59 protein-coding genes, 1 tRNA gene and 1 other RNA gene (1 of these 61 only partly in view) are annotated in these 54,735 nt (G+C 73.1%); 39 read left to right on the plus strand and 22 right to left on the minus strand.

Annotated elements, in window-relative coordinates; genetic code table 11:
• Window positions 1-2,794, minus strand: a 2,794-nt coding sequence (locus ACSMHG_RS12710; protein WP_435745540.1) for a fibronectin type III domain-containing protein, incomplete at its 3' end; no start/stop codon positions are given.
• Window positions 2,795-2,956: 162 nt separating this feature from the next.
• A complete protein-coding gene (locus ACSMHG_RS12715) occupies window positions 2,957-3,622 on the minus strand; it encodes a hypothetical protein (protein WP_435745542.1) in 666 nt (221 codons plus the stop codon).
• A 71-nt stretch (window positions 3,623-3,693) separates the two neighbouring features.
• Here ACSMHG_RS12715 and ftsE point away from each other — a divergent pair, with 71 nt between their 5' ends.
• From ftsE to ssrA, 7 genes are all read left to right on the plus strand, one after another.
• The gene (ftsE, locus tag ACSMHG_RS12720) at window positions 3,694-4,383 is read left to right on the plus strand and encodes a cell division ATP-binding protein FtsE (RefSeq protein WP_435745544.1); all 690 of its coding nucleotides are present in this window, start codon (window positions 3,694-3,696) and stop codon (window positions 4,381-4,383) included.
• An 86-nt stretch (window positions 4,384-4,469) separates the two neighbouring features.
• Window positions 4,470-5,381 (plus strand): permease-like cell division protein FtsX, encoded by a 912-nt coding sequence (ftsX, locus tag ACSMHG_RS12725; protein WP_435745546.1) that lies wholly within the window; start codon window positions 4,470-4,472, stop codon window positions 5,379-5,381.
• Between the two features lie 77 nt (window positions 5,382-5,458).
• Entirely contained in the window at window positions 5,459-6,721 is a 1,263-nt protein-coding gene (locus ACSMHG_RS12730; RefSeq protein ID WP_435745548.1) for a peptidoglycan DD-metalloendopeptidase family protein, read from the plus strand.
• A 90-nt stretch (window positions 6,722-6,811) separates the two neighbouring features.
• A complete protein-coding gene (gene smpB, locus ACSMHG_RS12735; protein ID WP_435745550.1) occupies window positions 6,812-7,291 on the plus strand; it encodes an SsrA-binding protein SmpB in 480 nt (159 codons plus the stop codon).
• Window positions 7,284-8,279 (plus strand): amidohydrolase family protein, encoded by a 996-nt coding sequence (locus tag ACSMHG_RS12740; RefSeq protein ID WP_435745552.1) that lies wholly within the window; start codon window positions 7,284-7,286, stop codon window positions 8,277-8,279. The genes smpB and ACSMHG_RS12740 overlap by 8 nt, the downstream gene beginning before the upstream one ends.
• Before the next feature lie 26 nt (window positions 8,280-8,305).
• Complete coding sequence (locus ACSMHG_RS12745; protein ID WP_435745554.1) at window positions 8,306-8,941, plus strand: maleylpyruvate isomerase family mycothiol-dependent enzyme; 636 nt, start codon at window positions 8,306-8,308, stop codon at window positions 8,939-8,941.
• Between the two features lie 55 nt (window positions 8,942-8,996).
• Window positions 8,997-9,366: a transfer-messenger RNA gene (gene ssrA / locus ACSMHG_RS12750) on the plus strand.
• A gap of 437 nt (window positions 9,367-9,803) precedes the next feature.
• On the opposite strand, the gene ACSMHG_RS12755 is transcribed toward ssrA, so the two are convergent.
• Complete coding sequence (locus ACSMHG_RS12755) at window positions 9,804-10,715, minus strand: alpha/beta fold hydrolase (RefSeq protein ID WP_435745556.1); 912 nt, start codon at window positions 10,713-10,715, stop codon at window positions 9,804-9,806.
• A 590-nt stretch (window positions 10,716-11,305) separates the two neighbouring features.
• Between ACSMHG_RS12755 and ACSMHG_RS12760 the strand changes: the two genes are divergently transcribed.
• Window positions 11,306-11,545, plus strand: a complete 240-nt coding sequence (locus tag ACSMHG_RS12760) for a hypothetical protein (protein WP_435745557.1) — start codon at window positions 11,306-11,308, stop codon at window positions 11,543-11,545.
• A gap of 198 nt (window positions 11,546-11,743) precedes the next feature.
• Here ACSMHG_RS12760 and ACSMHG_RS12765 read toward each other — a convergent pair whose 3' ends face one another.
• The 3 genes from ACSMHG_RS12765 to ACSMHG_RS12775 are packed head-to-tail and all read right to left on the minus strand — an operon-like array spanning window position 11,744 to window position 14,467.
• The gene (locus tag ACSMHG_RS12765; protein WP_435745559.1) at window positions 11,744-12,403 is read right to left on the minus strand and encodes a methionine ABC transporter permease; all 660 of its coding nucleotides are present in this window, start codon (window positions 12,401-12,403) and stop codon (window positions 11,744-11,746) included.
• A gap of 1 nt (window position 12,404) precedes the next feature.
• Entirely contained in the window at window positions 12,405-13,511 is a 1,107-nt protein-coding gene (locus ACSMHG_RS12770; RefSeq protein WP_435745562.1) for a methionine ABC transporter ATP-binding protein, read from the minus strand.
• Window positions 13,512-13,522: 11 nt separating this feature from the next.
• Window positions 13,523-14,467: a MetQ/NlpA family ABC transporter substrate-binding protein gene (locus ACSMHG_RS12775; RefSeq protein ID WP_435745564.1), complete on the minus strand. Its 945-nt coding sequence runs from the start codon at window positions 14,465-14,467 to the stop codon at window positions 13,523-13,525.
• A gap of 862 nt (window positions 14,468-15,329) precedes the next feature.
• Between ACSMHG_RS12775 and ACSMHG_RS12780 the strand changes: the two genes are divergently transcribed.
• The 7 genes from ACSMHG_RS12780 (at window position 15,330) to ACSMHG_RS12810 (ending at window position 21,916) form a co-directional block, all read left to right on the plus strand.
• Complete coding sequence (locus ACSMHG_RS12780) at window positions 15,330-16,232, plus strand: resuscitation-promoting factor (protein WP_435745566.1); 903 nt, start codon at window positions 15,330-15,332, stop codon at window positions 16,230-16,232.
• Between the two features lie 93 nt (window positions 16,233-16,325).
• Complete coding sequence (locus tag ACSMHG_RS12785; protein ID WP_435745568.1) at window positions 16,326-17,498, plus strand: glycerophosphodiester phosphodiesterase; 1,173 nt, start codon at window positions 16,326-16,328, stop codon at window positions 17,496-17,498.
• Between the two features lie 26 nt (window positions 17,499-17,524).
• Window positions 17,525-17,911 (plus strand): hypothetical protein, encoded by a 387-nt coding sequence (locus tag ACSMHG_RS12790; protein ID WP_435745570.1) that lies wholly within the window; start codon window positions 17,525-17,527, stop codon window positions 17,909-17,911.
• Between the two features lie 23 nt (window positions 17,912-17,934).
• Complete coding sequence (locus tag ACSMHG_RS12795) at window positions 17,935-19,365, plus strand: M15 family metallopeptidase (RefSeq protein ID WP_435745572.1); 1,431 nt, start codon at window positions 17,935-17,937, stop codon at window positions 19,363-19,365.
• Window positions 19,365-19,802, plus strand: coding sequence for an HIT family protein (locus ACSMHG_RS12800; protein WP_435745574.1), 438 nt, complete (start codon window positions 19,365-19,367; stop codon window positions 19,800-19,802). The genes ACSMHG_RS12795 and ACSMHG_RS12800 overlap by 1 nt, the downstream gene beginning before the upstream one ends.
• Window positions 19,803-19,897: 95 nt before the next feature.
• Window positions 19,898-20,665, plus strand: a complete 768-nt coding sequence (locus tag ACSMHG_RS12805; protein ID WP_435745576.1) for an SDR family NAD(P)-dependent oxidoreductase — start codon at window positions 19,898-19,900, stop codon at window positions 20,663-20,665.
• Window positions 20,666-20,902: 237 nt separating this feature from the next.
• Window positions 20,903-21,916 carry a DUF3048 domain-containing protein gene (locus tag ACSMHG_RS12810; RefSeq protein WP_435745579.1) on the plus strand — a complete coding sequence of 338 codons (1,014 nt, stop codon included), beginning with the start codon at window positions 20,903-20,905 and terminating at the stop codon, window positions 21,914-21,916.
• Window positions 21,917-21,941: 25 nt separating this feature from the next.
• Here the strand turns inward: ACSMHG_RS12810 and ACSMHG_RS12815 are convergent, their stop codons facing one another.
• The gene (locus ACSMHG_RS12815) at window positions 21,942-22,682 is read right to left on the minus strand and encodes a TetR/AcrR family transcriptional regulator (RefSeq protein WP_435745581.1); all 741 of its coding nucleotides are present in this window, start codon (window positions 22,680-22,682) and stop codon (window positions 21,942-21,944) included.
• A gap of 143 nt (window positions 22,683-22,825) precedes the next feature.
• Here ACSMHG_RS12815 and ACSMHG_RS12820 point away from each other — a divergent pair, with 143 nt between their 5' ends.
• The 5 genes from ACSMHG_RS12820 (at window position 22,826) to ACSMHG_RS12840 (ending at window position 26,840) form a co-directional block, all read left to right on the plus strand.
• Window positions 22,826-23,383 carry a hypothetical protein gene (locus tag ACSMHG_RS12820; protein WP_435745584.1) on the plus strand — a complete coding sequence of 186 codons (558 nt, stop codon included), beginning with the start codon at window positions 22,826-22,828 and terminating at the stop codon, window positions 23,381-23,383.
• A 70-nt stretch (window positions 23,384-23,453) separates the two neighbouring features.
• Window positions 23,454-24,026: a YqgE/AlgH family protein gene (locus ACSMHG_RS12825; RefSeq protein ID WP_435745587.1), complete on the plus strand. Its 573-nt coding sequence runs from the start codon at window positions 23,454-23,456 to the stop codon at window positions 24,024-24,026.
• 25 nt (window positions 24,027-24,051) lie between these two features.
• On the plus strand, window positions 24,052-24,321 hold the full coding sequence (locus ACSMHG_RS12830) for a DUF3039 domain-containing protein (RefSeq protein WP_435745590.1): 270 nt from the start codon (window positions 24,052-24,054) through the stop codon (window positions 24,319-24,321).
• A 131-nt stretch (window positions 24,322-24,452) separates the two neighbouring features.
• Window positions 24,453-26,141: a DEAD/DEAH box helicase gene (locus ACSMHG_RS12835; RefSeq protein WP_435745719.1), complete on the plus strand. Its 1,689-nt coding sequence runs from the start codon at window positions 24,453-24,455 to the stop codon at window positions 26,139-26,141.
• Window positions 26,142-26,171: 30 nt separating this feature from the next.
• Window positions 26,172-26,840 carry an IclR family transcriptional regulator gene (locus ACSMHG_RS12840; protein WP_435745592.1) on the plus strand — a complete coding sequence of 223 codons (669 nt, stop codon included), beginning with the start codon at window positions 26,172-26,174 and terminating at the stop codon, window positions 26,838-26,840.
• A 62-nt stretch (window positions 26,841-26,902) separates the two neighbouring features.
• On the opposite strand, the gene ACSMHG_RS12845 is transcribed toward ACSMHG_RS12840, so the two are convergent.
• Window positions 26,903-27,898 (minus strand): helix-turn-helix transcriptional regulator, encoded by a 996-nt coding sequence (locus ACSMHG_RS12845; protein ID WP_435745594.1) that lies wholly within the window; start codon window positions 27,896-27,898, stop codon window positions 26,903-26,905.
• Window positions 27,899-27,988: 90 nt separating this feature from the next.
• On the opposite strand from ACSMHG_RS12845, the gene ACSMHG_RS12850 reads away from it, so the two are divergent.
• Entirely contained in the window at window positions 27,989-28,738 is a 750-nt protein-coding gene (locus tag ACSMHG_RS12850) for an alpha/beta fold hydrolase (protein ID WP_435745596.1), read from the plus strand.
• A gap of 68 nt (window positions 28,739-28,806) precedes the next feature.
• Here ACSMHG_RS12850 and ACSMHG_RS12855 read toward each other — a convergent pair whose 3' ends face one another.
• Complete coding sequence (locus ACSMHG_RS12855; protein ID WP_435745598.1) at window positions 28,807-29,283, minus strand: Lrp/AsnC family transcriptional regulator; 477 nt, start codon at window positions 29,281-29,283, stop codon at window positions 28,807-28,809.
• Window positions 29,284-29,366: 83 nt separating this feature from the next.
• On the opposite strand from ACSMHG_RS12855, the gene hppD reads away from it, so the two are divergent.
• On the plus strand, window positions 29,367-30,560 hold the full coding sequence (hppD, locus tag ACSMHG_RS12860) for a 4-hydroxyphenylpyruvate dioxygenase (RefSeq protein WP_435745600.1): 1,194 nt from the start codon (window positions 29,367-29,369) through the stop codon (window positions 30,558-30,560).
• 49 nt (window positions 30,561-30,609) lie between these two features.
• On the plus strand, window positions 30,610-31,140 hold the full coding sequence (locus ACSMHG_RS12865) for a DUF1697 domain-containing protein (protein WP_435745602.1): 531 nt from the start codon (window positions 30,610-30,612) through the stop codon (window positions 31,138-31,140).
• Window positions 31,141-31,256: 116 nt separating this feature from the next.
• Here the strand turns inward: ACSMHG_RS12865 and ACSMHG_RS12870 are convergent, their stop codons facing one another.
• Genes ACSMHG_RS12870 through ACSMHG_RS12880 form a run of 3 tightly spaced genes read right to left on the minus strand, consistent with a single transcriptional unit; the run spans window position 31,257 to window position 33,963 of the window.
• Window positions 31,257-32,033, minus strand: coding sequence for an enoyl-CoA hydratase-related protein (locus ACSMHG_RS12870; RefSeq protein ID WP_435745605.1), 777 nt, complete (start codon window positions 32,031-32,033; stop codon window positions 31,257-31,259).
• Window positions 32,026-32,601 (minus strand): nicotinamidase, encoded by a 576-nt coding sequence (locus tag ACSMHG_RS12875; protein WP_435745608.1) that lies wholly within the window; start codon window positions 32,599-32,601, stop codon window positions 32,026-32,028. Before ACSMHG_RS12875 ends, ACSMHG_RS12870 begins: the two co-directional genes overlap by 8 nt.
• A gap of 33 nt (window positions 32,602-32,634) precedes the next feature.
• Window positions 32,635-33,963, minus strand: a complete 1,329-nt coding sequence (locus ACSMHG_RS12880; RefSeq protein WP_435745610.1) for a nicotinate phosphoribosyltransferase — start codon at window positions 33,961-33,963, stop codon at window positions 32,635-32,637.
• 41 nt (window positions 33,964-34,004) lie between these two features.
• Between ACSMHG_RS12880 and clpS the strand changes: the two genes are divergently transcribed.
• Complete coding sequence (gene clpS / locus ACSMHG_RS12885; RefSeq protein WP_435745612.1) at window positions 34,005-34,301, plus strand: ATP-dependent Clp protease adapter ClpS; 297 nt, start codon at window positions 34,005-34,007, stop codon at window positions 34,299-34,301.
• Between the two features lie 7 nt (window positions 34,302-34,308).
• Window positions 34,309-34,896: a DUF2017 domain-containing protein gene (locus tag ACSMHG_RS12890; RefSeq protein WP_435745614.1), complete on the plus strand. Its 588-nt coding sequence runs from the start codon at window positions 34,309-34,311 to the stop codon at window positions 34,894-34,896.
• Between the two features lie 16 nt (window positions 34,897-34,912).
• Here ACSMHG_RS12890 and gdhA read toward each other — a convergent pair whose 3' ends face one another.
• Window positions 34,913-36,259, minus strand: a complete 1,347-nt coding sequence (gdhA, locus tag ACSMHG_RS12895; RefSeq protein WP_435745616.1) for an NADP-specific glutamate dehydrogenase — start codon at window positions 36,257-36,259, stop codon at window positions 34,913-34,915.
• A gap of 82 nt (window positions 36,260-36,341) precedes the next feature.
• Here gdhA and ACSMHG_RS12900 point away from each other — a divergent pair, with 82 nt between their 5' ends.
• Genes ACSMHG_RS12900 through ACSMHG_RS12920 form a run of 5 tightly spaced genes read left to right on the plus strand, consistent with a single transcriptional unit; the run spans window position 36,342 to window position 39,884 of the window.
• Window positions 36,342-36,791 (plus strand): M67 family metallopeptidase, encoded by a 450-nt coding sequence (locus ACSMHG_RS12900; RefSeq protein ID WP_435745618.1) that lies wholly within the window; start codon window positions 36,342-36,344, stop codon window positions 36,789-36,791.
• Window positions 36,792-36,845: 54 nt separating this feature from the next.
• Entirely contained in the window at window positions 36,846-37,121 is a 276-nt protein-coding gene (locus tag ACSMHG_RS12905; RefSeq protein WP_435745620.1) for a MoaD family protein, read from the plus strand.
• Between the two features lie 49 nt (window positions 37,122-37,170).
• Complete coding sequence (locus ACSMHG_RS12910; protein ID WP_435745622.1) at window positions 37,171-37,734, plus strand: NYN domain-containing protein; 564 nt, start codon at window positions 37,171-37,173, stop codon at window positions 37,732-37,734.
• A gap of 48 nt (window positions 37,735-37,782) precedes the next feature.
• On the plus strand, window positions 37,783-38,745 hold the full coding sequence (locus ACSMHG_RS12915; protein ID WP_435745624.1) for a PLP-dependent cysteine synthase family protein: 963 nt from the start codon (window positions 37,783-37,785) through the stop codon (window positions 38,743-38,745).
• Window positions 38,736-39,884 carry a DUF3152 domain-containing protein gene (locus tag ACSMHG_RS12920; protein WP_435745627.1) on the plus strand — a complete coding sequence of 383 codons (1,149 nt, stop codon included), beginning with the start codon at window positions 38,736-38,738 and terminating at the stop codon, window positions 39,882-39,884. Before ACSMHG_RS12915 ends, ACSMHG_RS12920 begins: the two co-directional genes overlap by 10 nt.
• Before the next feature lie 30 nt (window positions 39,885-39,914).
• Here the strand turns inward: ACSMHG_RS12920 and ACSMHG_RS12925 are convergent, their stop codons facing one another.
• Window positions 39,915-40,934 (minus strand): alkaline phosphatase family protein, encoded by a 1,020-nt coding sequence (locus tag ACSMHG_RS12925; protein ID WP_435745630.1) that lies wholly within the window; start codon window positions 40,932-40,934, stop codon window positions 39,915-39,917.
• 97 nt (window positions 40,935-41,031) lie between these two features.
• On the opposite strand from ACSMHG_RS12925, the gene murI reads away from it, so the two are divergent.
• Together murI and ACSMHG_RS12935 are read left to right on the plus strand one after the other, a co-directional pair.
• Window positions 41,032-41,865: a glutamate racemase gene (gene murI / locus ACSMHG_RS12930; RefSeq protein WP_435745633.1), complete on the plus strand. Its 834-nt coding sequence runs from the start codon at window positions 41,032-41,034 to the stop codon at window positions 41,863-41,865.
• Window positions 41,862-42,635 (plus strand): MBL fold metallo-hydrolase, encoded by a 774-nt coding sequence (locus ACSMHG_RS12935; protein WP_435745635.1) that lies wholly within the window; start codon window positions 41,862-41,864, stop codon window positions 42,633-42,635. The genes murI and ACSMHG_RS12935 overlap by 4 nt, the downstream gene beginning before the upstream one ends.
• 10 nt (window positions 42,636-42,645) lie before the next feature.
• Here ACSMHG_RS12935 and ACSMHG_RS12940 read toward each other — a convergent pair whose 3' ends face one another.
• Together ACSMHG_RS12940 and ACSMHG_RS12945 are read right to left on the minus strand one after the other, a co-directional pair.
• On the minus strand, window positions 42,646-43,248 hold the full coding sequence (locus tag ACSMHG_RS12940; protein ID WP_435745721.1) for a response regulator: 603 nt from the start codon (window positions 43,246-43,248) through the stop codon (window positions 42,646-42,648).
• Between the two features lie 74 nt (window positions 43,249-43,322).
• Window positions 43,323-44,489 (minus strand): sensor histidine kinase, encoded by a 1,167-nt coding sequence (locus tag ACSMHG_RS12945; RefSeq protein WP_435745638.1) that lies wholly within the window; start codon window positions 44,487-44,489, stop codon window positions 43,323-43,325.
• Between the two features lie 130 nt (window positions 44,490-44,619).
• On the opposite strand from ACSMHG_RS12945, the gene ACSMHG_RS12950 reads away from it, so the two are divergent.
• From ACSMHG_RS12950 to rdgB, 4 genes are read left to right on the plus strand one after another with little or no spacing between them, the layout of a single operon-like run.
• The gene (locus tag ACSMHG_RS12950) at window positions 44,620-45,549 is read left to right on the plus strand and encodes an ABC transporter ATP-binding protein (RefSeq protein WP_435745641.1); all 930 of its coding nucleotides are present in this window, start codon (window positions 44,620-44,622) and stop codon (window positions 45,547-45,549) included.
• Window positions 45,546-46,346 carry an ABC transporter permease gene (locus ACSMHG_RS12955; protein WP_435745644.1) on the plus strand — a complete coding sequence of 267 codons (801 nt, stop codon included), beginning with the start codon at window positions 45,546-45,548 and terminating at the stop codon, window positions 46,344-46,346. Before ACSMHG_RS12950 ends, ACSMHG_RS12955 begins: the two co-directional genes overlap by 4 nt.
• A gap of 51 nt (window positions 46,347-46,397) precedes the next feature.
• On the plus strand, window positions 46,398-47,123 hold the full coding sequence (gene rph, locus ACSMHG_RS12960; RefSeq protein ID WP_435745647.1) for a ribonuclease PH: 726 nt from the start codon (window positions 46,398-46,400) through the stop codon (window positions 47,121-47,123).
• 50 nt (window positions 47,124-47,173) lie between these two features.
• Complete coding sequence (gene rdgB / locus ACSMHG_RS12965) at window positions 47,174-47,746, plus strand: RdgB/HAM1 family non-canonical purine NTP pyrophosphatase (RefSeq protein ID WP_435745723.1); 573 nt, start codon at window positions 47,174-47,176, stop codon at window positions 47,744-47,746.
• On the opposite strand, the gene ACSMHG_RS12970 is transcribed toward rdgB, so the two are convergent.
• The 4 genes from ACSMHG_RS12970 to bcp all read right to left on the minus strand — a co-directional run bounded on the left by ACSMHG_RS12970 (window position 47,688) and on the right by bcp (window position 50,055).
• Complete coding sequence (locus tag ACSMHG_RS12970; RefSeq protein ID WP_435745650.1) at window positions 47,688-48,590, minus strand: bile acid:sodium symporter family protein; 903 nt, start codon at window positions 48,588-48,590, stop codon at window positions 47,688-47,690. The genes rdgB and ACSMHG_RS12970 overlap by 59 nt on opposite strands.
• 48 nt (window positions 48,591-48,638) lie before the next feature.
• Window positions 48,639-49,442: an SDR family NAD(P)-dependent oxidoreductase gene (locus ACSMHG_RS12975; protein ID WP_435745653.1), complete on the minus strand. Its 804-nt coding sequence runs from the start codon at window positions 49,440-49,442 to the stop codon at window positions 48,639-48,641.
• Window positions 49,443-49,461: 19 nt separating this feature from the next.
• Window positions 49,462-49,535: transfer RNA gene (locus tag ACSMHG_RS12980), tRNA-Leu, on the minus strand.
• Window positions 49,536-49,560: 25 nt separating this feature from the next.
• Window positions 49,561-50,055: a thioredoxin-dependent thiol peroxidase gene (gene bcp, locus ACSMHG_RS12985; RefSeq protein WP_435745656.1), complete on the minus strand. Its 495-nt coding sequence runs from the start codon at window positions 50,053-50,055 to the stop codon at window positions 49,561-49,563.
• 117 nt (window positions 50,056-50,172) lie between these two features.
• On the opposite strand from bcp, the gene ACSMHG_RS12990 reads away from it, so the two are divergent.
• The 3 genes from ACSMHG_RS12990 to ACSMHG_RS13000 are packed head-to-tail and all read left to right on the plus strand — an operon-like array spanning window position 50,173 to window position 53,295.
• Window positions 50,173-50,424: a DUF3618 domain-containing protein gene (locus ACSMHG_RS12990; RefSeq protein ID WP_435745658.1), complete on the plus strand. Its 252-nt coding sequence runs from the start codon at window positions 50,173-50,175 to the stop codon at window positions 50,422-50,424.
• A 38-nt stretch (window positions 50,425-50,462) separates the two neighbouring features.
• Window positions 50,463-50,786 (plus strand): GroES family chaperonin, encoded by a 324-nt coding sequence (locus ACSMHG_RS12995; RefSeq protein WP_435745661.1) that lies wholly within the window; start codon window positions 50,463-50,465, stop codon window positions 50,784-50,786.
• Window positions 50,787-50,832: 46 nt separating this feature from the next.
• Window positions 50,833-53,295 carry a penicillin acylase family protein gene (locus ACSMHG_RS13000; RefSeq protein ID WP_435745663.1) on the plus strand — a complete coding sequence of 821 codons (2,463 nt, stop codon included), beginning with the start codon at window positions 50,833-50,835 and terminating at the stop codon, window positions 53,293-53,295.
• Between the two features lie 31 nt (window positions 53,296-53,326).
• Here the strand turns inward: ACSMHG_RS13000 and ACSMHG_RS13005 are convergent, their stop codons facing one another.
• Both ACSMHG_RS13005 and ACSMHG_RS13010 read right to left on the minus strand, forming a co-directional pair.
• Complete coding sequence (locus ACSMHG_RS13005) at window positions 53,327-53,941, minus strand: class F sortase (protein WP_435745664.1); 615 nt, start codon at window positions 53,939-53,941, stop codon at window positions 53,327-53,329.
• 7 nt (window positions 53,942-53,948) lie between these two features.
• On the minus strand, window positions 53,949-54,735 hold the 3' portion of the coding sequence (locus ACSMHG_RS13010; protein WP_435745666.1) for a hypothetical protein. 458 nt of this gene lie beyond the right edge of the window; the window shows 787 of its 1,245 coding nt (coding positions 459-1,245); its start codon lies beyond the right edge, outside the window; it ends in the stop codon at window positions 53,949-53,951.

Raw genomic sequence — 54,735 nt, forward strand, 5'->3', positions numbered from 1 at the left:
GCCCGTCCGCGCGCCCGTCGCCCCGGGCGCGGCCGATGCGCGGCGCCGAGGGGCGCCGGACCGGCGTCAGCGGTGCGGTCGTGGCCGCCGGGCCGGAGAGGTCGGCGGAGATCGCGGTCACCTGGAGCACGGTCCGGGTGCGTCCCCGCAGCCGGTGCGACCACGCCCGCGCGGAGGCGGGCAGCGTCGCCGCGGCGACCTGGACCCCCCCGCGCACCGCCCGGACCCGCCAGCCGGTGACCAGCGCCTGGTCGTACGACGCGGGGGCCTGCCAGCGGACGGTCGCGAGACGCTTGCCGACGCGGGTGACCAGCTTCGCCGGTGCCGGCGGCGCGCCGGGCAGGGTGACCTGCGTCCAGGCGAGCGGGCCGAGGCCCAGCAGGTCGAGGGCGCGCACGCCGAACCGGTGGGTGACGCCCCGCTCGAGGCCGGTGAGGGTGACGGCGCGGGTGCCCGGCTGCGTGCGGCTCACCGTCTCGCCGTCGTGCACGACGTCGTAGCCCAGGAGCGAGCCGACGCTCCCGAGGAGCGGCGTCTGCCAGCTGAGCCGCACGGTGCCGGTGAGGGCGTCCGTGGCCGTCGCGAGGCCGGTGGGCGCCCCGACGCCGGTGGGCTCCTCGGGGTCGTCGCTCGGCGGAGGCGGCTGCGTGCTCGTCGGGGGCTCGGACGTCGTCGTGGGCGGCTGCGTCGTGGTCGTCACCACCGCGGCGAGGTCGGCCACGGCGGCGGTGCCCGTGCCGGCGGCGTTGACGGCGCGGACCGAGAGCTGGTGCGCCGAGGCGTCGACGCCGGTGAACGTGTGCCGGCTGGCAGTCGCCGGGAGGCTGACCCACCCGCCGGCGTCCAGGCGCGCCTGGTAGCCGGTCAGCGGGCTCCCGCCATCCGAGGCCGGGCGCTGCCAGCTGAGGGTGGCGCTGCCTGCGGAGGCGTCGCGGGTGGCCGTGACGCTCGTGGGCTGGCCGGGCGCGGTCGGGGTGGTGACGGTGGCCGTGGTGACCGGGCCGGTGCCCACGGCGTTGACGGCCGCCACGCCGAGCGAGTACGTCGCGCCGGGCGCCAGGCCCGTGAACGTGTGCGACCGGGCCGTGGCGCCGAGCGTCGTGACGGCGGCACCGTCGCGGGTGAGCGCGTAGCCGGTGACGGGGCTCCCGCCGTCGCTGGCCGGTGCCTGCCAGGTCAGCGTGGCGGTGCGGCCGTCGGCGCCGGGGGAGGCGTGGACGCTCCCGGCCGCGTCGGGCGCGACGGCGGTCTCGACGAGCCCGCAGCCGGTGACCGACAGCGTGTAGGCGCCGAGGCTGCCGTACCCCTCGTAGGTGGAGCCCTCGCCGGTGCCGTCGACGCGCAGGTAGTAGGTGCCGGCGTCGACGGTGGTGCGCGCCGTGGCGGCGAGCCCCGTCATCCGGTCCCGCGTGGACGCGGCCGACGTCGGGTTGGCATGGGTCTTGCTGACGCCCGCGGCGTCGAGCAGGTCGATCGCGATGTCGAGGTTGGGGCTGGTGGCCGCCGGGTTCGCCGCGAGCGAGACCTCGCCGCTGCACCGGCCGAGCGCGTAGACGTCACGGTCGGCGTCGGAGGTGATGTACGCCGGTCCGGTCGGCAGCTGCGCAGCCGCGGTGCCGACCGTCGCGCCGGCCTCGTCGGCCCGCACCGGCGCCCCCGAGTCGGCGATGATCGCGAGGTCGTCCTCGGTGTTGTTGGCGCTGGAGTACGCGCCGCGGCTCCACTGCACCAGGGGCCGGGAGTAGCCGACGCCCATGATCGGGGCCCAGCCGGCATGGCCGCTGTAGTAGCTGCTGGTGGTGGTGGCGTCGTGCTTGAGTGCCAGGTTGTGGCCGGCCTCGTGCGTGGCCGCCTCGGCGACCGACTTGGTATCGTTGCCGAGCTCGCTCGGGAAGACCCACGCCGGCTGCAGGTCGGCGTGGTAGGTCGGCTCGTCGAAGACGTTGAGGAACGCCACGCCGCCGCACTGGCTGTTGCACAGGTCGGAGGCCGCCTGGTTGCTGCCGGTGACGAGGACGCGGGTGCCGTACACCTGGTCGGACCAGCCGTTGCGCGTGATCGCGGCCGCGCCCGGGTCCTCCGTGGTCACGTCGACGTCGAAGGGTGCGAAGTCCTCCGCAACGCGGGCCCAGACCGACTGGACCTCGGCGCGCTCGGCGCTGCTGAACGTGGCTCCGTCGCCGGCGGGGTCCCAGCCGGCGTGCCAGCCGGCCGTGAGCGGGTAGTCCGGGTCGCGGTTCCACTCGGTGTCGGACACGTCGGCGCCGTCGAAGTCGAGGTAGATCGTGCGCTGCGACCCGGGCTTGCTGTGCAGGGCGAAGGTCTCGGCCAGCGGGGCCTGCGCCGTGGTCGCCGCCGCGCTGCCGGTCTCGGTGTGGCCGGCCTCGGTGTGGTCGGCCTCGGTGTGCACGGGATCGATGAAGGCGATCCGTCCGTCCCGGTGGACCCGGGCGGTGCGGTCGGTGCGGAGCAGCTGGCGCAGCTCCGTCGCCGACATCTCGTGGGCCCGGGCGGCCGCCGGCAGCTGGTCGCCCAGCAGCTCGATCGCCTGGCGGCCGGTCGCCGCACGGGGGATGCGGACGCGCTCCTCGGCCGCGGGGCGGGCCGTGCCGGTCGACGAGCCGGCGGGCGTCTCGTGGGGCACGGGAGCGGCGGCGGCCGGCCGGGTGGGCCGGTGGTCGCCGACGTACGACGGTGCGTGGGCACTGCTGGGGGTCAGGGGGAGGGCAAGGGCAAGGGCCACCACGGTGGTGGCGATCTGTCGCAGCGGACGCGGCGCGAGCGGGGGGGTCATGGCGCGGTCTCCTCGGTGTCGCCACCCACCGTAGGAACGGACTAGACCGGGCGGAGGCCGTCCGGCCGGAGTCTGTCCTGACGGCGCGGAGAACCATCCCGACGGGCCATGCCGCGCGCCCCTGGGTGCTACCGGCAGGGACTAGGACGGCCCGCCGGAGGGTCAGCCGGGTGGGGCCGCCCCGGTCGCGGCGGTCACCACGGCGCCGCACCACTGGTCGGCCCGGGCGAGGAGCGCGTCGGCGTCTCCCGCGGCGCGCCCGCCGAGCGAGCAGACCAGCCAGGCGTCGCCGAGGAGACCGCGGAAGGACACCTCGGCGCGGCGACCGCTCCGGCACAGCAGGGCGGTGCTGGGCTCGCCGAACGCCGGAGCGTCCGCCACCGGCTCGCAGCCGCCCCTGCGCATGGCGGCGCGGCCTAGGGCCTCCGCGCGGGCGGCCGTCACGGGTGGCGCGAAGACCCAGGCCGCCGCGGTCATGGGCCCCGACGACCAGCGGCAGCCGTGCTCGTGGGCGACGTCGGTCGTGGTGGGCGTGAGCGGCGCCGTCTCGCCGTTCTCCCAGGTGTCGGTGGTGCGGGGCGGGCGACCGAGCGCGGCCAGGACCGCCTCGGCCGGCACGCCGTCGCAGAAGGGCGCGCGGAGGACGGCGAGGCCCCGGGTCTCGACCTCGCTCAGCCTCGGCACGGACACGCTCCCGGCGCCGTCGGGCTCCGCGGCGGGCGGCGGCTCGGCGGGCGGCGGCGCGGGCTCGACGGCGGCCACGCCGACCGCGACCGCTCCGCCGGTCAGCGCAGCGCTCGCGAGCAGCGTCCGGACCGCGAATGGCATGGGCCACAGGGTAGGGAGGGCCGCGTCGCGCGTCCGCACCGTGGTGGGACCGCTCGCGTACCGTTCCCCGGGTGATTCGCTTCGAGAAGGTCACCAAGGCCTACCCCGGCCCGGGCGGGCCGGCGCTGGACCAGGTGTCGGTCGACGTGGAGAAGGGCGAGTTCGTCTTCCTCGTCGGGACCTCCGGATCGGGCAAGTCCACCGCGTTGCGCCTGGTGCTCCGCGAGACCCGGCCGACCTCCGGTCGCGTCTACGTCGCCGGCAAGGAGATCAACCGCCTGGCCGGCTGGAAGGTCCCGCGCCTGCGCCGGCAGATCGGCACCGTCTTCCAGGACTTCCGCCTGCTGCCCAACAAGACCGTCGCCGAGAACGTCGCCTTCGCGCTGCAGGTCACCGGCGGCTCCCGCAAGGAGATCCGCCGCGTGGTCCCGGAGACCCTCGAGCTGGTCGGGCTCGAGGGCAAGGCCGACCGCCTGCCCGAGGAGCTCTCGGGTGGCGAGCAGCAGCGGGTGGCGGTCGCGCGGGCGTTCGTCAACCGGCCGATGATCCTCATCGCCGACGAGCCCACGGGCAACCTCGACCCGACGACCTCCGTCGGCATCATGAAGCTGCTGGACCGGATCAACCGGACCGGCACGACGGTCGTCATGGCCACCCACGACCACGGCATCGTCGACCAGATGCGCAAGCGGGTCATCGAGCTCGAGGACGGCCGCGTCGTCCGCGACCAGGCGCGCGGCGCCTACGGCTTCGAGCACTGACCCGCACCCACCGCACCCGCCGCACACCCGGAACCCGAGCCGCCGTACCCGAGCCGTCCCCGAGCTGAACGAGAGCCGATCCACCCATGCAGCTTCGCCACGTCTTCACCGAGCTCGGCCAGGGCCTGCGCCGCAACGTCTCCATGCACATCGCGGTGGTCCTGACCCTCTTCGTGTCCCTCACCCTGGTCGGCCTCGGCCTGCTGCTCAACCAGCAGGCGCAGAAGGCCGCCGAGCAGTGGGGCTCGCAGCTGCAGATCACCGTGTGGCTGTGCAAGGACCAGGACGACAACCCGCGCTGCAGCACCGAGGTCACCGACGCCCAGAAGGCCGCGCTGGCCGACGTGGTGGAGGAGAACCCCGAGGCCGAGAGCTTCTACTTCGAGTCGCAGGAGGAGGCCTTCGAGAAGATCAAGGAGCTCCTCGGGCCGGAGAAGTTCGAGGGGCCCAACCCGGCAGCGACGGTCGAGGACATGCCGCAGTCGATGTGGATCACCCTCGAGGACCCCAACGAGTTCGAGGGCATCACCAGTGCGGTCGAGGGGCTCGACGGCGTCTCCTCGATCCGGGACGCCCGGGAGGTCCTGCAGCCCATCTACGGCTCGATCACCGCGCTGAAGTACGGCGCCTGGGGCACCGCGGCGTTCCTCGTCCTGGCGGCGCTCATGCTGGTGGCCAACACCATCCGGCTGACCGCCTTCGCCCGGCGCAAGGAGATCGGCATCATGCGGCTGGTCGGCGCGTCCACGCTCTACATCGCGCTGCCCTTCCTCCTGGAGGCGATCGTCACCGCGGTCATCGGCGTGGGCCTCGCCGCGGGGGCGCTCGGCGCCTTCATGTACTTCGGCATCCACGAGCGTGCGGCCACCGGGCTGACGTTCATGCCGTGGATCGGCATGCCGGAGTACCTCTCCACCCTCGCGGCGATCGCGGTCCTCGGACCGCTGCTGACGCTGCTGCCGACACTCCTGCTGACCCGCAAATACCTCAAAGTCTGAGCCGCGGCCCGTACGGTCGGTCCGTTCCGCACTTCCCGATCAACTTCCCCTGACCGACGAAGACGAAGGCAGACCCGGTGCGCCCCTTCCCCCGTGCCGCTCGCCGACGCCTGGCAGCAGCGACCGTCGTCTGCTCCGTGGCTGTCGGTGGGCTCTCCGTGCCTCTGGCCGGTGCCGAGGACGACCTCCGGGACCGGCAGAAGCAGGTCCAGAAGGACATCGACCACGCCCACGACGAGCTCGAGCACTCCAGCGACCGACTCCGCAAGGCGACCCGGCGGCTCGAGACCGCGGTGGCCCGGCTCGACGCCGCGGAGGCCGAGCTCGCCGACGCGCGGACCCGGCTCGGCGCCGCCCGGGCGCTGGACCGGCGGATGGCCGCCCGGCTCGAGGCGGCCGTCGCCCGGCTGGCGTCGGCACGCGAGGCCCTGGCGCAGGGCCAGGAGGCGCTCGAGGCCCAGCGCGAGCGGGTCACCGACACGATCACGTCGATCTACGAGCAGGGCGATCCCGAGCTGCTGGCCTTCGCCGCGATCCTCGACGCACAGACGCCGGAGGACCTCACCCGTCAGATGGGCGCCCAGGACATCATGGTGGGGCGGGAGACGCGTGCCTACGACGACCTGCACGCCGCCGAGGTGCTGCTCGAGGTGCGCGAGAACAACGTCGAGGACGCCAAGAACGCCGTCGCGGAGGAGCGGCGCGACGCCGCGGCCCACCTCGACACCATGCGTGCGCTGCACGAGGAGACCCGGCTGGCGCAGGTCAAGGTCCGCGAGCTGGTCCAGGACCGTCGCTCGGCGCGCCAGTCGGCCAGCCGGGCCAAGGCCAAGGACCGCGTGGTCCTCGCCCGGCTCCGCGCCGAGGAGCGGGAGATCAAGCAGAAGATCCTCGAGGCGGCCCGCCGGGCCCGCCAGCGCAGCTCCGGCTACCAGGGCACGACCGACGGGCTCCTCATGCGACCCTCGGCCGGCCCGATCACCTCGCCGTACGGCTACCGCGAGCACCCGATCTACCACTACTGGGGGATGCACGACGGCACCGACTTCGGCGCGGCCTGCGGCTCCCCGCTGTACGCCGTGGACTCCGGCACGGTGATCTCCGCCTACCACTCCTCGGTCTACGGCAAGCGGCTCTACGTCAACCTCGGGCAGGTCAACGGCCGGATGCTCACCGCCGTCTACAACCACGCCTCCCGGTACACCGTGGGCGTGGGGGACCGGGTGGAGCGCGGCCAGGTCGTCGGGTACGTCGGCTCCACGGGCTGGTCCACCGGCTGCCACCTGCACTTCACCATGCTGCGCAACGGCGAGCACACCGACCCGATGCCCTACTTCTGACCCAGCGCCTCCTCGGACGTCATACGGGGCGAGCACCCGCTTGCTCCCTCCGTATGACGTCAACCTCGGCCGGCCTGAGACAATGGTGGGATGGCGAAGGAGCAGGGCCAGAAGATGGTCGCGCAGAACAAGAAGGCGCGGCACGACTACGCCATCGAAGCGACCTTCGAGGCGGGCCTCGTCCTGCAGGGCACCGAGGTGAAGTCGCTGCGGCAGGGGCGGGCGTCGCTGGTCGACGGGTTCGTCGACATCGACGGCGGCGAGGCGTGGCTGCACGGCGTGCACATCCCGGAGTACTCGCAGGGCACGTGGACCAACCACTCCGCCCGCCGGAAGCGCAAGCTGCTGCTGCACCGCACGGAGATCGACAAGATCGAGCGCCGGGTGACCGAGAAGGGCCTGACCGTGGTGCCGCTCGCGCTGTACTTCAAGGACGGCCGCGCGAAGATCGAGATCGGCCTCGCCAAGGGCAAGAAGTCGTGGGACAAGCGCAACTCCATCGCAGAGCGCACCGCCAACCGCGAGAAGGAGCAGGCGGTCGGCCGCTACCTCAAGGGGATGCGTGACTGAGGCGGGTGCGCCGGTCGGAGGGTCTTCGCCGGTCGATCCTTTCTCGCCGGTCGATCCCCTCTCGCCGGTCGAGCCCCTCTCGGCGGTCGAGCCCCTCTCGGCGGTCGAGCCTGTCGAGACCAGCGGTGACGTCGTCCCCGTCGTGGACTTCTGGCAGCGGCTGGGCCTGCCGGGGCTCTTCGACGTCCACGTGCACTTCCTCCCGCCGCCGATCCAGGCCGCGGTCTGGGCGGTCTTCGACAGCGCCGGCCCGAAGATCGGCCGGGAGTGGCCGATCCGCTACCGCGCCAGCCACGAGGACCGGGTCGAGCTGCTGCGCGCCATGGGAGTACGCCGGTTCTCGGCGTTGCCGTACGCGCACAAGCCCGGCGTGGCGGCGTACCTCAACGACTGGGCTGCGGGCTTCAAGGAGCGCGTGCCCGAGAGCCTGTGGTCGGCGACCTTCTACCCCGAGGAGGGCGCCGCGGCGTACGTCGCCGAGGCGATCGAGGCTGGGGTGGAGGTCTTCAAGCTGCACCTGCAGGTCGGCGAGTTCCACCTCGACGACCCGCTGCTGGCGCCGGTGTGGGGCGTGCTCGAGGACGCCGGCACCCCGGTGGTCGTGCACGCGGGCTCGGGTCCGGTGCCGAACGAGTTCACCGGGCCGGAGTCGACGCGGCGGGTGCTGCGCGAGCACCCGCGGCTGGCGCTCGTGGTCGCGCACATGGGTGCGCCGGAGTGCGCGGAGTTCGTCGAGTTCGCCACGGCGTACGAGAACGTCATGCTCGACACGACCATGGTCTTCACCGACTTCTTCGCCGTGCAGTGGCCCGACGACCTGGTGCCGGCGCTGCGCGACCTCCAGCCGAAGGTGCTGCTGGGCAGCGACTTCCCGACCATCCCGTACCCCTACGTGCACCAGCTCGAGGGGCTGGAGCGCGTGGGACTGGGGGAGGAGTGGCTGCGCGACGTCTGCTGGCACAACGGTGTACGGATCTTCGGCGCCTGAGCCCGCAGGTGCGCCACACTGCAGGCGTGACCGATCACTGGGAGACCGTCGCCGCCGAGCGCCGGGCCTTCGCCGACGAGCTCGACACCCTCGACCCCGAGCAGTGGGCCGCACCGAGCCTGTGCTCGGGCTGGACGGTCAAGGACGTGGTCGCCCACGTGATGGTGGGGCCGACCGCCTCCACCGGGGAGGTGCTGCGCGCGATGCTGGCGGCGCGCGGCCGGTTCCACGTCGCGAACGACCGGCTGGTCCGGAACCGGTCGGCGCTGGCCAGCGGGCAGCTGGTCCAGGTGCTGCGGGACCGAGCCGGCAGCCGCTTCCGCCCACCGGGGCACGACTCGAGCGCCCCGCTGGCCGACCTGCTGGTGCACCGCCAGGACGTCCTGGTGCCGCTCGGCCTCCCCGACGACCGGCCCCCGGCGCCCTGGGGCCCGGTGCTGGAGCTGCTGCTCGGGCCGAAGGCCAGGTCCGGGTTCGTGCCGCGCGGGCGGCCGGACCTGACGTACGTCGCGACCGACCTCGACCGGTCCTACGGGACCGGCCCCCGCGTCGAGGCGCCCGCCGCTGCGCTCGCCCTGGCGCTGATGCGCCGCACCGCCCGCGTCGGCGAGCTCGACGGGCCCGGCGCCGAGTCCCTGCGCCGGTGGGCGGCGACGGAATAGCGCTGGGTCCGTGACCGTTGGACCCGTAGACTGCCTCGTGCAGCACAACTCAAGAGGGGCTGATCGGTTTCGACTTGGGACGTTAGTTCCAGGGGAAGCGGGTCGAGGAGCCAGCGTCATCTCGTAAACGCTCGCTGGAACCTATAGTTGCCAACACCAATCGCAACTCCTTCGCTCTCGCTGCCTGAGCAGTGACCGAAGCGTCAGTCCGGGCATCCGTCTCCGTCCCGGGACCTGGCGTCGACTAGGAGACTTGCTGGTCACTTCCTGTCAGGAGGGGTGACCGGGACTTTTTCCTGACTGAGCCTGTCGGGGACGTGTCCGTGCGAGCCCCGAGGCCGAGAAAAGCGACATCGCGGACTGCACCCGGAGAAGACCTGGTTCGACGCTCGAGGACGCGGGTTCGATTCCCGCCAGCTCCACCGCGAGGGCTTTCCCGAAATCGGCCCGAACACCTCCCCGAATCGGGGAGGTGTCCGGGGGAGTCTTCGACAGCCCAGCCCAGCCCAGCCACGACAGGACGCCCCTGACCACTCGAGGTCAGGGGCGTCCTGTTGTTGGCCGTTGCGGGCTTGCGTTGGGCCTCCGGCGGCGATGGGTTGGTAGGTGGCGGCGAAGTCGGTGACCTGCTGCCCTCGGACGAGGAGGCTCTCGATGAGCTCGCCGTCGAGATATGGCTCAGGAGCGGATGCCCTCCCGGGGCCGGGCCACCATCGTCCGCGATGTGTGGCGGGTCCGCCTGGCTCGACGGACGCTGACACTTTCCGACCCAGTTGACGCCTGCAGAGATGGGTGGGGCACCGGCCGTCGTAGCCGAGCAGGAGGAAGAACAGGTGCAGGCGAGGTTGCCGCGCCAGAGGCCTTATCGAGTAGCCACGTCCTCGAGGTTTCGCGGGCGGTCGAGGCGCGGTGTACCGGTGCGCCGGAACCCGTGGCTGTGCGTCGCGGCGAGTGTGCGGGTGAAGGCGCGGACCTGATTGGCGACCTCGTCGGGTGCCTCCAGGTGCGGAGAGTGGCCGACGCCGGACAGGAGGGCAGTCCTCCAGTCAGGCTGGAGCTCGGCCACCTGATCCAGGGCGGTGGGGGCGACCAGCCTGTCGACGGCTCCGTGCACGACCATGCCAGGGACGGCGGCAGAGGCGATGGTCCGCCGATACGCGGCGGCGCGCGCCACCAGCAGGCCCACCGAGCGTGCGGCTTCCACGAACGTCGCGTGATCCTCCATGCCGCCTGCTTCGGCCCGTTGGACGAGCAGCTGCCGGATCTCCTCGTCCACGACCTCGGTCGAGGCGCAGGTCAGCGCGAGAGCTCGTCGTACATGCTCCTCTGGTCCCAGGCGTCGAAACCGGGCGGCCAGAGCGGTGCGCGCGAGCCATGGCCAGGCGCACAGGGCCACGCGAAGCGCGAGCTCGGGCGTCATCGGCTCCCAGGGCATCCGCGGCATCGGTGGTGCCAGCAGGACGAGTCCCCGAACGTCGGCAGGACGGGCGACCGCCTGCAGCACAGCCAGGGCGCCGCCCATCGAGTGCCCGACAAGCACCGCCGGCCCGACCTGGTCGAGGACCCGCTGCAGCAGCAGCGTGTTGGGCTGCATTCCGGCGGAGCGACCGGCCCGGGGCGAACGGCCGTGGCCGGGCAGGTCCACCGCGAGCACTCGGTGGTCGGACGACAGGGCGTCCGCGACTCGTTGCCAGCTGACCGCGGAGCTGCCGAGGCCGTGGAGGCACAGCACGGTCGGCGCACCTGGGGCGCCGCCGTGGTCGGCGACGTGCACTGGGCCGCCGATGTCCAGGAAGCGGGATTGAGGACGAGACACGGCCGGCTCCTAACCAAGTGCGGCGAAGTCGGCTGGGCTCCCAACCTTTCCGCAGAGGTACCCCGTCGTCCCCTAAGGCAACCGAGGCGACGGCCGTGACCTGGCCTACTTGGATTCGCCCGGAAGGGACCACCTTCCCCTCGCGCGGTGCGGCGGCTCATCGTGCCGTGAGCAAGCACAACCGTGGGCCCGGAGTGACCGGGACGTAGCGAGGTGCGAGGTGGCTCAGGGTTGACCTACCGCGTGAGGCGGGCAAGAGAACGCCGGCCCACACTCCGGAGGAAGAGAGACCGCCGTGTCGTTCTGGAAGAGACTGTTCGACCGACCGCCTTCCCCAGGCGCCGGATCCGGTCGAGGCGGGGCCCTCGGGACACCCAGCTTCACGCTCGACGAGGCGGCGCCCTCCACCGACCAAGAAGCGGACGCGGTCGTCAGCGGAGGCGGCGTCGTGGGACCAGACGACTCTCGCGGCCCCCACCGCGCCGCTGAGCAGTCGCCCAGCGCCCAGGCCCCGTAAGCCGAACTCGACCCCGGACCCGGGTCGCGGGATGAGGGACCGCGAATGCGGCTACCAGAGATGTTGGCGGTCGCGATTACTGATCGCCTACGTCGCCGCCGTCATCGGCGTGCTCATCGCCTCTGCGATGGTCGACGCGAGCGACTTCGGCGCCGAGGAGGCGTGGTTCTACATCACGCTCCTCACGATCGGCTACATGGTGAGCCGTGGGCTCGCCAAGTCCGGCAGCCGCGACTTCTACGACGACGAGTCCGGCGCCGACCGTTGCTGACCTCCACAACGTCGCAACACCCCTGTCCGCCACGGCCGGCGAGCAGGGGTGTTCGCATTCCGTAACCGTTGACGCGCTCGTTTGGTCGGTGAACCTTCCCGGACTCCCAGGTTGACCAGAGGACCGTGTGCAGATCGCGGTCTCGCCGTGCTCGAGCCGTCGCCCTTACGCACGCAAAGTCGGGTAGCCAGCACCGAGCTACCGGCGCAGCGCCTTGCGTGCCAGCCGGTTCCCGGCGAACTGGCAGGCCTGGACCAGCGCGATGATCACGAGCACCGCGGCCCAAGTGACAACCGGATCGAACTGCCGGTAGCCGTAGGTGAGCGCGAAGGCGCCGAGGCCTCCGCCTCCGACGACGCCGGCGACCGCCGACATGTCGACGATGGCGACCAGGGCGAAGGTGTAACCGAGGATCAACGGACCCAGCGCTTCGGGCAGCAACACGGTGAGGATCGTGCGGAGCCTGCCCGCGCCCATGGCCCGGGAGGCCTCGAGCACCCCGGGGTCGACCGAGACGAGGTTCTGCTCGACGATGCGACTGATGCCGAATGCCGCGGCCAGCGAGAGCGCGAAGATGATCGCCCGGTTGCCGATACCGATGCCGACGACGAGTCGGGCGAGTGGTTGCGCGGCGGCGATGAAGATGACGAAGGGAATCGGGCGGAAGAAGTTCACCACCAGGTTCACCCCGACGTTGACGATCCGGTTCGGCGCGATCCCGCCGGTCCGGGTCGTGTAGAGCAGCACTCCGAGGAGCAGGCCGCCGACCCCGCCGATGCCGAGGGTCACGGCGACGATGTAGAGCGTCTCGAGGGTCGCCTGCCAGAACAGCGAGTCCAGCTCCATCAAACGCTCCATGTCAGGACGCCTCTCTCGTAGGGCCGTCGATGGGTGGAGCCGGTGCTGGTGTCGTGACCTCGACGAGGGTGGCGACGTGGGTGAGCGCGTCGGTGACCGCGTGGTCGTCACCGGTCAGCGTGAACGTGAGGTGGCCGAAGGTCCGGCCGTGGACGTCCTCGACGCCACCGTGCACGAGCTCGAAGGTCACGCCGCGCTCGATGAACGCTGCGAAGGCGTCGGCCGGAGAGGCGTGGCCGTCGCGGAAGGAGAGTGTGACCATCCGGCCGGGGTGGCGGGCGCGGAGCCGGTCGAGGGCCCGCGGCTGCGGCCCCTTCTCGACCAGCGTGCTGACGAAGCGCTGCGTCGCAGGGTGCCGCGGCGCCGCGAACACGTCGTAGGTGTCCCCCAGCTCGACCACCCGCCCGGCCTCCATCACGCCCACTCGGTGGGCGAGCGACCGCACGACCTCCATCTCGTGGGTGATCAGCACGATCGTCACTCCGAGCTCCTCGTTGACCCGGCGCAGCAGTGCCAGCACCTCGGCGGTGGTCTGCGGGTCGAGCGCGCTCGTCGGCTCGTCGGCCAGCAGGATCCTCGGGCTGGTCGCCAAGGCACGCGCGATGCCGACCCGCTGCTTCTGGCCCCCGGAGAGCTGCTCGACGTGTGCGTGGGCCTTGTCGGCCAGACCGACGAAGTGCAGCAGCTCCGAGATCCGGCCCCGGTGCCGGTCCTTCGGCACCCCGGCGACCTGTAGCGGGTAGGCGACGTTGCCCCACACCGTTCGTGAGGAAAACAGGTTGAACTGCTGGAAGATCATCCCGATGTCGCGCCGCACCTCACGCAGCGCTCGCTCCGGCAGGCTGCTGACCTCGTGGCCCGCGACGACCACTGAGCCGCTCGTGGGCCGGTCGAGGGCGTTGACCAGGCGCAGCACCGTCGACTTCCCCGCACCCGAGTAGCCCACCAACCCCAGCACCTCGCCCGCGGCGACCTCGAGGTCGACGCCGTCGAGGGCCCGCACTGGTGCTCCGTGACGCGACCGGGCGGGGAACACCCGCGCCACGTCCGTCAGCCGGATGAGGGGTCCGGCCGTCCGGAGGTCGTCGCTGTCCGTGGTCGAGGGCACGTCGGTCCCGCTCAGTCCTGCTGCGCGCGGGTGTCGGACTCGACCCGCTCCAGCGAGGCCTGCAGGTCCTCGACCGGAGTGTCGAGCATCACGGCAGTCCCGCCGGAGACCTCGACGACACCCTCCTGGACCGCCTGCGTCTCCTGGTAGATCTCGACGAGCCTGCGGTACGTCGGGTTGTCGAGGTCGTCGGCCCGGACCGCGAAGACGTTGACGTACGGCAGGGCGTTGGGGTCGCTCGGGTCGTCCTGGGCCAGCGCGTCGTCGAAGTCGAGGCCGGCCCGCTCCACGAAGTCGTTGTTCACGACGGCGCCGGCGAGGTCGTCCAGCGAGGTGGCCGTGAGCGCCGCGTCGAGGGCCTTCACCTCCACCCGCGAGGCACCGGTGTCGATGTCGGCCAGGTCGGAGAAGATCGTGCCGCCGGACTTCAGCTCGATGAGGCCGGCCGACTGCAGCAGCACCAGTGCGCGGGCCTGGTTGCTCGCGTCGTTCGGGACCGCGACCGTGGCGCCGGCGGGGATGTCCTCGACCGCGTCGTACTGCTTCGAGTGCAGGCCGAGCGGGTAGATCGCCGTGGCGCCGATCGGCTGCAGGTCGTCACCGCGCGCGACGTTGTAGTCGGCGAGGAACACGATGTGCTGGAACTGGTTCATGTCCAGCTCCCCCTCGGAGACCGCCGGGTTCGGCTGGTTGTAGTCGTCGAAGTTGATGATCTCGACGTCGATGCCTTCCTCTTCGGCGGCCTTCTCGTACGTCGCCCAGTAGGGGTCACTCGCGCCGACGACACCGATGCGAACCGTAGGCGCCGGCGAGGCTTCGTCGTCGCCACCGGTCAGCGAGACCACCAGACCGAGGACGACGGCGAGCGCCACCAGTGCGGCCAGCACTAGCGGCCAGCGACGGCGGCGCGGTGCCTCGATGAGTGGGGTGGAGCCGGGGGGAGGAGTCTGAGACACGTCGGGGTCCTTCGGTCTTGAGGTGCGCGGCAACCGGCGGGACGCCAGGCGAGCTTTGTCAACGTTTCAACGACCTGCGACGGTTGGAATTCCGTCCGGGAAGGCTCGCGGAGGTCGCCTTCGTCACAGGACGCCAATCCACCGCGCTGTCCGCCCGGGAGAGAATCCAGAACCGTTCGGGGTGGTGCTGGTCATCGAGGACCGGTTGCCCTCAGGGATGGCAGATCGTGCGACTTCCAGCGGCCCAGGGCCGGACGGTTCGGCAGTCAGGCTGCGGTGGCGGCGCGCATCCCCACACCAAGTGTCCGCGGGTCGGGTCCCGGTGTGCCGGTCAGGCGGCCAGGTCTCCGCCCACCGCCGGCTCGTTCCGGCGACAGAGACTTGGGCGGGCTTGCGGGCTTGCGGGCTTGCGGGCCGCGCGCCGCCGTGGCGCTTGCAGACGACGGAGAGCTTCGTGCATGCCGCGAGGTAGCCGGAGCCGGGCCGCGCAATCGTGTGCAGACTTGGGGTTGACCGTGTGCGGCCACGTTCCCGCTTGCCGCTGCCGGACTGATATCACGCGCGAAACGGCATTTCGGGTAAGCCCTCACCACGCGACAGCCCTCTGACGAAGAGCCGGCCCGACACCCGTCGGGCCGGCTCTTCGTCGTTCCGCCCCCTCGTGCGGTCCGGGGCCGTTGCCGCGATCGAGGCCGTGAGCGGTCCCGGCTCGGCGCAGCGGGGAGGCGCAGGTCACGTCGAGGACCGGATGGACTAGACCACCGCGGTGGTTCTACCCCTCGTGCCCGGACGCCCGGCGCGCCGCGGCACGCGGTGTCGCGCGCGCAGGCGTCGAGTCGACAATCGATTGAAGGTCCTACGCATGTCCGTGCGTCGCCCCGTCCGATCCCCTGTCCGCACCCCGGACCGCTCATCTGTCCGCCCCGCTGTCCGCAGGTCCCTCGCTGCCGGTGCCGCCGCGGCGCTGAGCCTCTCCCTCACCACGACCCTGGCTCCCGCCGGCGCGAACGCCGCCGAGGAGTCGACCGGCACCGCCGAGCCCGCTGCGACGTCCGGCTCCACCGAGGCCGCCGCGGCCCCGGGCGCCATCGCCGTCGACCTCAAGGTCGCGCGGCAGGAGCGTCGCACCGTCCGCACCAGCCGCAGCTACGCGCGTGGCCTGCTGCGCGACGAGGGCGTGTCCCTCGGCCGCCGGGACCTCGTCCGGGTCGTCCGCGACGGCCGGCGCGTCCGCCCGGCCGGCGCCCGTGAGCTGCAGCCCGGCGACACCGTCCGAGTCGTCCGGGTCGACGTGCGCACCCAGAAGCGGCGGGTCCGCGTCGCACCGCCGACCCGCACCCGGACGGTCGACCGCCTCCGGCCCGGCGTGCGCCGGGTGGTGCGCGACGGCCGCCCCGGGGTCCGCCTCGTGCGGGTGACCCGGACGCTCCACAACTGGCGTGCCGTCGACCGCGACGTACGACGGAGCATGGTGCGCTCGCCGCGGCCCCGCGTCGTCCACGTCGGCCGCCGCGAGCGCAGCGTCGCCGGTGCCGACGGCCTGCGCTGGGGAGCGCTCGCGAACTGCGAGTCCTCCGGGAACCCGCGCGCGGTGAACCCGGCCGGTTACTACGGCCTCTACCAGTTCAACGTGCCCACGTGGGGCACCGTCGGCGGCCGGGGCATGCCCCACCAGGCCAGCGCAGCGGAGCAGACCTACCGCGCCAAGCTGCTGTACCGCCAGCGCGGCCGGTCCCCGTGGCCGCACTGCGGCCGCCTCCTCTGAGCCACGGTCCGCGGATCGAGCGTCCGCCGACGGTTCCCGGCCCGGTCACCTCCGTGTGACCGGGCCGTCACCGTCGGGCGGTCGGCTCGGACCATGACCTCTCGGACGCGCCGCCTGGCGCTCACCCTCCTCCCCGCCGTCCTCGCCCCCGCGCTGGCCGCCCCGGCGCTGGCCGGCCCGCCCGTGCACGCGCCCGCGGCGCCCCCTGCCCACGCGTCCGGCCACCCCGGCGCCGGCCAGGGCAAGGCGCCGCTGACCCACCCGCACGCCCCCCTCGTCGTCGCCCACCGCGGTGCGTCCGGCTACCGGCCCGAGCACACCCTCGCGGCGTACCGCCTCGCGGTGCAGATGGGCGCCGACTACATCGAGCCCGACCTCGTCAGCACCAAGGACGGCGTCCTCGTCGCCCGCCACGAGAACGAGATCAGCGGCACCACCGACGTCGCGGACCACCCGGAGTTCGCCGACCGCCGCACCACGAAGGTCATCGACGGGCAGCCGATCACCGGCTGGTTCACCGAGGACTTCACGATCAGCGAGCTCAAGACGCTCCGGGCGAAGGAGCGGCTGCCCGAGGTCCGCCCGGCGAACACCCGGTACGACGGGCGCTTCGAGGTGCCGACCTTCGAGGAGGTCCTCGACCTCGTGCGCCGCCTCGAGAAGGAGACCGGCCGCCGGATCGGGATCGCGCCGGAGACCAAGCACCCGACGTACTTCGACTCCATCGGCCTCTCCCTCGAGGAGCCGCTCGCGCGGCACCTGCGGCGCCACGACCGGGACGGCCGGAGGGCCGCCGTGGTGCTCCAGTCCTTCGAGACCCAGAACCTGCGTGACCTCGACCGGATGGTCGACGCGCCCATCGCGCAGCTGATCAGTGGCTCCGGCGCGCCGTACGACCGCGTCGCGGCGGGTGACCCCACGACGTACCGCCAGATGGCCACCCGGGCCGGCCTCGCGGAGATCGCGACGTACGCCGACTGGGTCGGCCCGACCAAGGACATCGTGCTGCCGCGGGATGCCAGCGGCGCCACCGGTGAGCCGAGCGACTTCGTCGAGGACGCCCACCGGGCCCGCCTGAAGGTCGTGGTGTGGACGATCCGCGACGAGAACCGGTTCATGGCCACGAACTTCCGGCGGGGCACCGACCCCGACGCCGCGGGTGACGTGCGGTCCGAGCTGATCGCGTTCTTCGAGGCCGGTGTCGACGGGGTCTTCGCGGACCACCCCGACTCGGCGGTCGACGCGCGGGAGGACTGGCTTTCCTGACGGGGCCGGAGGTGCAGGATGGGCCCATGCGCGGGCGCTCCTGCACCTCCGGCCCCGCTCCCTGGGCCTACCTGTGGTGGGCCGTCACGGGCGCGCTCGTGGCCTTCGGGGTGCTCAGCCTGCTCAGCATCGGGGTGCTCCTCCTCGCTGCGGCCGTCCCCCTGGTGGTGGTCGGCGTGCTGTCGGCCCGGCTGCGGAACATCGCCCGTGTCGCCGCGCTCGCCGGGGCCGCGGTCGCGCCGCTCTTCCTCGCCTGGTCGAACCGTGACGGCCCCGGCACCGTCTGCCGGACGCTCCCCGATGGATCGGCCTGCGAGCAGCAGTGGAGCCCGTGGCCGTTCCTCGTCGTCGCCGTCGGGCTCGTCGCCGTGTCGGTCGGTGCGGTCGTGGCCGCGCGGCGCCGCCGAGCGTGACGGGCGCAGGGCACACTCTGCGCATGCACGGGAATCTCGGGAAGACCCTGGTCGCCGCGGCGGTCGCCTGGGCGGCCCTGGCGGGCCTCGCCGGCCCGCCGGCCGCGGCGGAGCCGGAGCCGGAGCCGCCGGCTCCCGCGCCCACGAGCCTCACGCTCACCGCCGAGCGCGGGTACGCCGACCGCCCGACCGACCTGGTCGCGACCCTCGTCACCGCCACCGACGGCGCGCCCGTCACCGACGTCTCCGTGGAGCTCGAGCGGCGGACCGGGGGAGCGTGGACGCCGTTCGGCACGGCACGGACCGACGAGGCGGGCCGGGCCGGGTGGCGGGCCGTGCTCAGTCGCCGCCCGGCGCACAACGTCTTCCGCGCCACCTGGGCCGGGGACGCGACGTACGCCGGCAGCGCGTCGGAGGCCGTCGCGGTGCCGCTGCGCAGGTGGGACAGCGAGGTCGTGCTGACCGGGCCCGCCCGCGTCCGGGACGGCCGCCCGGCCGTCCTGCGGGTCCGGTGGCGGACCAGCGAGGGCGAGCCGGTGCCGGGGAAGGTGCGGCTGGTGCGCCGGGTCGGCCCGGGTGCGTGGCGGCTGGCCACCGTGCTGCGCACCGACGCCGAGGGCCGTGCGCAGTGGCGGGTCCGGACCCGCTCCGACACCCGGTGGCGGGCCCGCGCGACCGGCACGCCCTGGGCGGGTCGGGCCTGGAGCGACGTGCTCCGCATCGACCACCTGCCGCCCGGGAGCCCCGTACGCCTGCCAGCGGGAGCGCCGAGGCCCCGGGTGACCCTGCCGCCGCAGCCCCTCGCCACCGGCAAGGGACCGCAGCTGCGGATCAGCCGCATCCCGGACGGCGTCTGGGCCTCGATGGTCGGGCGCAGCTGGCACCGCGGCTGCCCCGTCGGCCGCGCGGGCCTGCGCCTGGTCCGGGTCAACTACTGGGACTTCGACGGCTACCGCCGACGCGGCGAGGTGGTCGCTGCCGCGTCGGCGGCCGGCCGGATGGGTGCCGCGCTCGCGGCCATGCACGAGCGGCGGCTGCCGATCCGGTCGATGTACCGCGTCGACCGGTTCGGCTGGTCCAGCCGGCTGCAGGGAGCCGACGACTACCGGTCCATGGCGGCCGACAACACCTCGGCGTTCAACTGCCGGTGGGTCGTCGGCCGTCCCGGCATCCGGTCGCCGCACTCCTACGGCCGCTCGCTCGACGTCAACCCGTGGGAGAACCCCTACCGCGCCTCCCACGGCTGGACGCCGAACGCCTGGTGGGTCTCGCGCAGCCACCCCCGCGTGGCCTGGCGCTCCGGCAGCCACCCGGTCGTCGCCCTGATGCGCAGCCACGGGCTGCGGTGGACCTACGGCCGCTCCGACATGCACCACTTCGACGCGGCGTACGGCGCGGGGCGGACGGCGCCGCGACGCCTGCCGCCGGCGTGCGACGTGGAGGTCTGCCACTGATGCCCACGCCTGCCGCCGGGACGGCGGCCCCGTGCGTCTTCTGCGCGATCGTCGCGGGGGAGGCCGAGGCCGACCGGGTGCTCGAGGACGACGCCTTCGTGGCGTTCCTCGACCAGCGGCCGGTCTTCAAGGGCCACGTTTTGCTGGTCCCGCGGGAGCACGTGGTGACCCTGCCGGACCTGCCGGCGGGACTGCGCGACCCGTTCCTCGCCCACGCCCAGCGGCTGGCCACCGCGGTCGTCGACGCGCTCGGTGCCCAGGGCTCCTTCGTCGCGATCAACAACGTCGTCAGCCAGTCGGTCCCGCACCTGCACCTGCACGTCGTCCCCCGGACCAAGGGCGACGGGCTGCGCGGCTTCTTCTGGCCGCGGCACCGCTATGCCGACCTCGGCGAGCGGGCGGCGTACGCCGCGAGACTGCGTGCGGCGCTGGAGTAGCGCTGGACTACCGTGTGGCCGTTCACACCACCGAGTCCGGACAGGCTCGACGACCGGGTCTCGACAAGCTCGACCACCGATAAGGAGTCACTGACATGGGTCGATTCGACGGGCGCGTCGCCGTCGTCACCGGAGCCGCCCGCGGGATCGGGTTCGGCACCGCCACCCGCTTCGCCGAGGAGGGAGCCGCGGTCGCGATCATCGACCTCGACGAGTCCGCCGCGGCCGAGGCCGCCGCGAAGCTGCCGGTCAGCGGCGGCGCGAAGGCGGTCGGCATCGGAGCCGACGTCAGCGACGCCGCCTCGGTCGACGCGGCGGTCGAGCGGGTCGTCTCGGAGCTGGGCGGGATCCACATCCTGGTCAACAACGCCGGCATCACCCGCGACAACCTGCTGTTCAAGATGACCGAGCAGGACTGGGACCTGGTCATGGGCGTCCACCTCAAGGGTGCCTTCCTCATGACCAAGGCCGCGCAGAAGCACTTCGTGGAGCAGAAGTACGGCAAGATCGTGAACCTGTCGTCGGTCTCGGCGCTGGGCAACCGCGGCCAGGCCAACTACTCGGCGGCGAAGATGGGCGTGCAGGGCTTCACCCGCACGCTGGGCATCGAGCTCGGCCCCTTCGGCATCAACGCCAACGCCGTCGCCCCGGGGTTCATCGCCACCGAGATGACCGACGCGACCGCGGCCCGCCTCAAGATGGACGTCGAGGAGTTCCGCAAGCTCAACGCCGAGGCGAACCCGGTGCGCCGGGTCGGCTTCCCCGAGGACATCGCGGCCGCCGTGGCGTTCCTGGCCAGCGACGAGGCGTCGTACATCACCGGCCAGACGCTCTACGTCGACGGCGGCGCCAAGCTCGGCTGAGCGAGGAGAACGCCAGCGGCCTCGCTGGTGGTGGTCGAGCGAGCCGCGCAACCGAGCCTGCGAGGTCGCGACCGGCGTGTCGAGACCCAGCGTCCCAGCTGCCACACCCGGGCACCGGTGCCTCGCTGACGAGGGACCGGTGCCCGGGCAATTTTCCGCGCGTCTTTCGGCGCTCCGCCCAGGCACGGCGCACACTGGTACGCCGCCCCCCCGACACGTCCTGCATTGGAGCACTCCGTGCGCCGCACCCGCGCCCTCCTGACCGCCCTCGCCGCCAGCAGCCTGGCGCTGACCGCCTGCTCGGCCGACGAGGCTGCCGCACCGCAGCCGCAGTCCTCGCAGGTGCAGGCCACCGACGACGGGTCGACGATCGCGGCCACCTGGCCGCTCACCGGCCTGCCCGTCAAGGGCAAGGCGTCGGCGAAGCAGGACCACCCGGTGCTGGTGCTCAAGATGGACAACACCTCCTCCAGCGCCCCGCAGGTCGGCCTGGGGTCGGCGGACCTCGTCGTGGAGGAGCTGGTCGAGGGCGGCATGACCCGCCTGGCGGCGTTCTACTACTCCGAGATCCCGGCGAACGCCGGGCCGGTGCGCTCGATGCGCTCCAGCGACATCGGCATCGTCAGCCCGGTCCGCGCCTCGGTCGTGACCAGCGGAGCGGCGCCGATCACCATCCGCCGGATCAACGGCGCCGGCATCCCGTTCTTCGGCGAGGGCGCGAAGGGCTTCTACCGCGCCAGCGACCGGAGCGCGCCGTACAACCTGTTCACCCGGATGCGCGAGACGGCCACCCTGGCCAAGGGCGGCGGGACGCGCCCAGCCGACTACCTCACCTGGGGGAGCGCGAAGGACCTGCCGAAGGGCAAGCCGGCGCGGACCCTGGCCGCGAACTTCGGTGGCAGCCACACCACGAGCTGGTCCTTCCGCAACGGTCGGTACGTCAACGAGAACAGCTACGCCGCGGCCGGGGACGAGTTCCCGGCCGACTCCGTGCTGGTCCTCCGCGTGCCGGTGGGCGACGCGGGCTACCGCGACCCGGCCGGCAACCCGGTGCCCGAGACGCGCCTGGAGGGCAAGGGCGAGGCGCTGCTCTTCCACGGCGGACGGGTCGTCCGGGCCACCTGGACCAAGTCCGGCCTGGGGGCGCCGATCCGGCTGCGCACCGGCAAGGGCGAGCTCCGGGTCCCCGCCGGCCACGTGTGGATCGAGCTGGTCCCGCAGGGGAACGGCTCGGTCACCTGGGCGAAGTAGTCCCGGCCGTCCCGATCGCCTCCGCTCAGGCCGGCGCCTCCTCCTCGGAGTCCTCGGGGCCGCCGTCGTCGTCCTCGACGGTCCCCGGCAGCGGCACGCCGGCGTCGGCGAGCGCCTGGAAGCCCTGGAGGATGAAGGTGATGGCGGTCTCCACCCGCTGCGCCGCAGCGACCGGGTCCTCCGCGCTGGAGACCGACTCGCCGGCTGACGACATGGCGCCGAAGAAGATCCGTCCGAACGTCTGGAGCATGTCCTCCTCGAGCTCCCACGTGCCGGCGTTGATGACCGAGCGGACGATGTCGATGACGTTGGCGAACGTCGAGCGCTCCTCCTGCTCTCGGAAGCGCTCGTAGCCGAGGACCGACGGGCCCTCCTGGATGACGATGCGGCGGTAGCGCGGCTCCTGGACCACCGTCAGGAACGCCCGGAGGCCGGCGAGGGCCTTCTCCCACGGGTCGCGCTGGCCCCGGAGCGCCTTCTGGATCGCGCGGGACGCGTCAGCCTCCACGCGCTCGAAGACCGCCTCGAAGAGCGCCTGCTTGCCGCTGAAGTGGTGGTACAGCGCGCCCTTGGTGACCCGCGCCCCGGCGACGATCGCGTCGAGGGAGGTCGCGGCGTACCCGTGCTCGGTGAAGAGCTCCTCGGCCACGTCGACGAGCGCCCGCTTGGTGGAGGCGGAGTACTGCTGGCGCCGGCTCGCACCCGGGACGGCGGGGACGCCGGGCACCTTGGGCACCAGCTTCGAGACGCTCGGCTTCGGTGGCATCCCGGCAGTTTAGGGCCGTGGGGTGGCCGGCGGGTGGCGAGGATCACCCGAGGAACACCGCGCCGCCCGTTGCATACCGTGAGTATGCCTCCGTACCTTGGGTACGTACTCACAGTATGTGAGGCCTCGAGAAGGAGCTGACCATGACCTGGACTTCCTTTCACCACCGCGGGGACATCCTCCGCTCCGTCATCCGCGTCGCCGACGAGCGCCGGGACGGCAAGCTGCCGATGGACGTCGAGGGCGTGGCCGAGACCTTCGGCGACGAGCTCTCCCTGATCGGCGCCCTGTCCCTGCGCTGGCACACCCGCCTCGCCGGCCGGATCGAGCGTGAGCTCATGCACCAGCCGGTCGACCTCGAGGGTGCGGTCGTCCGCGCGTGGCAGGCGGTCGCGGACGAGCTGCCCGGCATCCGCGCGATCCTCGACCACCACGTCGAGCACCCGACCAGCCCGGCGATGGCCGAGGCGCTGGCCAAGGCGACCCGCAAGGAGCACATCCTGCTGGCGATCATGGCCGGCCGGGCGAGCGTCCACGACAGCCACGGCGCGGCGCTGGCCGCCGCCACCGGTGCGCGGATCGAGGAGCGTGCCCGTGCCGCCCGCTCCGTCCGGGCGCGGCTGGCCGAGGCCGAGCGGGTCGCGGAGCGGACGACCCTGCGTGGTCGCCTCGGTCGGCTGAAGGCCGCGCTCGCCGCCTGAGCGGCGCCCGCGGCCCGGTCGTGGGTCCGTGTGCCGTCGGCCGTTGCCGGTCGTGGGCCATAGTGGGAACGTGAGCGACGTCAGGGCCGGCATGCTGCTGGTGGCGACGCCTGCGCTCCTGGACCCGAACTTCGTGGACAGCGTCGTGCTCCTCCTCGACGCGGACGCCGACGGCGCGCTCGGCGTCGTGCTGAACCGGCCGTCGCCGGTCGCGGTCGCCGACGTCCTCGGCGGCTGGGCCGACCTGGCCGCGGAGCCGGAGGTGCTCTTCCAGGGAGGCCCGGTGAGCACGGAGGGCGCGCTTGCGCTCGGGCTGCTGCGCGCGCCCGACGACGTGCCCGTCGGCTTCCGCCCCGTGGAGGGCGGGCTGGCCGGCGGCGGGGTGGGACTGCTCGACCTCGACACGCCCCGCGAGCTGCTCGAGGGCAGCCTCTCGCGCCTGCGGATCTTCGCCGGGTACGCCGGCTGGGGGGCCGAGCAGCTCGAGGCGGAGATCGCCGAGGGCAGCTGGTACCTCGTACCCGGCAGTGCCGCGGACGTCTTCCGCCTCGACACCGGGCAGCTCTCGCGCGACGTCCTGCGCCGCCAGCCCGGCGAGATGGCCTGGCACTCCACCCGACCGCTCGATCCGGACCTCAACTGAACCGTCCTGACGTAGGCTGCCTCCTGTGAACCAGATCGGATTCGGGACCGGCACCGCCGTCGACGAGCGGGTCCGGGAGGACCAGCGCACCGTCCCCACCGACGACGGTGACCACGAGCGGTTCTCCCACTACGTGCAGAAGGAGAAGCTCACCGAGGCGATGGTGATGGGCACCCCCGTCGTCGCCCTCTGCGGCAAGGTCTGGGTGCCGAGCCGGGCGCCCGAGAAGTTCCCCGTCTGCCCGGAGTGCAAGGAAGCCTGGGACGACATGCGCGACGACGCGGGCGACGAGTGAGCGGACGGCACGACCGCCCGACCGCCCGCACGACCGAGGACCCGTCCCTCACCCCCGCGCTGAGCCCCGCCTGGCCCGAGCGGGCCGCCTGGGGCACGGCGACGAAGCTCCGCGCCTGGCAGCAGGCGGCGATGGAGCGGTACTTCCACGACCAGCCCCGTGACTTCCTCGCCGTGGCCACGCCCGGCGCGGGCAAGACGACGTTCGCGCTCTCGGTCGCGGCCGAGCTGCTGGGGCGGCGGGTCGTCGATCGGATCACGGTCGTCGCGCCCACCGAGCACCTCAAGCTCCAGTGGGCCGAGGCCGCGGCGCGCGCCGGCATCCCGATCGACCCGACCTTCGCCGCCGGCAAGGGGAAGACCTCCGGCGACTTCGTCGGCGTGGCCGTCACCTACGCGGGAGTGGCGGTCAACCCGCTGGCGATGCGGATCCGCACCGAGCGGTTCAAGACCCTCGTGATCCTCGACGAGGTCCACCACGCCGGTGACGCCCTCTCCTGGGGCGACGGCGTGCGGGAGGCCTTCGAGCCGGCGGCGCGGCGGCTGGCGCTGAGCGGCACGCCGTTCCGGTCCGACGTGAACCCGATCCCGTTCGTGACCTACCAGCCGGGGCCCGACGGCGTCCCGCGGTCGGTCGCCGACTACACCTACGGCTACGCGCACGCGCTGGCCGACCACGTCGTCCGGCCGGTGCTCTTCATGGCCTACTCCGGTGACATGCAGTGGCGCACCCGCGCCGGCGACGAGGTCTCCGCCCGGCTCGGCGAGCCATTGACCAAGGACCTCACCAACCAGGCGCTGCGTACCGCCCTGGACCCGGCCGGCTCCTGGATGCCCTCCGTGCTGGCCGCGGCCGACCGGCGGCTCTCGGAGGTCCGGCGTCACGTCCCGGACGCGGGCGGACTGGTGATCGCGACCGACCAGGACTCCGCTCGTGCCTACGCCAAGCTGCTCAAGCAGGTGAGTGGCGAGTCGCCGACCGTGGTGCTCTCCGACGAGAAGACGGCCTCGAAGAAGATCGCCGCGTTCACCACCAGCGAGGACCGGTGGATGGTGGCCGTCCGGATGGTCTCCGAGGGCGTCGACGTGCCGCGCCTGGCCGTCGGCGTCTACGCGACGACGACCTCGACCCCGCTCTTCTTCACCCAGGCCGTCGGTCGCTTCGTGCGGGCGCGGGCCAAGGGGGAGACCGCGTCGATCTTCCTGCCCTCGGTGCCGTCGCTGCTCGGCTTCGCCTCCGAGATGGAGGTCGAGCGTGACCACGCCCTGGGCCGCAAGGTCAGCGACGAGGACGACCTCTTCGCCGCCGAGGACGACCTGCTCGCCCGAGCGAACGCCAGCGAGGCGGCCTCCGACGAGCTCGACCTCTCCTTCGAGGCGCTCGGCTCCGAGGCCCGGTTCGACCGGGTGCTCTTCGACGGCGGCGAGTTCGGCCACGAGGGCGAGGTCCACGTGGGCTCGGAGGAGGAGATGGACTTCCTCGGCATCCCCGGGCTGCTCGAGCCCGACCAGATGCGCGACCTGCTGCGCCAGCGGCAGAGCGACCGGGCCCGCAAGCAGCGGTCGGTCGCGTCGCCGGCGGAGGTCGCCGGCGACTCGGTGGCCCAGCTCAGCACCCACGAGCAGCTCGCCGTCCTGCGCCGCGAGCTCAACGGGCTGGTGGGCGCGTGGCACCACCGCACGAGCCAGCCGCACGGCGTCATCCACGCCGCCCTCCGCAAGGAGTGCGGCGGCCCGGCGGCGGCGGTGGCCAACGCCGAGCAGCTGCACGCGCGGATCGACCGGCTCCGCGAGTGGGCCGCCACCCGGAAGAGCTCCTGACCGCCGCCGGCGGTCCCTAGGCTGGGCCCCGTGCCGGCCGAGACCTCCCAGACGCTCGACCGCGGCCTGCGGGTCCTCGGCCTGCTCGCGGAGTCGCCGGGCGGGCTGACCGTCACCGAGCTCGCGGCCGGCCTCGGCGTCTCGCGCACGGTGGCGTACCGCCTGGTGAGCACCCTGGAGCAGCACGCCCTCGTCCGCCGCGACGGCCAGGGGCGGCTCCTGGTCGGCCTCGGGGTGCTCCACCTCGCCGCCGCGGTCCAGCCGGTCCTCCGCGAGGTCGCCGCCCCGGTCCTGCGCTCGCTCGCGGAGGAGGTCGGGTGCACCGCGCACCTCACCGTGGCCGAGGGGGAGGAGGCCCTGGCCGTCGCCGTCGTCGAGCCGTCCTGGACCGACTTCCACGTCGCCTACCGGGTCGGCTCGCGGCATCCCCTCGGCCAGGGTGCAGCGGGCCGGGCGATCCTCCTCGGCCGCGACCGTGATCCCGAGCGCCCGGCGTACGTCGCGACGGTGGGTGAGCTGCAGGCGGGCGCCCGCGGCCTCGCCGCCCCGGTGCTCGGCCTCCCGGGTCTGGAGGCGAGCGTGGGCATCGTGACGATGGAGCACCCCGACCGTGACGCCCGCGACGCCCGTGACGGCCGCGACGCCGGCGCCGCCGTCGTCGGCGCCGCCGCGGAGATGGCGCGCCGGCTCGGCGCCTGATCTGTCGCTCTCCGCACGGTCGTCGCAGTGACGAGCTGGGGATGGGTGGCCGGGTGGTGTCGTCACGGACTCCGCGGACCAGCCGTGGTGCCGGCGACGGCGCCGCCCACCGCGCTGGCTCGGAGGCGGTCGGACAGGGCGAGGACCTCGTCGCGCAGGGCGTCGGGGGTGATCACCTCGAAGTCCCAGCCGAGCCCGGCCAGCATGCGGGCCATGCCGTCGAGACGCTCGACTCGCGTCTCGAGGAGCACGCCGTCGTGGTGCTCGTTCAGCCGTCCCACGCTCGGGGGCAGTCGCTCGCCCGCTTCCGCCAGGGTGGTCCGCAGCACGACGGCGACCTCGTGCGACCACCCGACCGCCGCGATGCCGGACACGACCTGCGTCGTCGCGTCGAAGTCGGCGGGCACGACGTAGGAGCCGTCGGCCTGCCTGACCGAGGCGATGCGGTCCAGACGGAAGGTCCGCACGTCGTCACGGCTGTGATCGTGTCCGGTGGCGTACCACCGGCCGGAGTGGAAGACCAAGCCGTAGACGTCGAGCTCACGCTGCGACTCCTGTCCGTCCCAGGCGGTGTAGGCGATCACGACGGTGCGTCGCGCTTGCGCTGCCCAGGCGAGATCGAGCAGCGTGTCGGCGCCGGCCGGAGCGCTGGCGCGCGCAGGGGTGGTGAAGTGCGCGGTGGACAGCAGGCTGTCGAGCCGCTGGCCCAGGGCCGGCGGCAGCACGCGCGACACCTTGGCCAGCGCGCTCGCCGCCGCGGCGTGGTCGGTGGTGGCGAGCCCGGCGCGTTCCGCGGCCCGCAGGCCCAGGACGACGGCGACGGCCTCGTCGTCGGTGAGCATCAGCGGCGGGAGCTTGTAGCCCGGTGAGAGCCGGTAGCCGCCGTACCTGCCCCGCTGCGCCTGGACCGGGATCCCGAGGTCGGCGAGATGCTCGGCGTAGCGCCGGACGGTCCGCTCGTCGACCCCGAGGCGCGCCGCGAGCTCGCCGACGGTGCGCTGCCCGCCCGCCTGGAGCAGCTCCAGCATCGCCAGCACACGTGCGGTGGGACGGGTCACGGGTCTCCTCGGGGCAGCTCGGACGCAACCACGCTGTCCATGACGAATACCGGGCGGGAACTGTCCGCAAAGCACCGTAGCGTGCGGGTCATGAACACCGCCACCACCACCAACTACGTCCTCGTCCCGGGCTTCTGGCTCGGCGCCTCGATCTGGCGCGCCGTCGCCGACTCGCTGAGCGAGCGCGGCCACGCCGTCCACGCCGTCGACCTCTCCGGTATGGGCGAGCGTGCGCACCTCGCCTCGGCGGAGACCGACCTGACGACCCACATCGACGACGTCGTGCACCTGCTCGAGCACCAGGACCTGCACGACGTCGTGCTCGTCGGCCATAGCTACGGCGCCCTCGTGACGACCGGTGCGGCAGACCGCGCGCCGGAGCGGGTGGCCCGTCTGATCTACATCGACTCGGGTCCCTTGCCGGACGGCATGGCGCAGGCCGACTTCGGGGGACCCGACGCGAGGGCGGCCAACCAGGACCTGGTCATGACACACGGTGAGGGCTGGAAGCTCCCGCCGCCGCCTTGGGCCGCGCTCGCTGCCGAGGCGCCCGAGGTCGACGACGATGCCGTGGCCGCACTGGTCGAAGGCTCGCAGCCGCAGCCGTGGCGCACCGCCACCCAGCCGGTCGTGCTCAGCGGCGCCTGGGAACACCTGCCGCGGACGGTAGTGCTGTGCACCTTCAGCCTCGAGCAGGTGCGGCAGATGGCGCCCCACGCGCCGATGTTCGCGCACATGGTCGAGGGCGACTGGACGTACGTCGAGCTGCCGACGTGGCACTGGCCGATGGTGAGCCGACCGGCCGAGCTCGCCGAGGTGCTGGACTCGGTCAGCTGCTAGGCGTCTGCGGTCCTGCTCCCGGGCCAGGTGGCCCACGGTTCCGGCCCACGCAGCAGGGACATACCCGGTCAGACGTCGGGGGCGTGGCTGGCCAGGGGCAGCACGCGGTAGGGGACCTGGGTCGCCAGGGCGATGACCGTCGAGCTCCGCTCGACCAGCGGGTCGGCGAGGACGAGGTCGATCACCCGCTGCAGGTCGGCGTTGGAGCGGGCGACGACCCGGACCCACAGGTCGCCGGCGCCGGTGATGGTGTGGGCCTCGAGGACCTCGGGGATGCCCGACAGGTGCGCGCCGACGGCGTCGTGGCCGCCGTGCTCGGCGGGGCGCTGGCGGATCTCCAGGGTCAGGAAGGCCGTGACCGGGTAGCCGAGCGCCTCCGGTGACAGGTCCGGCCCCCAACCGGTCACGACGCCCCGGGCGGCCAGCTTGTCGAGCCGGGCCTGCACCGTCCCGCGGGCGACGCCGAGACGTCGGGACGCCTCCAGCACGCCGATCCGGGGCTCGGCCGCGAAGAGGCTGAGCAACCTGCTGTCGATCTGGTCCATCGGCACCTCCGCAGTTAAGCAAGTTGCCCAGCGCTGCGGCGTACTGTTGCACACCTTGCTCGATCGCCGACAGCCTGTGGTCCATGATGCTGACCCCCGACGAGCTCCGCGCCGACCTGACACTCGACCAGCTCAAGGAACTGGTCGGCCTCATCGAGTACGACGCCTCCGCCGACCCCTTCCCGGTCACCGCGATGGACGCCATCGGGTTCGTCGTCGGCAACGCGACCCAGGCCGCGGCGTACTACCAGCTGGCGTTCGGGATGGACCTCGAGGCCTACCGCGGCCCCGAGACCGGCTGCCGCGACCACAAGTCCTACGTGCTCCGCTCCGGCAGCGCGCGCTTCGTGCTCACCGGCGGGGTGACACCGGAGAGCCCCGTCCTCGACCACCACCGACGGCACGGCGACGGGGTGGTCGACCTGGCCCTCGAGGTGCCGGACGTCGACCGCTGCATCGAGCACGCACGCTCGGTCGGCGCGACGGTCCTCGTCGAGCCGCACGACGAGACCGACGAGCACGGCACCGTCCGGCTGGCCGCGATCGCGACGTACGGCGAGACCCGCCACACCCTCGTCGACCGCAGCCGGTACGCCGGCCCCTACCTGCCCGGGTACGTCGCCCGCACCAGCGGCGTGGTCCGTCCCGAGGGGCACCCGAAGCGGCTGTTCCAGGCGGTCGACCACTGCGTCGGGAACGTCGAGCTCGGACGGATGGACGAGTGGGTCGACTTCTACCACCGGGTCATGGGCTTCTCGAACATGGCGGAGTTCATCGGCGACGACATCGCCACCGAGTACTCGGCGCTGATGTCGAAGGTCGTCGCCAGCGGGAACCACCGCGTGAAGTTCCCGCTCAACGAGCCGGCGGTCGCGCGGAAGAAGTCGCAGATCGACGAGTACCTCGAGTACTACGACGGCGCCGGCTGCCAGCACATCGCGCTCGCGACCAACGACATCCTCCGCACCGTCGACGTCATGCGGGCCAACGGCGTGGAGTTCCTCGCCACCCCCGACTCCTACTACGACGACCCGGAGCTGCGGGCGCGGATCGGCGAGGTCCGGGTGCCGATCGAGGAGCTCAAGGCCCGCCGGATCCTGGTCGACCGGGACGAGGACGGCTACCTGCTGCAGATCTTCACCAAGCCGGTGGGCGACCGGCCGACCGTGTTCTACGAGCTCATCGAGCGGCACGGCTCGCTCGGCTTCGGCAAGGGCAACTTCAAGGCCCTCTTCGAGGCGATCGAGCGCGAGCAGGAGGCACGCGGCAACCTCTGACCGCGCGGCGTCGCCTGCGCCTCGGCGTCGGGCGCGGCATGATCGCGGCGTGACCGACTCGACGTGGATCGCCTTCCTGCGCGCCATCAACCTGGGCGCCAAGCGCAAGTTCCCCAAGGCGGAGGTCATCGCCGCGGTGGAGGGGCTCGGCTGGACCGACGTCCGCACCCACCTCAACACCGGCAACGTCCGCCTCGACTGCCCGCTGACCGACCGCCGCGAGGTGGAGGCCGCCCTGGAGACGGCGTTCGCCGCGCGCGCCGGCTTCGACGTGCCGACGATCGTCCTGACGCCCGAGGAGCTGCGCGCGGTGGCCGAGCAGGCTGCGTCGTTCGGCCACCAGGGGCAGCACTACGTCTCGTTCCTCAAGGAGGAGCCGTCGGCGGAGGCGGCGCGCGGGCTGGAGGAGACCAGCACCGCGGACGAGGTGGCGGCCGTCCGGGGCCGGGCCGTGCACCTGATGCTCGGCGAGAGCTACCACCAGGCGCGCCTCACCAACGCGGCCGTCGAGAAGCGGCTCGGCGTCGCCACCAACCGCAACCTCACCGTCGTCCGGACTCTCGTCGAGAAGTGGTGCTGACGCGGTCCGGGCGAGCGGGCGATCGTCATGTAACGACAGGTTCACCGCTGTTGCTGCACGTTGCAGCGTGCGGGAACAGTGGCGAACGTCGCGTTACATCCCGACGCGGCCGGGACTCACTCGCCGCGGAAGACGGGCCGCCGGCGCTCGGCGAAGGCCATGACCCCCTCGACGACGTCGGCGGTGCGGAGCAGCACCGTTTGACCGGAGCGCTCCCGCTCGAGGGCGGGGTCGAGCTGGGTCAGCGTCGCGGCGTTGACGGCCTTCTTGCTGGCCGCCAGGGCGAGCGGCGGCCCCGCCGCCAGCCGGCCGGCGAGGGAGTCGACCAGGCCGGGGAAGTCGTCGTCGGTCGCCAGATGGGTCACGAGCCCGGCGTCGTACGCCTCGCGGGCGCCGAGCGGCTCGGCGAGCAGCGCCATCCGCATCGCGCGGGCACGGCCGACGGCCGCCGCGACGGTCGCCGACGCCCCGCCGTCGACCATCAACCCGACCTTCGCGAAGGGCAGCAGGAACGACGCGGACTCCGCGGCGACGACCAGGTCGCAGGCGAGGGCGGCCGAGCAGCTGACGCCCGCGGCCACGCCGTTCACCGCGGCGACGACCGGCTTCGGGCAGGCCGTGATCGCCCGGATCCAGCGGTTCGCGACCTCCATCGAGGTGTCGTCGATGGTGTAGTCGCCGGAGATGTCGGCGCCCGTGCTGAAGGCCCGCCCCGCGCCGGTGAGCACGACCACCCGCACCTCGTCGCGGGCGGTGGCGCCCTCGAGCAGCTCGGCCATCCGGACCGGCATCTCCGGGTCCAGGGCGTTGAGCACGGCCGGGCGGTTCATCGTCACCCGCAGCACGCCGTCGGCGAGCTCGGTGGTGATCGCCTCCTCGGTGGTCTCAGGCAACGCGGACGCCTGCCTCGCGGAGCTCGGCCAGCGCCGCCTCGGTCGTCGCGGGCGCGACGCCGGCGCACAGCCCGAGCAGGACGGTGGTGGCGAAGCCGTTCGCAGCAGCGTCGAGGGCCGTGGCGCGGACGCAGTGGTCGGTGGCGATGCCGCAGACGTCGACCGCGGTGACGCCGCGGTCGCGCAGCCAGGCGGCGAGGCCGGTGCCGTCCTCGGCGGCCCCCTCGAAGCCGGAGTACGCCGCGGCGTGCTCGCCCTTGCGGAAGACCGCCTCGAACGGCGCCGGGTCGAGCGCGGGGTGGAACTCCTCGCCCTCGGTGCCGACCTCGCAGTGGACCGGCCAGGAGGTGACGTAGTCCGGGTCGTCGGACCAGTGGTCGCCGGGGTTGCGGTGGTGGTCCTTGGTGGCGACGACGTGCGACCAGTCCGGCGCGTCGGCGGCCCGGTCCGACCAGGAGCGCAGCACGGCGGTCACGTCGGCGGCGACCTGCGCGCCGCCGGTGACGGGCAGGGAGCCGCCCTCGCAGAAGTCGTTCTGGACGTCGACGACGATCAGGGCCCGCGTCATGGGCCGAGGCTAGCGCGCCGGGTCGGACCTCGGTCAGCCCAGCCGGATCGTGGGGATCACCGGCTCGCCCCGGGACATCTGCTGGGCGGCGACGGGCAGCTCGTCGCGGCTGCGGGCGTGCCGCTCCCGAGCCTCCTCGAGCGGCTCGCGGCCGACGACCTCGCCGTCACGGACCAGCGGCACGAGCAGCTCGCGGTCGCTTGCCCTGAGCCTGTCGAGCCTGTCGAAGTGGTTGCCGTCGTCCGCCGGGACCTGCCCCGTGCCGACGACCTCCGCCTCGGCGACCCCGGCGGCGTCCCGCCGGCGCAGGGCGTACTTCCGCCCGCCGTACGACGCCTTGTCGGCGCTCTTCTTCGCCACCGGCACCATCGCGCCGCCGTCGCCCTCGCGCGCGACGAGCTTGTAGACGAAGCCGCTCGTCGGGTGGCCGGAGCCGGTCACCAGCTGGGTGCCGACGCCGTAGCCGTCCACCGGAGCCGCGGCGAGCGCCGCGATCGCGTGCTCGTCGAGGTCGCTGGTGACGATGATCCGCGTGCTCGTCGCGCCGAGGGAGTCCAGCTGGTCGCGGACCTGGTGGGCGTGGACGGCGAGGTCGCCGGAGTCCAGCCGCACCGCGCCCAGGTCGGTGCCGGCCACCTCCACGGCCAGCCGCACCGCCTCGGCGATGTCGTAGGTGTCGACGAGCAGCGTCGTGCCGGCGCCGAGCGAGTCGACCTGCGCCCGGAAGGCGTCGGCCTCGGTGTCGTGGAGCAGGGTAAAGCTGTGGGCGGAGGTGCCGGAGGTCGGCACGCCGTACCGCTGCCGGGCCGCGAGGTTCGAGGTCCCGGCGAAGCCCGCGACGTACGCCGCCCGCGCGGCCGCTACCGCCGCCTCCTCGTGGGTGCGGCGCGAGCCCATCTCCAGGCAGGGCCGCTCGCAGGAGACCATCGTCATCCGGGAGGCGGCCGACGCGATCGCGGAGTCGTGGTTGTAGATCGACAGCAGGACGGTCTCGAGCAGGACCGCCTCGGCGAAGGTCGACTCGACCACCACCAGCGGGGAGCCGGGGAAGTAGGTCTCGCCCTCGGCGTAGCCCCACACGTCGCCGGAGAAGCGGTACGACGCCAGCCACTCCCGCGTGGGCGCGTCGACCACGTCCTCGAGGACCGCCAGCACCTCGTCGTCGAAGCGAAACGCCTCGATCGCGTCGAGGGCCCGGCCGACGCCGGCCACCACGCCGTACCGGCGCCCCTCCGGCAGCCGGCGGGGGAACAGCTCGAACACCGATCGACGGTGCGCCGTGCCGGCAGCCAGGGCGGCCTGCAGCATGGTCAGCTCGTAGTGGTCGGTCAGGAGCGCGGTGGAGGCGACGGTGGAGGTCACGGGAGAAGAGTGCCCGCTTCTGCCTGTGCCACCATGGGAGGGTGTCCGCCGCCAGCCCCGTCGAGGTCGAGCCGACGACCACCCCGGACGAGATCACGTTCCTCTCCAAGCCGTGGGTGACGATCGTCTGGAACGATCCGGTGAACCTCATGTCGTACGTGACCTACGTGTTCCAGAAGTACTTCGGCTACGACAAGGCCAAGGCCGAGAAGCTGATGATGGAGGTCCACGAGGACGGCAAGTCGGTCGTCAGCTCGGGCAGCCGCGAGGAGATGGAGCGCGACGTGCAGGCGATGCACGAGTACGGCCTCTGGGCGACCATGGACCGCTCCGAGTGAGGCGCCCGTGACCGGCTTCGCCCGCCACCGGCGCAGCGGACGGGTGATCGCGGCCTTCACCGGCTTCGAGGCCGACCTGCTGCGCTCGCTGGCCTCCCAGCTCGTGGAGCTGCTGCGCAACGAGGCGGCGGTGCCGCAGGACGCCCGCGACCCGTTCGAGGCGTTGATGGACTTCGGTGGCCCGACCACCGAGCCCGAGGACCCCGTCCTGCGGCGGCTGTTCCCGACCGCATACCCCGGCGACGAGGAGGCGGCCGCGGAGTTCCGCCGCTACACCGAGGGCGCGCTGCGCGACGGCAAGGCGGCGGCCGCGGCGACGATCATCGACGCGCTCGAGGAGGCCGGGCTGCCGGCGGAGCTCACCGAGGACGGCCTGATGATCGACGTCGAGCTCGACGAGCCGACCGCCGAGACCTGGCTGCGCTCCTTCACCGACCTCCGCCTGGCGCTGGCGACCCGGCTCGGCATCGAGGACGGCGACGAGGCGGTCTGGGCCGCGCTCCCCGACGAGGACCCGCGGTCCCAGGCGCACGACATCTACGAGTGGATCGGCTACCTCCAGGAGACGCTCGTCGACGCGCTCACCCAGCGCTGAGCAGCGGCCGCTCAGCTCACACGACGCCCAGCGACAGCATCGCGTCGGCGACCTGGATGAAGCTGGAGATGTTGGCGCCGCTCACGTAGTCGCCGGGTGTCCCGTACTCGTCGGCGGCGGTGGCGCACCGCTCGTGCACGCCGACCATGATGTCGCGCAGCCGCTCCTCGGTGTGGGCGAAGCTCCACGAGTCCCGCGAGGCGTTCTGCTGCATCTCCAGCGCGCTGGTGGCGACGCCGCCCGCGTTGGCGGCCTTGCCGGGGGCGAAGAGCACCGCGCCCTCCCGGAAGATCCGGGTGGCCCCAGGCGTGCACGGCATGTTGGCGCCCTCGGCGACCGCGACGACGCCGTTCGCGAGGAGCGTGCGCGCCGCGTCGGTGTCGAGCTCGTTCTGCGTGGCGCAGGGGAGGGCCACCTCGCAGCGGACGTCCCAGACGCTGCCGCCCGCGACGAAGGTCGCGGCGCGGCGCTGGTCAGCGTACGCGCTGATCCGCTGCCGCTCGACCTCCTTGACCTGCTTGAGCAGGTCGACGTCGAGCCCGTCCTCGTCGACGACGTAGCCGGACGAGTCGGAGCAGGCGACGACGTGGGCGCCGAGCGCGGCGGCCTTCTGGGCGGCGTAGATCGCGACGTTGCCGGACCCGGAGACGACCACCCGGCGCCCGGAGAGCGACTGGCCGCGGGCCTTGAGCATCTCCTCGGTGAAGAAGACGGTGCCGTAGCCGGTGGCCTCGGTCCGCACCTGCGAGCCGCCGTAGGCCAGGCCCTTGCCGGTGAGCACCCCGGACTCGTAGCGGTTGGTGATCCGCTTGTACTGGCCGAAGAGGTAGCCGATCTCGCGGCCACCGACGCCGATGTCACCGGCGGGGACGTCGGTGTACTCGCCCAGGTGGCGGTAGAGCTCGGTCATCATCGACTGGCAGAAGCGCATCACCTCGGCGTCGCTCTTGCCCTTGGGGTCGAAGTCCGACCCGCCCTTGCCGCCGCCGATCGGCATGCCGGTCAGCGCGTTCTTGAAGATCTGCTCGAACCCGAGGAACTTGACGATGCCGAGGTAGACCGACGGGTGGAAGCGCAGGCCGCCCTTGTAGGGGCCCAGCGCGGAGTTGAACTCGACCCGGAAGGCGCGGTTGATCTGCACCCGGCCCTGGTCGTCGGTCCACGGTACGCGGAAGAGGAGCTGGCGCTCCGGCTCGCAGAGCCGCTCGATGACGGCCTCGTCGACGTAGTGACGGTGCTTGCGCACGACCGGGCCGAGCGACTCGAGCACCTCGAGCACCGCCTGGTGGAACTCCTGCTCGCCGGGGTTGCGGGCCAGGACGGTCTCGTAGTGCGGCTGCAGGACCGGGTCGAGGGCGCTCATGAGGGACACCCTAGGCACCGGAGGTCGTCCGGCGGGTGGGCGCCGCGTCCGGCATGCGGGACGGGGCGCCTACGCTGGGTCCGTGCTGACCATCGACCAGGCGACGTACGACGCGATCGTCGAGCACGCCAAGCGAGATCATCCCGACGAGGCGTGCGGCATCGTGGCCGGGCCCGAGGGCAGCGACCGTCCCGAGCGCCTGGTCGAGATGGTCAACGCCGCCGGCAGCCCGACGTTCTACGAGTTCGACTCCACCGAGCTGCTCGAGCTGTACAAGGAGATGTGGGACCGGGACGAGGAGCCGGTGGTGATCTACCACTCGCACACCGCCACCGAGGCCTACCCCAGTCGCACCGACATCGGGCTCGCCAGCGAGCCCGGCGCCCACTACGTCCTGGTGAGCACGCGCCACTGCTTCACCGAGGACGGCAGGAATAACGACGGCCCGGTGGAGTTCAGGTCCTACAGGATCGTCGACGGCGAGGTGACCGAGGAAGAGGTCGCCGTCGTCCCCGCACTGCCCGCTGATTGAGCACCCCCCGCAAAGCTGACCGCAGCACGCCGCTGCGGCGACCAGAGGAGTCCCATGGCCATCGAGGTCCGAATCCCGACCATCCTGCGCACCTACACCGGTGGCGAGAAGGCCGTCAGCGGCGAGGGCGCGAACCTCAGCGCGCTGATCGACGACCTGGAGGCCCAGCACTCGGGCATCAAGGACCGGCTGATCGACAACGGTGACCTCCGCCGCTTCGTCAACGTCTACGTCAACGACGAGGACGTGCGGTTCATCGGCGGGCTCGAGGCCCCGCTGAGCGACGGCGACCAGGTCGTCATCCTCCCCGCCGTCGCCGGCGGCTGCTGAGCGGGGCCGCGGAGCGGACCCGCTAGCCTGCCCGAGTGGTGACCCCGCCGTGACCGACCGCCGCACGTTCGTCCTCGTCGACGGCGAGAACATCGACGCGACCCTCGGCAACTCCCTGCTCGGCCGCCGGCCGCTCCCGGAGGAGCGCCCGCGGTGGGAGCGCGTCACGGCGTACGCCGAGCAGCTGTGGGGCCAGCCGGTCACCGGCCTGTTCTTCCTCAACGCCTCCAACGGCCAGCTGCCGAGCAGCTTCGTCCAGGCCCTCCTGGCGCTCGACTACCGGCCGGTGCCCCTGTCGGGGCGGGCGGACGAGAAGGTCGTCGACATCGGCATCCAGCGCACGCTGGACGCCCTGCTCCAGCGGGCCGACGACGTGCTGCTGGTCAGCCACGACGCCGACTTCGCCGAGCACCTCGGCAGGCTGCTGACCGACGGCGCCTACCAGCGCCGCGTCGGCCTGATGGCGCTGCGGGAGTACGCCAGCGCCCAGTTCGACGCCCTCGGCATCCGGGTCCACGACCTCGAGGACGACGTGGCGGCGTTCAACGTGCCGCTGCCGCGGGTGCGGATCATCCCGCTCGACGAGTTCGACCCCGAGCGCTTCCTGCGCTGACCCCCGGCTCCACCCGACGACCAGAGAAGACCAGAAGGGCAAGGGCCCATGCGCTACGACAACCTCCTCGCGTCGGTCGGGGGCACACCGCTGGTGGGCCTGCCCCGGCTCTCGCCCGGCGTGCAGCCCAACGGAGCCGAGGTGCGGCTGTGGGCGAAGCTCGAGGACCGCAACCCGACCGGCTCCATCAAGGACCGCCCCGCCCTGAGGATGATCGAGGCGGCCGAGAAGGACGGCACCCTCCGTCCGGGCTGCACGATCCTCGAGCCGACCAGCGGCAACACCGGCATCTCGCTGGCGATGGCCGCGAAGCTCAAGGGCTACCGGATCGTCTGCGTGATGCCGGAGAACACCTCCGAGGAGCGCCGCCAGCTGCTGCGGATGTGGGGCGCCGAGATCGTCTCCTCGCCGGCCGCCGGGGGTTCCAACGAGGCGGTCCGGGTGGCCAAGCGGGTCGCCGACGAGCACCCCGACTGGGTGATGCTCTACCAGTACGGCAACGCCGGCAACGCGCTCGCGCACGAGGAGGGCACCGGCCCGGAGCTCCTGGCCGACCTGCCGAGCATCACGCACTTCGTCGCGGGCCTCGGCACCACCGGCACGCTGATGGGTGTCAGCCGCTTCTTCCGCACGGCCAAGCCCGAGGTCCGCATCGTCGCCGCGGAGCCGCGGTACGGCGAGCTGGTCTACGGCCTGCGCAACCTCGACGAGGGCTTCGTCCCGGAGCTGTACGACGCCGAGCTGATCGACTCGCGCTTCTCGGTCGGCCCGCGCGACGCCGTCCGGCGGGTCCGCGAGCTGCTCGAGCTCGAGGGCATCTTCGCCGGCATCTCGACCGGGGCGATCCTGCACGCGGCGCTCGGCCAGGCCGCCAAGGCGGTCAAGGCGGGCGAGTCCGCCGACATCGCTTTCGTGGTCTGCGACGGCGGGTGGAAGTACCTCTCGACCGGCGCCTACGAGGGCACGATCGACGAGGCGGAGGACCGCCTCGAGGGCCAGCTGTGGGCCTGAGCCGGGCCCTGAGCCGGGCCCTGGGCCGGGCCCTGGGCCGGGCCCTGGGCCGGGCCCTGGCCGCGGTCCTCGTGTGCGTGGGGCTGCTCGTCGCCGCTCCGGTCACTGCCCACGCCGACCCGGTGCCGGTGGGCCCGCCGGTCGTCCTCGGCGAAGCCGTCTACGCCGGCACGCTGCGCGTCGACGACGGCGGCTGGGAGCCCGCGGACGCCTCGCTCGACTACCAGTGGCTCCGGGCCGGCGAGCCGGTGCCCGGCGCCGTCGGGCGCACCTATGACCTCGGGCTCGACGACCTCGGCCGCCGGCTGCGCGTCGAGGTGACCGCGACCGACGCGAGCGGGGCGAGCAGCACCGCGCGCAGCGAGCCCACCGACCGGGTGCGTCGCGCCGACCTTCGGGTGCGCCGGGAGCCAGTCGTGGTGGGCCGGCCGCGGTACGGGCGGGTCGTGTCGGCGGATCCCGGCCGCACCGCGCCGGCGGCGACCCGCACGACGTACCGGTGGGAGGTGGCCGGTGAGACCGTCGCCGGGCAGGCCGGCCGCCGGTACCGGCTGGGAGCCGCCGACGTGGGTCGCAAGGTGCGGGCCGTGGTGACCCTCAAGGCGCCCGGCTACCGGCGGCTGACGCTGACCAGCCCCGGGCGCCGGGTGCACCACCGGGTCCCGGTCCGGCGCACGGTGACGTACTCGGTGCAGACCCGGGGCCGGATCACGACCAGCCTCCGCGCCTTCCGACGTCAGGCGCAGGAGACCTACGTCGACGCGCGGGGGTGGCGGGGTGCCGGCGTCCGGTTCCGGCCGGTGCCGCGCGGTGGCTCCTTCACGCTCGTGCTGTCCGCCGCGGCCCAGGTCCCGTCGTTCCACCCGATCTGCAGCGCGCAGTGGAGCTGCCGCGTGGGCCGCTACGTGATCATCAACGAAGAGCGCTGGAAGCACGCCTCGCCGGCATGGAACGCCGCCGGCGGCAGGCTCCGCGACTACCGCCACATGGTGGTCAACCACGAGACCGGCCACTGGCTCGGGCGCGGGCACGCCTCGTGCCCCGGCGCCGGCCAGCCCGCTCCGGTCATGCAGCAGCAGTCCAAGGGTCTCGGCGGCTGTCGGTTCAACGCCTGGCCGACGGTGCGCGAGCTGCGCTAGCAGATCGGGACGCCCCGTGGCAGCCGCGCGTCAGCGGACGACGTCGAGCGGGGTGGCGCGGCCGAACCGGCTGCCCGGCACCGGCTCGAGGTCGAGCAGCCGTGCGGCGAGGTTCGCGACGTCGCCGTTGCGCACCGGCTGGGGTCCGGCGTACGACGTGCGCCGGCGGCCAGGGTCGCGGTAGTCCGGGTTCAGGTCGTAGAGGTCCGCCGGCGCGATCCCGGCGCCCCAGGCGAGGAACGGCACACGGTAGTTGGCGCGGGAGGTCGGGTCCGAGTGGCCCGTGCCCTGCCCGCCGTGGTCGGAGGTCAGCAGGACCACCAGCTCCTCGCCGAGCTCGGCGTCGCGCTCGACCGCGCGCACGACCTTGGCGAGGAGGCGGTCGGTGCGCGCCACCGCGGCGAGGTACCGGGAGGACATGAAGCCGTGGTCGTGGCCCACGACATCCGGCGTGGCGAGGTGGAGCAGGGTGAACGCCCGGTCGTGGTGCACCAGGTCCCGGCGGGCCGCTCGCACGAGCGCCAGCGGGTCCTCGTCCAACCGGAACCGGTCGACCGCCGTCGGCCAGGACCTCGGGAACAGGGAGAACTTCTCCTTGCCGGTGAAGACCGCAGACTCACCGCCCGCGGCGTCGACGACGCTGAAGATCGACGCCACCTCGTGCCCGGCGGCGTGCTGCACGGTGGTCCCCGGGCGGTGGCTGTTCCAGGCGACACCGTGGCCGCGCCGGGTGGCGGCGATCCTGCGGCCGGTCACCATGCCGGTGTGGTTCGGCAGGGTCATGGTCCGCTCCCGCTCGGTGCGGGCGTTGGTGGTCGAGGCGCCCTCGGCGAGGAGGCGGTGCAGCGTCGGGGCGCCCTGCTCACCGAGCCGGGTGAGCGCGCGGGGGTTGAGCCCGTCGACGGTGATCGCCAGGACCCGGCGGTCGCTGGGCGTCGTCCGGCCGGCCGGCGAGTCGGCCGTGCCGCAGGCCGTCGCGACCGGCGTCAGCGCGAGGACGCCGGCCAGCAGGGTCGTGGAGAGGGCGCGCAGCGGGGGGAGGGGAGGCACCACTGCACGGTAACCCGCGGGCGGCCGACGGGCGGTCTCGACGTGACGCTGCTCAACAGTCCGTGCCTTTGGGGGTCCGAGCGCCTACCGTTGCCCCGTGCCGCTCGTGTCCAGTCCCGTCCCGGCCGGGACGACCGATGCGCCGATCGGGATCTTCGACTCCGGCTTCGGGGGGCTGACCGTCGCGCGCTCGGTCATCGACCAGCTGCCCCACGAGTCGATCTCCTACGTCGGCGACACCGCCCGCGCGCCGTACGGGCCCAAGCCCATCGGCGAGGTGCGGGAGTACGCCCTCGAGTGCCTCGACCACCTCGTCGAGCAGGGCGTCAAGGCGTTGGTCATCGCGTGCAACTCGGCCAGCGCCGCGATGCTGCGCGATGCCCGGGAGCGGTACGACGTGCCCGTCGTCGAGGTCATCTACCCGGCGACCCGGCGTGCCGTCGCCGCCTCCCGCTCCGGCCGGATCGGCGTGATCTGCACCCGGGCCACCGCCGAGTCGATGGCCTACGACGACGCGTTCGCGGCCGCGCCGCACGTGGACCTGCTGACCCGCGCGTGCCCGCGGTTCGTCGACTTCGTGGAGTCCGGCGTCACGGCCGGGCCCGAGCTCCTCGCCGTCGCGCACGAGTACCTCGCCCCGCTGATCGAGGCCCGGGTCGACACCCTGGTCCTCGGCTGCACGCACTACCCGCTGCTCACCGGGGTGATCTCCTACGTGATGGGTGACGACGTGACGTTGGTCAGCAGCGCCGAGGAGTGCGCCAAGGACGTCTACAAGATGCTGCTCTCGACCGGGCTCGTGCGCGAGGCCGGCGAGCCGAGGTACTCCTTCGTCACGACCGGGTCGCCGGCGGAGTTCGAGACCATCGGCCGTCGCTTCCTGGGCCCCGAGATGGCCGCGGCCTCGCAGTTCGCGGGGGGCCTGCGATGAGGCTGACGGTCGTCGGCTGCTCCGGGTCCTACCCGGGTCCGCGCTCCCCGGCCAGCTGCTACCTCCTGGAGGCCGAGCACGACGACGGCTCGGGGCTGCGCACCTGGCGGGTGCTGCTCGACCTGGGCAGCGGGGCGCTGGGCCCGCTGCACGACGTGGTCGACCCCCTGGCCATCGACGCGGTGCTGCTGAGCCACCTGCACGCCGACCACTGCCTGGACCTCTGCGGCTACCACGTCCTGCGCCGCTACCACCCGTCCGGCCACCAGCCGCGGATCCCCGTCTGGGGGCCGGAGGGCACGGCGGACCGGATGGCGCGCGCCTACGACCTGCCGCTCGACACGGGCATGCACGAGGAGTTCGACTTCCGGGTGTGGGGCGGTCCGGTCCGCGTGGGGCCGTTCGAGGTCGAGCCGGTCCCGGTCGACCACCCCGTCCCGGCCTTCGGGCTGCGGGTCGCCGCCGACGGTGCCGTGCTCGCCTACAGCGGCGACACCGGCCCGTGCGCGGGGCTCGACCGGGTCGCCGCCGACGCCGACCTGTTCCTGGCCGAGGCCTCCTTCGAGGCCTGCCGCGAGAACCCGCCGAACCTGCACCTCACCGGCGCAGACTGCGGGGACACCGCGACCCGGGTCCGGGCCCGGCGCCTCGTGCTGACCCACGTGCCCCCGTGGCACGACCCCGAGGTGGTGCTGGCGGAGGCCCGCACGGTGTACGACGGGCCGCTGGAGCTGGCCCGGCCGGGTGCGGTCTACGAGCTCGGGAGCTGAGCAGGCCCCTTCAGACGAGACCGGCGTCGTGGACGCAGATCGCGATCTGCACCCGGTTGGTGACGACCAGCTTGTCGAACAGGCGCGAGACGTGCGCCTTGACCGTCGGCACGGACAGGTGCAGGGCGCGGGCGATCTCGGCGTTGCTCAGCCCCCGGCCGACGGCCAGGGCGACGTCCCGCTCCCGCTCGGTGAGCCCGGCGAGGCGCTGCTGGGCGCGGGCCGCCCGGTCGTCGGCCGGCTCGACGTGCGCGGCACGGACCCGGTCGATGAGGGTCCGGGTGACCGAGGGGGAGAGCATCGGCTCCCCGTCGGCGACCTTGTGCAGCGCCTCGACGATCTGTGCGGGCGGGGTGTCCTTCAGGAGGAACCCGTCGGCGCCGGCGGCGAGCGCCTCGACCACGTGCTCGTCGGCGTCGAACGTCGTCAGGACGACGACGCGCGGGGGGTCGGCCAGGCGGTGCAGCCGCCGGGTGGCCTCCAGCCCGTCGAGCACCGGCATCCGGATGTCCATGAGGACGACGTCGGGACGGAGGGAGCCGCCGAGCAGCACGCCCTCGCGGCCGTCGCCGGCCTCACCGACGACCTCGAGGTCGGCCTGGCCGCCGAGCATCAGCGCCAGCGCCGACCGGACGAGGGGGTCGTCGTCGACGACGAGGACCCGCACCGGCGCCGGCCCGCCCGCCGTCACGCCGCCCACGGCAGCCACCCGCGCAGGACGAAGGAGCCGTCGTCGCGGCGGTGCTCGAGGCGGCCGCCGCGCAGCTGGGCGCGCTCGGAGAGCCCGACCAGGCCGAGGCCGGCGCCGGGGGTGACGGTCACGCCGAAGCCGATCGGGTTCCGCAGGCACACCTCCACGCCGTCGTCGGGGGAGCCGCTCACCTCGATGGTCAGCAGGGCGCCGGGCGCGTGCTTGCGCGCGTTGGTGATCCCCTCCTGGACGATCCGGTAGACGGTGCGGCCGACGCCGTCGGGCACCGGGCCGGTGGAGCGGTCGACCAGGTCGCGGTGCTCCACGTGCAGCCCCGCCTCGCTGGCCTCGGCGACCAGCCGCGGGACGTCGTCGTACGTCGGCTGCGGGGCGTGCACCACCTCGCCGGTGTCCTCGTCGCGGAGCACGCCGAGCACGCCGCGCAGGTCGGTGAGCGCCTCGTGGGCCTTCTCCTGGATCACGGCTGCGCTGGCGCGCATCTCAGCGGGGTCCAGGTCCTCGCGGAAGCCCAGGGCGCCGGCGTGGAGGGAGATCTGTGAGATCCGGTGGGCGAGCACGTCGTGCATCTCGCGGGCGATCCGTGCCCGCTCGGTCGTGCGGGCACGGGCGATGCGCAGCTCCTGCTCGGCCTCGGCGCGCTCGGCGCGGTGGCGGAGGGTGCAGAGCAGCTCGCGGCGCGAGCCGAGGTACATCCCCCATCCGATCACGCCGGCGATGGCGACGACGTTCACCGTGGTCAGCAGCCAGGCAGGGTCCTCGGTCGTCTGCGGCTGCCAGAACGTGTAGACCTGCGCAGCGACGAGGTTGACCACGAAGAGAGCGACCAGCTGACCTGAGCGTCGGTGGGTCGCCAGCGACACCGCTGCGAGGGTCGCGGGGCCGGCCGCGAGGCCTGAGGCGGTCGAGGCCGCCGCGGTGAGGAGGGCCACCGTGAGCGGCCACCGCCGCCGCCAGTGCACGAGGACGTACGCCGCGACGCCGAGCCCCGCGTCGAGGAGGAACAGGGTGGGGTGCCCGTCGGCCTGGGCCTCCATCACCGGCAACCACACGACGGCGCTGATCAGGAGCATGGCCAGCAGCCGCCACGTCCGCCCCCACGGCGTGAGCGGCGGCTGGTACGCCTCGGGCGGCGGTCGGTCCACCGGCCCAGGCTAGGGGACCCGGGTCGCCGGGTGAGGCGCCCCTGGTCGGGGCTGCCCCCTACTTTGGTCTCGGCGATCACCGCCGCGCGTCAGGTGCGCAGAGCTCACCCCTTCGGGCAGGGTGGTGTCCATGATCGAGGTCGACCACCTGACGAGAACCTATGGCGGCTTCACGGCCGTCGACGACGTGAGCTTCACCTGCCAACCCGGCCGCGTGACCGGCTTCCTGGGCCCGAACGGCGCCGGGAAGACCACCACCATGCGGATCATGGTCGGCCTCACCCCGCCGACCCGGGGTGAGACGCGGATCGGTGGGCTCCACTACCACGACATCCCGAACCCCGGCCGGCACGTGGGGGTGCTCCTCGACGCCGGAGCGCAGCACGCCGGGCGCACGGGCCGGGAGATCCTCACCCTCGGCGCCAAGACGATGGGCCTGCCCACGTCGCGGGTCGACGAGATGCTGGCCCTGGTCTCGCTGACCGATGCCGAGGCCAAGCGGCGCCTGCGGCACTACTCCCTGGGCATGAAGCAGCGCCTCGGCATCGCCCACGCGCTGCTGGGCGACCCGTCCGTGCTGATCCTCGACGAGCCGGCCAACGGCCTCGACCCGGCGGGCATCCGGTGGATGCGCGACCTGCTCAAGGGCTACGCCAACCGCGGCGGCACCGTGCTGCTCAGCAGCCACCTGCTCAACGAGGTCGAGCTGATCGCCGACGACATGATCCTCATCGGCCGCGGCACGATCGTCGCCCAGGGCGACAAGAAGTCGCTGCTCGCCCAGTCGGGCCCCGCCTCGGCGTTGGTGACGTCGATGGACAACGCCGCGCTGGCCCGCGCGCTCGAGGCACGGGGCGTCACCGTGACGCCGGCCGGCGAGGGACTCCGCGTCGACGCCGAGCCGGTCGAGGTCGGCCGCGCCGCGCTCGAGGCCGGGGTCGTCCTCACCGACCTGCGCAGCGGCACGGCCGGCCTCGAGGACCTCTTCCTCGAGCTGACCGCCAGCACCCAGCGCGAGGGACACCCCGCCGCAGCGACCCAGCAAGGAGCCTCCGCATGAGCACCAGCACCTCCCCGACGGGCGCCATGCCCACGTCCCTCGACGTCTCCGGGACGCCGCGGGTGCCGTTCACCCGGCTGGTGGCCGTCGAGATGCGCAAGATCATCGACACCCGCGCCGGCCGGTGGCTGCTCGCGGCCATCGTGCTCATCACCGCGGCGATCATGGCGATCTTCTTCTTCACCGCGGACTCGCCGGAGCGCACGTTCGACAACTTCATCGGCATCTCGGCGACCCCGCAGGGCTTCCTGCTGCCCGTCCTCGGCATCCTGCTGGTCACCAGCGAGTGGAGCCAGCGCACGGCGATGGTGACCTTCGCCCTCGAGCCCAGCCGCACCAAGGTGATCCTGGCGAAGACCGTCGCGGCGTTGGTCTTCGGCCTGCTCGCGTTCGTGGCGGCGATCGGGGTGGCCGCCCTGTGCACGGCGGTCGGCGGCGCCGACGGCGGGTTCGACGGGGTCGAGGCCCAGCTGTTCCTGCTCTTCCTCGCCCTCCAGCTCCTCACGGTGCTCCAGGGCCTGGCCTACGGCCTCATCCTGCTCAACACCCCCGCTGCGATCGTCACGTTCTTCGTGCTGCCGATCGCCTCGAGCATCGTGTTCAACCTGGTCTCCGGCCTGCGCGACCTGGCGCCCTGGCTCGACCTCGGGACGGCGCAGGGAGCGCTCTTCGAGAGCTTCGGCGGCCCGGGGCTCACGGGTGAGGAGTACGGCCAGCTCGCGACCACGACGCTGATCTGGATCGTCGTGCCGTTCGTCCTCGGCTGGATCCGGGTGATGCGCGCCGAGGTGAAGTAGCCCGGCCGGGTGGCTGCTGCCCGTCGAGGCCCGGCCTCTAGCGTGGTCCTCATGACACGCGAAGACGGCCGGGCCGACGACGAGCTCCGCCCGGTGAGGATCACGCGCGGCTGGCTCGACCACGCCGCGGGCTCGGTGCTGGTGGAGTTCGGGCGGACCAGGGTGCTGTGCGCCGCATCCGCGTCCGAGGGGGTGCCGCGCTGGCGCAAGGGCTCGGGGCTCGGCTGGGTGACGGCGGAGTACGCGATGCTCCCGGCGGCGACCAACACCCGGTCGGACCGCGAGTCGGTCAAGGGCCGCATCGGGGGGCGCACCCACGAGATCAGCCGGCTCATCGGGCGCTCGCTGCGTGCCGTCATCGACTACCAGGCGCTCGGGGAGAACACCATCGTCCTGGACTGCGACGTCCTGCAGGCCGACGGCGGTACCCGCACGGCCGCGATCACGGGCGCCTACGTCGCCCTCGCGGACGCGGTCGCGCACCTGCGCTCGACCGGTGCGCTGGCGTCCTCGGCCCAGCCGCTCACCGGGTCCGTCGCTGCCGTGAGCGTCGGGATCATCGACGGAGCGCCGCGCCTGGACCTGCCGTACGTGGAGGACGTGCGGGCCGAGACGGACATGAACGTCGTGATGACCGGCGACGGCCGCTTCGTCGAGGTCCAGGGCACCGCCGAGGGTGCGCCCTTCGACCGCACCGAGCTGGACGCGCTGCTCGGCCTGGCCGAGAAGGGGTGCGCCGACCTCACCCGCCTGCAGCAGGAGGCGCTCTCCTCGTGAGCGCCTCCCGGGTGTTCCTGGCCTCGCGCAACCGCAAGAAGCTCGAGGAGATGGAGCGGATCCTCGCCGAGCACCTGCCCGGCGCCGAGGTGCTCGGCCTCGACGACGTGGTGGCGTACCCCGAACCCGTCGAGGACCAGCCGACGTTCGAGGGGAACGCGCTGCTCAAGGCGCGGGCCGGCCTGCAGGCCACCGGCCTGCCCACGGTCGCCGACGACTCCGGGCTCTGCGTCGACGCGCTCAACGGCATGCCCGGCGTGCTCTCCGCGCGCTGGTCCGGCCCTCCGAAGGACGACGCCCGCAACAACGAGCTGCTGCTGGCGCAGCTGGCCGACGTGCCCGACGAGCGGCGTACCGCCCACTTCGTCTGCGCCGTCGCGTTCTGCCACCCGGGCGGCGAGCTGGTGGTCCACGGGCGGATGGAGGGGCGGGTGCTGAGGGAGGTCCGCGGCAGCGGCGGCTTCGGCTACGACGTGCTCTTCGAGGCCGACGAGCAGCCGGGGCGGACGACGGCGGAGCTGTCCCGGGAGGAGAAGGACCGGATCTCGCACCGGGGTCGCGCCCTCAGGGAGCTGGCGCCGTTGGTTGCCGCCGCCCTCGGCGCGACGACGGACCGGGGATGAGGTAGCGGGTCAACAGGAGCCCCCAGAGCGCGGCCAGCACGAACATGAAGATCGAGTAGACCGCCGCCGGGACCGACATCTGGGTGCTGTCGAGCACCTCGACGGCCACGTAGATCGCCAGCGTGCCGTTGTGGACGCCGATCTCCATCGAGGACGCCACGGCCTGCGCCTCCCGCACGCCTGCCAGGCGCGGCACGACGTACCCGACGACGAGGGAGATCGCGCAGAAGAGCGCGGCGGCCAGGCCCACGTCGGCCAGGTAGTCCCCGACGTTCTCCCGCTGGTCGAGCAGGATGCCGAGCACGAGCACGGCGAGGATCACCGCGGAGCCGGTGCGGACCGGCCGGTCCATCCGTCGGGCGAAGCCCTCTGCGCGGGCCCGCACCAGCATGCCGAGCGCCACGGGCACCAGCACGACGGCGAAGACCTCGACCACCTTGGTGAACTGGAGGTTGACCTGGTCACCGAGGCCGTAGTGGGCGATCGCCAGGTTCGTGATCACCGGCAGCGAGACGATGGCCACCACGGAGTTGATCGCCGTGAGGCTCACGTTGAGCGCCACGTCGCCGCGGAAGAGGTGGCTGTAGAGGTTCGCGCTCGTGCCGCCCGGGCTGGCGGCCAGCAGCATCAGGCCCACCGCGAGCAGCGGCGGCAGGTCGAAGGCCTTCACGAGCCCGAAGCAGACGACGGGCAGCAGCACCAGCTGGCACCCGAGCGCCACGCCGACCGCTCTCGGCTGCCGCGCGACCCGGCGGAAGTCGTCGGGGACCAGCGAGAGGCCCAGGCCGAACATGATGATGCCGAGCGCGACCGGCAGGCCGACGGTGGTGAGCGCGGAGTCCATGACCGGACTCTAGTGACCGCCGTCACTCCAGGGAGCGACTCGCGCAGGTCACTCCTGGGGCTTGGTCTGGCGGGCAGTCGCCTTCGTCGTCACCGTGTCGGGGAGGTGGGTGGCCGCCTCCGCCATCACCTTGTTCTTCAGCGAGCCGGCGACGACGTGCGGCTTGCCGGCCATCAGCGCCTCGACGCCGTCGCGGGCGACGTCGGCGGGGTCGTCCTTGGGACCCTGGCCGAGCGGGGTGTCGAGCAGGTCGGCCCGGCGGAAGAAGTCGGTGTCGGTCGCGCCCGGCATCAGCGAGGTGACCGTGACGCCGGCGTCCCCCAGCTCGTGGCGGATGCCCTCGGCGAAGGAGTGCACGAAGGCCTTCGAGGCGGCGTACGTCGCCTGGTACGGGCTCGGGGCGGTCGCGACGACCGAGGCCGTGAGCAGGATCCGGCCGGAGCCGCGGGCGACCATGTCGTCGACGACGAGCTTGGCCAGGTGCACCGTGGACCGGACGTTGAGGTCGACGAGCCCGAGGTGCCGCTCGAGGGAGGTCTCGGCGAACCGTCCGCCGACGCCCACGCCGGCGTTGAGCACCGCCACCTCGACCGGTCGGCCGGCGCCGGAGGCCTCCTGCCACAGGTGCTCGACCTCTGCCGGCACGGTGAGGTCGACCTGGACGGCCCGGACGGTGGCGTCGTGCGCCGCGCCGAGCTCGGCCGCGACGGTGTGGATCGCCGCGTCCTCCGCGGCGACGACCAGGTCGTGCCCGCGTCCGGCCAGCTCACGGGCGACCGCGAGCCCGATGCCCGAGGAGGCGCCGGTGACGAGGGCGAGGCCGGGCCGTGTGGACTGCTCGGTGTCTGCCATGGCACCCGGGTACCCCGTGTGCGCCCGGAGAGACTCGAACTCTCACTGGACAGGACCTAAACCTGTGGCCTCTACCTATTGGGCTACGGGCGCGCGTCGCCGAGTGTAGGGACGACCGTCAGGCGAGCGACAGGTCGCGGTGGAGCTTGGCGACGTGGCCGGTGGCCTTGACGTTGTACTGCGCCAGCTCGACGGTGCCGTCCTCGTCCACGACGACGGTCGACCGGATCACGCCCTCGACGACCTTGCCGTACAGCTTCTTCTCCCCGAAGGCGCCCCACGCGCGCATGACGGCCTTCTCGGGGTCGGACAGCAACCGGATCCCGAGCCCCTCCTTCTCACGGAACCGGGCCAGCTTCTCCGGCTTGTCGGGCGAGACGCCGAGGACCTCGTAGCCGTGGCCCCGCAGCGACTCGAGCGAGTCGCTGAAGTCGCAGGCCTGCTTGGTGCAGCCGGGGGTCATCGCTGCGGGGTAGAAGTAGACGATGACCTTGCGCCCGCGCAGGTCGGACAGCCTGACCTCGGCGCCGGTGTCGTCGACGAGGTTGAGGTCCGGGGCGGGGTCGCCGGGGGAGAGGCGGGTCGGCTGCGCCTCGGACTGGGGGTCGGCCACGAGTGACTCCTTCGGCTGGGATGGACGGGGGGACCGTACCGAAGGTGGGCACCGGGTCCCCACCGGACCGGGAGTTGGTAGCGTCTCCCGGCACGCACACGACTCCAGGAGACCCACGTGAGCAAGGTCAACGACACCTCTTCACTCGAGCGCGAGATCGAGGCGACCCGCGAGCGCCTGGCGACCACCATCGACCAGCTCCTGTACCGCTCGAGCCCCAAGACGATCGTGGGCCGTGAGGTGGCCGGCATCAAGGCGCACTTCGTCGACCCGGCGGGCAACCCGCGGACCGACAACATCCTCAAGGCCGTCGGTGCGGTCGTCGGTGCGGTGGCGCTCGTCGTCGTCGTGCGGAAGGTCTCCTCCTGACCGGGTCGCGCCCGGCCTCCAGCCCTGGACCGGGCGCCATGGACGACCGCGCTCCGATCAAGATGCTGCACGACCGCATCCTCTGCGAGGTGGACAAGGAGGCCGGCGAGCGCCGGTCCTCCGGCGGCATCGTCATCCCCGCGACCGCCGCCATGGGCGGCACCCGGCTGTCGTGGTCGAGGGTGGTGGCCGTGGGCCCGCACGCCCGCGCCGTCGAGGTCGGCGACCGGGTGCTCTTCGACGCCGACGACAAGGCCGAGGTGGAGGTCCACGGCGAGCTCTACGTCGTCATGCGGGAGCGCGACGTCCACGCCGTCGCGGCCGAGCGGCTGGCGGACGAGGCGACCGGCCTCTACCTGTGACGGTTACCGGCCCGTAACCTCCGTCACAGGCGGCCGTTGTGGAGGCGTGCTCCGCCGACGCCTGCTGTCCGTCCTGATCACGACCGGCCTGGTCGCCACGGCCCTCGTCCCGGCCGGGATCGCCGCCCTCCCCGGCGCCGCGGCGAGCCCCGCGCCGCCCGCTCGCGAGGCGGCGGCCGGCGACGGCGCCGCTCGCACGGCCGCCTCCGCGCGGTACCGGGCCACGATCCGCTGGACCGAGCACGGCATCCCGCACATCACTGCACGGAGCTTCGGCTCCCTCGGCTTCGGCAGCGGGTACGCCGCGGCCGAGGTGTCGCTGTGCACCCTCGCCGACACGCTCGTCACCGGCCGTGGCGAGCGGTCGCTGTGGTTCGGCCCCGACGGCACCTACAACGACCAGGTGACCCTGGAGGCCTCCAACCTCCAGGTCGACACCTTCGTCACCGACCTGCGCGACCGGCGGGTCGTGGAGAAGCTCCTCGCCGACCCGGTGGCCGGGCCCGGCAAGCAGGCGCGCGCCATGGTCCGCGGGTACGTCGCGGGCCTCAACCGATGGCTCCGCGAGACGGGCCGCAACGGCGTGACCGACCCTGCCTGCCGTGGCAAGGGGTACCTCCGGCCGGACGTCACGCCGCTCGACCTCTGGTACGGCGTGTACCTCGCCAACCTCCTGGCCTCGGCGGGCGTGTTCCTGCCCGAGATCGTCGACGCCGACCCGCCCACGCTCACGGAGCCGGGTCTGCCGGAGCTGCCGCTGAGGGCCGAGGCCGTCGACCGCGACCGGCTGCTCGCCGGCTTCGGCCGTGACCCCGACGCGCCGTTCGGCTCCAACGCCACCGCCGCGGGCCGGTCCGCGACCAGCACCCGCAAGGGGATGCTCCTGGGCAACCCCCACTTCCCGTGGCGCGGCCGCTACCACTTCACCCAGCAGCACCAGACCATCCCCGGCCGGTACGACGTCGCGGGCGCCTCCCTGATCGGGTCGCCGGTGATCAACATCGGTTGGAACAAGGACGTCGCCTGGAGCCACACCGTCTCCACGGCGTACCGGTTCACGCCCTACGAGTACCGCCTGCTCGGCCCGACGACGTACCTCACCGAGAGCGGGCCGAAGCAGCTGGAGCACCGGACCGTGCGGGTCAAGGTGCGCGAGGGCGGACGCGTCCGCACGGTGACCGGTGACGTGTGGCGGACCGACCAGGGCTACGTCATCGACGACCCCGCCCAGCTGATGCCCTGGAGCCCGCTCAGCGTGTGGGCCATCCGCGACGCCAACGGCGAGCACCTGCGGACCCTCGACACCTTCCTCGCCATGGGCAAGGCCACGGGTGTGCGGGACCTCCTGCGTCGCCAGGACCGAGGGGCCGGCATGCCGTGGGTGAACACCACGGCGGCCGACGCACGGGGCAACGTGCTCTACGCCGACCACTCGGTCGTCCCCCACGTCACGACGGCGATGGAGCAGCGCTGCATGACGCCCGTCGGGCGGGTCCTCGACCAGGTCGCCGGCCTGCCCGGGCTGGACGGCACGCTGGCCGAGAGCGCGTGCGCCTGGGGCAGCGACGCCGACGCCCAACGGCCCGGCATCCTCGGCCCGGGCAACCTGCCGCACGTCATCCGTCGCGACTGGGTCATGAACGCCAACGACTCCTACTGGCTGCCCAACGACCGGGTCCGCCTGGAGGGCTTCCCGAGCATCGTCGGCTGCGAGCGCTGCGAGCGCACCATGCGGACCCGTGCCGTGGCGGACTACGTCGTCCGCCGGCTGGCCTCCGGTCGTCGGGAGACGCCGGCCAGCTTCCGGCGCCACCAGCACGAGAACCGCGTCATGATGGCCGAGGTGATGCGGGCCGACGGCGCACTCGGACGGGTGTGCGCGGCCACCGGTGAGACCGAGGCGTGCGCCGCCCTCGCGGCCTGGGACGGCCGCTCCGACCGGACCTCGAGGGGTGTGCACCTCTTCGAGGAGTTCGTCGAGCGGCTGCCGACGGTCCCGCTGGACCTGGTGGAGACGGTGTGGCGGGTGCCGTTCGACCCGTCCGACCCGCTGCACACGCCGCGGGGCCTCAACGACGCCAATCCGCTGGTGGTGCAGGCCATGGCCGATGCCATCGCGGCTGTCCGTGACGCCGGGGTCGCCTTCGACGCGCCGTGGGGCACGCTGCAGGTCGCCGGAGACCGTGGCGCGCCGGCCATCCCGTTGGGCGGCGGCGACGGCGAGGTCGGGAACGCCAACGTGCTCTCCTCGCGGTGGGCCCGCGACAACAGCGGCGAGTACAAGCCGATCACCTACGGCTCGTCCCACATCCAGGCCATCGCCTACCTGCCCGGCGGCGGGCTGGATGCGCGGACCATCCTCACCTACGGCCAGTCCGAGGACTCGACGTCGCCCTGGTCCACCGACCAGACCCGGCTGTTCTCGCAGGAGCGGTGGGTGCGGTTCCCGTGGACCGACGCGCAGATCCGTCGCGACCTGCTCCACACGGACGTGGTCGCCGGCCCCTGACCGGGCGCCGGCGCAGGCTGGCCCGGAGGACTCAGACGGCTCGGGCGAGGACGACCACGTTGTTCTCGAACGCCTCGCCGTTCCAGTCGGTGCAGGAGACCAGCACCAGGCGTCCGCGCCCGGTGTCCTGGCCGAAGAGGCGCTCCGCGCGGGCGGCCAGCTCGCCCCGGGTGAGCACCTGCACGCGCTGCACCTTGTAGCGGACCGTGCCCTCGCGGGTCTCGACCCGGACCGGGTCGCCGCGCCCGAGGGACGGCACGTGGTCGAGGGCGCCACCCCCCGTGTGGACGGTGTGCCCCGTGACGACCGTCTGCCCCCGGTGGGCCCCCGGGCGGGCGCTGACGTCCCACCAGCCGACGGTGTCGGGGTCTGCCGGCGGCTGGAGCACGCGTCCGGGCAGCATGCCGATCGGCACGACCGGCGCGACGACGTCCTGGGTGGGCAGCAGCAGGCGGATCGGCTGGGCGGGGGAGGGGGCGACGTACGACCGGCCCGGCTGCGTCCCCTCGCTGGGGAGGGCGACCCCCGTGATGGTGAGCCCGGCGGCGAGGACCAGCAGGCCGGTGGCGATGCCATGACCGACGGCGGCGAGCCGGCGCCCTCGCGGGCGCGGCTCGCCGCCGTCGGTCACTTCAGGTTCGGCCACGGATTGGTCAGGCGCGCAGGCTCCGCCGCGTGGCGACCGCGCCGGCACCGACCGCGGTCAGCAGCACGGCGAGCAGGCCACCGGTGCCGAGGCCGGAGTCGGAGCTGCCCGCCGGCACCGAGGTCGGGACCTGCGGCTGCTGGGGCTCCTGCGGCGCGGGGCCCGGGCCCGGGTTGTTCGGCCCCTGCGGGGCGTCGGGCTGCACACGGCCGTTGGGGCCGCAGCTGCTGCGGCCGATCTCGGCCCCGAGCAGCTCCACACCGAACTGCTCGGCGACCGGCAGGACCTCGAGGTCCAGCGCCGTCACGGTGATCTCGTTGTTGCTGCGCTCCTGCTTGTTCAGCGTGACCTCGAGGATGTTCTCCTCCAGCGGCGCGAGCTGCTCGCCGATGGTCTCCAGCGCCTCGGTGAGCACCGCCGCGCCGTCGATGACGCCGGCGAGCGGGCCGAGCGCGCCCTCGATGGCCTCGGTGAACTGGACGCGCAGGGCCTGCAGGACGAGGTCGACGACCTGGCCGAGGTCCGTGACGAGCCGGGTGTTCGGCTCGGGGTTGGCCGGCAGGTTCAGCAGCTCGACCTCCTGGCCCGCGAGGCGCAGGCTCGCGCCGGCGCCGACCAGCGTGGTGTCGCCGTCCACGTCGCCGGGTCGGGCCGTGCAGAAGCTCTGGATCGCGCCGGCGTCGAGCACGACGGCGGCGTCCGCTGCGGTCAGCACCTGCTGGAGCGCGGTCTGGAGGCCGGCGAGCAGCGGGTCGAGGACGGGCGCGAGCGCGTCGAGCAGCTGCTGGTCGAGG

It is taken from the genome of Nocardioides ureilyticus (genome assembly GCF_051280745.1).
Lineage (GTDB): Bacteria > Actinomycetota > Actinomycetes > Propionibacteriales > Nocardioidaceae > Nocardioides.

What these genes read in the sequence shown, in the direction of transcription:
- ACSMHG_RS12715 (WP_435745542.1), bottom strand. Translation starts at nt 3,622, where the DNA reads ATGCCATTCGCGGTCCGGACGCTGCTCGCGAGCGCTGCGCTGACCGGC.
- ftsX (WP_435745546.1), top strand. Translation starts at nt 4,470, where the DNA reads ATGCAGCTTCGCCACGTCTTCACCGAGCTCGGCCAGGGCCTGCGCCGC.
- smpB (WP_435745550.1), top strand. Translation starts at nt 6,812, where the DNA reads ATGGCGAAGGAGCAGGGCCAGAAGATGGTCGCGCAGAACAAGAAGGCG.
- ACSMHG_RS12760 (WP_435745557.1), top strand. Translation starts at nt 11,306, where the DNA reads ATGAGGGACCGCGAATGCGGCTACCAGAGATGTTGGCGGTCGCGATTA.
- ACSMHG_RS12765 (WP_435745559.1), bottom strand. Translation starts at nt 12,403, where the DNA reads ATGGAGCGTTTGATGGAGCTGGACTCGCTGTTCTGGCAGGCGACCCTC.
- ACSMHG_RS12780 (WP_435745566.1), top strand. Translation starts at nt 15,330, where the DNA reads ATGTCCGTGCGTCGCCCCGTCCGATCCCCTGTCCGCACCCCGGACCGC.
- ACSMHG_RS12785 (WP_435745568.1), top strand. Translation starts at nt 16,326, where the DNA reads ATGACCTCTCGGACGCGCCGCCTGGCGCTCACCCTCCTCCCCGCCGTC.
- ACSMHG_RS12790 (WP_435745570.1), top strand. Translation starts at nt 17,525, where the DNA reads ATGCGCGGGCGCTCCTGCACCTCCGGCCCCGCTCCCTGGGCCTACCTG.
- ACSMHG_RS12795 (WP_435745572.1), top strand. Translation starts at nt 17,935, where the DNA reads ATGCACGGGAATCTCGGGAAGACCCTGGTCGCCGCGGCGGTCGCCTGG.
- ACSMHG_RS12800 (WP_435745574.1), top strand. Translation starts at nt 19,365, where the DNA reads ATGCCCACGCCTGCCGCCGGGACGGCGGCCCCGTGCGTCTTCTGCGCG.
- ACSMHG_RS12805 (WP_435745576.1), top strand. Translation starts at nt 19,898, where the DNA reads ATGGGTCGATTCGACGGGCGCGTCGCCGTCGTCACCGGAGCCGCCCGC.
- ACSMHG_RS12815 (WP_435745581.1), bottom strand. Translation starts at nt 22,682, where the DNA reads ATGCCACCGAAGCCGAGCGTCTCGAAGCTGGTGCCCAAGGTGCCCGGC.
- ACSMHG_RS12820 (WP_435745584.1), top strand. Translation starts at nt 22,826, where the DNA reads ATGACCTGGACTTCCTTTCACCACCGCGGGGACATCCTCCGCTCCGTC.
- ACSMHG_RS12835 (WP_435745719.1), top strand. Translation starts at nt 24,453, where the DNA reads ATGGAGCGGTACTTCCACGACCAGCCCCGTGACTTCCTCGCCGTGGCC.
- ACSMHG_RS12850 (WP_435745596.1), top strand. Translation starts at nt 27,989, where the DNA reads ATGAACACCGCCACCACCACCAACTACGTCCTCGTCCCGGGCTTCTGG.
- ACSMHG_RS12855 (WP_435745598.1), bottom strand. Translation starts at nt 29,283, where the DNA reads ATGGACCAGATCGACAGCAGGTTGCTCAGCCTCTTCGCGGCCGAGCCC.
- hppD (WP_435745600.1), top strand. Translation starts at nt 29,367, where the DNA reads ATGATGCTGACCCCCGACGAGCTCCGCGCCGACCTGACACTCGACCAG.
- ACSMHG_RS12875 (WP_435745608.1), bottom strand. Translation starts at nt 32,601, where the DNA reads ATGACGCGGGCCCTGATCGTCGTCGACGTCCAGAACGACTTCTGCGAG.
- gdhA (WP_435745616.1), bottom strand. Translation starts at nt 36,259, where the DNA reads ATGAGCGCCCTCGACCCGGTCCTGCAGCCGCACTACGAGACCGTCCTG.
- ACSMHG_RS12905 (WP_435745620.1), top strand. Translation starts at nt 36,846, where the DNA reads ATGGCCATCGAGGTCCGAATCCCGACCATCCTGCGCACCTACACCGGT.
- ACSMHG_RS12915 (WP_435745624.1), top strand. Translation starts at nt 37,783, where the DNA reads ATGCGCTACGACAACCTCCTCGCGTCGGTCGGGGGCACACCGCTGGTG.
- ACSMHG_RS12935 (WP_435745635.1), top strand. Translation starts at nt 41,862, where the DNA reads ATGAGGCTGACGGTCGTCGGCTGCTCCGGGTCCTACCCGGGTCCGCGC.
- ACSMHG_RS12940 (WP_435745721.1), bottom strand. Translation starts at nt 43,248, where the DNA reads ATGCTCGGCGGCCAGGCCGACCTCGAGGTCGTCGGTGAGGCCGGCGAC.
- ACSMHG_RS12950 (WP_435745641.1), top strand. Translation starts at nt 44,620, where the DNA reads ATGATCGAGGTCGACCACCTGACGAGAACCTATGGCGGCTTCACGGCC.
- ACSMHG_RS12955 (WP_435745644.1), top strand. Translation starts at nt 45,546, where the DNA reads ATGAGCACCAGCACCTCCCCGACGGGCGCCATGCCCACGTCCCTCGAC.
- rph (WP_435745647.1), top strand. Translation starts at nt 46,398, where the DNA reads ATGACACGCGAAGACGGCCGGGCCGACGACGAGCTCCGCCCGGTGAGG.
- rdgB (WP_435745723.1), top strand. Translation starts at nt 47,174, where the DNA reads ATGGAGCGGATCCTCGCCGAGCACCTGCCCGGCGCCGAGGTGCTCGGC.
- ACSMHG_RS12970 (WP_435745650.1), bottom strand. Translation starts at nt 48,590, where the DNA reads ATGGACTCCGCGCTCACCACCGTCGGCCTGCCGGTCGCGCTCGGCATC.
- ACSMHG_RS12975 (WP_435745653.1), bottom strand. Translation starts at nt 49,442, where the DNA reads ATGGCAGACACCGAGCAGTCCACACGGCCCGGCCTCGCCCTCGTCACC.
- ACSMHG_RS12995 (WP_435745661.1), top strand. Translation starts at nt 50,463, where the DNA reads ATGGACGACCGCGCTCCGATCAAGATGCTGCACGACCGCATCCTCTGC.